Origin of the sequence: Mesorhizobium sp. M0058, assembly GCF_040323095.1 — a bacterium.
Classification (GTDB): domain Bacteria; phylum Pseudomonadota; class Alphaproteobacteria; order Rhizobiales; family Rhizobiaceae; genus Mesorhizobium.
The window spans coordinates 1-57,220 of the sequence record NZ_JAMYUQ010000015.1 but is presented as its reverse complement, the minus strand read 5'-3'; the positions used below and the strand labels follow the sequence as shown (position 1 = coordinate 57,220).

55 protein-coding genes (1 of these 55 cut by a window edge) are annotated in these 57,220 nt (G+C 61.2%); 34 read left to right on the top strand and 21 right to left on the bottom strand.

The genetic code is table 11. From position 1 onward, the window contains the following. Positions 1-339 carry the 3' portion of a c-type cytochrome gene (locus tag NKJ75_RS24685; RefSeq protein ID WP_023712217.1) on the top strand. Its footprint begins 78 nt before the window's first position, so the window shows 339 of its 417 coding nt (coding positions 79-417); the start codon falls outside the window, past its left edge; its stop codon occupies positions 337-339. A gap of 1 nt (position 340) precedes the next feature. Here the strand turns inward: NKJ75_RS24685 and NKJ75_RS24680 are convergent, their stop codons facing one another. The 8 genes from NKJ75_RS24680 to NKJ75_RS24645 all read right to left on the bottom strand — a co-directional run bounded on the left by NKJ75_RS24680 (position 341) and on the right by NKJ75_RS24645 (position 6,970). After that, positions 341-1,147, bottom strand: coding sequence for a lanthanide ABC transporter permease protein PedC (locus NKJ75_RS24680; protein WP_023681112.1), 807 nt, complete (start codon positions 1,145-1,147; stop codon positions 341-343). Then, positions 1,144-1,869 carry a lanthanide ABC transporter ATP-binding protein PedB/LutE gene (locus NKJ75_RS24675; protein WP_023824782.1) on the bottom strand — a complete coding sequence of 242 codons (726 nt, stop codon included), beginning with the start codon at positions 1,867-1,869 and terminating at the stop codon, positions 1,144-1,146. Before NKJ75_RS24675 ends, NKJ75_RS24680 begins: the two co-directional genes overlap by 4 nt. Further along, on the bottom strand, positions 1,866-2,828 hold the full coding sequence (locus NKJ75_RS24670) for a PQQ-dependent catabolism-associated beta-propeller protein (RefSeq protein ID WP_023744477.1): 963 nt from the start codon (positions 2,826-2,828) through the stop codon (positions 1,866-1,868). The genes NKJ75_RS24675 and NKJ75_RS24670 overlap by 4 nt, the downstream gene beginning before the upstream one ends. Then, positions 2,816-3,991, bottom strand: a complete 1,176-nt coding sequence (locus tag NKJ75_RS24665) for a lanthanide ABC transporter ABC transporter substrate-binding protein PedA1 (RefSeq protein WP_023833990.1) — start codon at positions 3,989-3,991, stop codon at positions 2,816-2,818. Before NKJ75_RS24665 ends, NKJ75_RS24670 begins: the two co-directional genes overlap by 13 nt. Beyond that, on the bottom strand, positions 3,988-4,659 hold the full coding sequence (locus NKJ75_RS24660) for an ABC transporter ATP-binding protein (protein ID WP_031204093.1): 672 nt from the start codon (positions 4,657-4,659) through the stop codon (positions 3,988-3,990). The genes NKJ75_RS24665 and NKJ75_RS24660 overlap by 4 nt, the downstream gene beginning before the upstream one ends. Then, positions 4,659-5,426, bottom strand: coding sequence for an ABC transporter permease (locus NKJ75_RS24655; protein WP_023833991.1), 768 nt, complete (start codon positions 5,424-5,426; stop codon positions 4,659-4,661). The genes NKJ75_RS24660 and NKJ75_RS24655 overlap by 1 nt, the downstream gene beginning before the upstream one ends. Positions 5,427-5,436: 10 nt before the next feature. Beyond that, positions 5,437-6,471, bottom strand: coding sequence for an ABC transporter substrate-binding protein (locus NKJ75_RS24650; RefSeq protein WP_031204096.1), 1,035 nt, complete (start codon positions 6,469-6,471; stop codon positions 5,437-5,439). Positions 6,472-6,628: 157 nt separating this feature from the next. Next, on the bottom strand, positions 6,629-6,970 hold the full coding sequence (locus NKJ75_RS24645) for a DUF768 domain-containing protein (RefSeq protein ID WP_023696361.1): 342 nt from the start codon (positions 6,968-6,970) through the stop codon (positions 6,629-6,631). 188 nt (positions 6,971-7,158) lie between these two features. On the opposite strand from NKJ75_RS24645, the gene NKJ75_RS24640 reads away from it, so the two are divergent. From NKJ75_RS24640 to NKJ75_RS24625, 4 genes are all read left to right on the top strand, one after another. Beyond that, complete coding sequence (locus tag NKJ75_RS24640) at positions 7,159-8,115, top strand: NAD(P)/FAD-dependent oxidoreductase (protein ID WP_031201448.1); 957 nt, start codon at positions 7,159-7,161, stop codon at positions 8,113-8,115. Between the two features lie 165 nt (positions 8,116-8,280). Beyond that, positions 8,281-9,567 (top strand): SDR family oxidoreductase, encoded by a 1,287-nt coding sequence (locus NKJ75_RS24635; RefSeq protein WP_031204098.1) that lies wholly within the window; start codon positions 8,281-8,283, stop codon positions 9,565-9,567. Next, on the top strand, positions 9,567-10,049 hold the full coding sequence (locus tag NKJ75_RS24630; protein ID WP_023741841.1) for a DUF2269 family protein: 483 nt from the start codon (positions 9,567-9,569) through the stop codon (positions 10,047-10,049). Before NKJ75_RS24635 ends, NKJ75_RS24630 begins: the two co-directional genes overlap by 1 nt. 110 nt (positions 10,050-10,159) lie before the next feature. After that, positions 10,160-10,486 carry a low affinity iron permease family protein gene (locus NKJ75_RS24625; RefSeq protein ID WP_023681103.1) on the top strand — a complete coding sequence of 109 codons (327 nt, stop codon included), beginning with the start codon at positions 10,160-10,162 and terminating at the stop codon, positions 10,484-10,486. A 212-nt stretch (positions 10,487-10,698) separates the two neighbouring features. On the opposite strand, the gene NKJ75_RS24620 is transcribed toward NKJ75_RS24625, so the two are convergent. After that, entirely contained in the window at positions 10,699-10,974 is a 276-nt protein-coding gene (locus tag NKJ75_RS24620; RefSeq protein WP_023667991.1) for a hypothetical protein, read from the bottom strand. A gap of 217 nt (positions 10,975-11,191) precedes the next feature. Between NKJ75_RS24620 and NKJ75_RS24615 the strand changes: the two genes are divergently transcribed. The 9 genes from NKJ75_RS24615 to NKJ75_RS24575 all read left to right on the top strand — a co-directional run bounded on the left by NKJ75_RS24615 (position 11,192) and on the right by NKJ75_RS24575 (position 20,410). Then, on the top strand, positions 11,192-12,298 hold the full coding sequence (locus tag NKJ75_RS24615) for an NAD-dependent epimerase/dehydratase family protein (protein WP_023833995.1): 1,107 nt from the start codon (positions 11,192-11,194) through the stop codon (positions 12,296-12,298). Next, positions 12,295-13,368 carry a GDP-mannose 4,6-dehydratase gene (locus NKJ75_RS24610; protein ID WP_023833996.1) on the top strand — a complete coding sequence of 358 codons (1,074 nt, stop codon included), beginning with the start codon at positions 12,295-12,297 and terminating at the stop codon, positions 13,366-13,368. Before NKJ75_RS24615 ends, NKJ75_RS24610 begins: the two co-directional genes overlap by 4 nt. Then, positions 13,365-14,657: a TIGR04295 family B12-binding domain-containing radical SAM protein gene (locus NKJ75_RS24605; protein ID WP_023833997.1), complete on the top strand. Its 1,293-nt coding sequence runs from the start codon at positions 13,365-13,367 to the stop codon at positions 14,655-14,657. The genes NKJ75_RS24610 and NKJ75_RS24605 overlap by 4 nt, the downstream gene beginning before the upstream one ends. Further along, positions 14,642-15,742 (top strand): glycosyltransferase family 4 protein, encoded by a 1,101-nt coding sequence (locus tag NKJ75_RS24600; protein WP_023744470.1) that lies wholly within the window; start codon positions 14,642-14,644, stop codon positions 15,740-15,742. The genes NKJ75_RS24605 and NKJ75_RS24600 overlap by 16 nt, the downstream gene beginning before the upstream one ends. A 2-nt stretch (positions 15,743-15,744) precedes the next feature. After that, on the top strand, positions 15,745-16,875 hold the full coding sequence (locus NKJ75_RS24595) for a CgeB family protein (RefSeq protein ID WP_023744469.1): 1,131 nt from the start codon (positions 15,745-15,747) through the stop codon (positions 16,873-16,875). Then, positions 16,872-17,966, top strand: a complete 1,095-nt coding sequence (locus NKJ75_RS24590; RefSeq protein ID WP_023667985.1) for a CgeB family protein — start codon at positions 16,872-16,874, stop codon at positions 17,964-17,966. The genes NKJ75_RS24595 and NKJ75_RS24590 overlap by 4 nt, the downstream gene beginning before the upstream one ends. After that, positions 17,963-19,066, top strand: coding sequence for a CgeB family protein (locus NKJ75_RS24585; RefSeq protein WP_023681097.1), 1,104 nt, complete (start codon positions 17,963-17,965; stop codon positions 19,064-19,066). Before NKJ75_RS24590 ends, NKJ75_RS24585 begins: the two co-directional genes overlap by 4 nt. Before the next feature lie 23 nt (positions 19,067-19,089). Beyond that, complete coding sequence (locus tag NKJ75_RS24580; RefSeq protein WP_023744467.1) at positions 19,090-20,130, top strand: UDP-glucuronic acid decarboxylase family protein; 1,041 nt, start codon at positions 19,090-19,092, stop codon at positions 20,128-20,130. A gap of 94 nt (positions 20,131-20,224) precedes the next feature. Further along, positions 20,225-20,410, top strand: coding sequence for a hypothetical protein (locus NKJ75_RS24575; protein WP_023667982.1), 186 nt, complete (start codon positions 20,225-20,227; stop codon positions 20,408-20,410). Between the two features lie 8 nt (positions 20,411-20,418). On the opposite strand, the gene NKJ75_RS24570 is transcribed toward NKJ75_RS24575, so the two are convergent. Next, entirely contained in the window at positions 20,419-22,233 is a 1,815-nt protein-coding gene (locus tag NKJ75_RS24570; protein WP_245265754.1) for a hypothetical protein, read from the bottom strand. An 85-nt stretch (positions 22,234-22,318) separates the two neighbouring features. On the opposite strand from NKJ75_RS24570, the gene NKJ75_RS24565 reads away from it, so the two are divergent. From NKJ75_RS24565 to NKJ75_RS24515, 11 genes are all read left to right on the top strand, one after another. Continuing rightward, positions 22,319-23,422, top strand: coding sequence for an inositol-3-phosphate synthase (locus tag NKJ75_RS24565; RefSeq protein WP_023736084.1), 1,104 nt, complete (start codon positions 22,319-22,321; stop codon positions 23,420-23,422). Next, positions 23,419-24,015, top strand: coding sequence for a histidine phosphatase family protein (locus NKJ75_RS24560; protein ID WP_023667978.1), 597 nt, complete (start codon positions 23,419-23,421; stop codon positions 24,013-24,015). The genes NKJ75_RS24565 and NKJ75_RS24560 overlap by 4 nt, the downstream gene beginning before the upstream one ends. Positions 24,016-24,029: 14 nt before the next feature. Then, positions 24,030-25,130, top strand: coding sequence for a CgeB family protein (locus tag NKJ75_RS24555; RefSeq protein ID WP_023699986.1), 1,101 nt, complete (start codon positions 24,030-24,032; stop codon positions 25,128-25,130). Then, positions 25,130-25,933, top strand: a complete 804-nt coding sequence (locus NKJ75_RS24550; protein ID WP_023667976.1) for a sugar phosphate nucleotidyltransferase — start codon at positions 25,130-25,132, stop codon at positions 25,931-25,933. Before NKJ75_RS24555 ends, NKJ75_RS24550 begins: the two co-directional genes overlap by 1 nt. Positions 25,934-25,936: 3 nt before the next feature. Then, the gene (locus tag NKJ75_RS24545) at positions 25,937-26,698 is read left to right on the top strand and encodes a TIGR04290 family methyltransferase (protein WP_023687791.1); all 762 of its coding nucleotides are present in this window, start codon (positions 25,937-25,939) and stop codon (positions 26,696-26,698) included. After that, the gene (locus tag NKJ75_RS24540; protein ID WP_023699985.1) at positions 26,691-27,623 is read left to right on the top strand and encodes a glycoside hydrolase 5 family protein; all 933 of its coding nucleotides are present in this window, start codon (positions 26,691-26,693) and stop codon (positions 27,621-27,623) included. Before NKJ75_RS24545 ends, NKJ75_RS24540 begins: the two co-directional genes overlap by 8 nt. Positions 27,624-27,630: 7 nt before the next feature. Beyond that, the gene (locus tag NKJ75_RS24535) at positions 27,631-28,788 is read left to right on the top strand and encodes a glycosyltransferase (RefSeq protein WP_023744465.1); all 1,158 of its coding nucleotides are present in this window, start codon (positions 27,631-27,633) and stop codon (positions 28,786-28,788) included. An 8-nt stretch (positions 28,789-28,796) separates the two neighbouring features. Next, positions 28,797-29,777 carry a GNAT family N-acetyltransferase gene (locus tag NKJ75_RS24530; protein ID WP_023696375.1) on the top strand — a complete coding sequence of 327 codons (981 nt, stop codon included), beginning with the start codon at positions 28,797-28,799 and terminating at the stop codon, positions 29,775-29,777. A 4-nt stretch (positions 29,778-29,781) separates the two neighbouring features. Next, entirely contained in the window at positions 29,782-30,684 is a 903-nt protein-coding gene (locus NKJ75_RS24525) for a class I SAM-dependent methyltransferase (protein ID WP_023744463.1), read from the top strand. 73 nt (positions 30,685-30,757) lie between these two features. Next, entirely contained in the window at positions 30,758-30,976 is a 219-nt protein-coding gene (locus tag NKJ75_RS24520; protein WP_023741848.1) for a hypothetical protein, read from the top strand. A gap of 143 nt (positions 30,977-31,119) precedes the next feature. Then, positions 31,120-31,296 carry a hypothetical protein gene (locus NKJ75_RS24515; RefSeq protein WP_023696378.1) on the top strand — a complete coding sequence of 59 codons (177 nt, stop codon included), beginning with the start codon at positions 31,120-31,122 and terminating at the stop codon, positions 31,294-31,296. Here NKJ75_RS24515 and NKJ75_RS24510 read toward each other — a convergent pair whose 3' ends face one another. From NKJ75_RS24510 to NKJ75_RS24490, 5 genes are all read right to left on the bottom strand, one after another. Then, a complete protein-coding gene (locus NKJ75_RS24510; protein ID WP_023667968.1) occupies positions 31,297-31,860 on the bottom strand; it encodes a sigma-70 family RNA polymerase sigma factor in 564 nt (187 codons plus the stop codon). Positions 31,861-32,485: 625 nt separating this feature from the next. After that, on the bottom strand, positions 32,486-33,457 hold the full coding sequence (locus tag NKJ75_RS24505) for an amino acid ABC transporter permease (protein WP_023687785.1): 972 nt from the start codon (positions 33,455-33,457) through the stop codon (positions 32,486-32,488). Positions 33,458-33,476: 19 nt separating this feature from the next. Next, positions 33,477-34,757: an NAD(P)/FAD-dependent oxidoreductase gene (locus NKJ75_RS24500; protein WP_023833999.1), complete on the bottom strand. Its 1,281-nt coding sequence runs from the start codon at positions 34,755-34,757 to the stop codon at positions 33,477-33,479. Between the two features lie 144 nt (positions 34,758-34,901). Then, positions 34,902-35,729, bottom strand: coding sequence for a transporter substrate-binding domain-containing protein (locus tag NKJ75_RS24495; protein ID WP_023736090.1), 828 nt, complete (start codon positions 35,727-35,729; stop codon positions 34,902-34,904). A 298-nt stretch (positions 35,730-36,027) separates the two neighbouring features. Beyond that, the gene (locus tag NKJ75_RS24490; RefSeq protein ID WP_023712240.1) at positions 36,028-37,230 is read right to left on the bottom strand and encodes an MFS transporter; all 1,203 of its coding nucleotides are present in this window, start codon (positions 37,228-37,230) and stop codon (positions 36,028-36,030) included. Between the two features lie 176 nt (positions 37,231-37,406). Between NKJ75_RS24490 and NKJ75_RS24485 the strand changes: the two genes are divergently transcribed. From NKJ75_RS24485 to NKJ75_RS24470, 4 genes are all read left to right on the top strand, one after another. Further along, positions 37,407-38,318 (top strand): LysR family transcriptional regulator, encoded by a 912-nt coding sequence (locus tag NKJ75_RS24485; RefSeq protein WP_023744461.1) that lies wholly within the window; start codon positions 37,407-37,409, stop codon positions 38,316-38,318. Between the two features lie 289 nt (positions 38,319-38,607). Further along, positions 38,608-38,811: a hypothetical protein gene (locus tag NKJ75_RS24480; protein WP_023667962.1), complete on the top strand. Its 204-nt coding sequence runs from the start codon at positions 38,608-38,610 to the stop codon at positions 38,809-38,811. A gap of 224 nt (positions 38,812-39,035) precedes the next feature. Continuing rightward, positions 39,036-39,290: a hypothetical protein gene (locus tag NKJ75_RS24475; protein WP_023699977.1), complete on the top strand. Its 255-nt coding sequence runs from the start codon at positions 39,036-39,038 to the stop codon at positions 39,288-39,290. Between the two features lie 315 nt (positions 39,291-39,605). Continuing rightward, a complete protein-coding gene (locus tag NKJ75_RS24470) occupies positions 39,606-40,580 on the top strand; it encodes a L,D-transpeptidase family protein (RefSeq protein ID WP_023744460.1) in 975 nt (324 codons plus the stop codon). Between the two features lie 87 nt (positions 40,581-40,667). Here the strand turns inward: NKJ75_RS24470 and NKJ75_RS24465 are convergent, their stop codons facing one another. The 5 genes from NKJ75_RS24465 to NKJ75_RS24445 all read right to left on the bottom strand — a co-directional run bounded on the left by NKJ75_RS24465 (position 40,668) and on the right by NKJ75_RS24445 (position 47,708). After that, on the bottom strand, positions 40,668-42,638 hold the full coding sequence (locus tag NKJ75_RS24465; protein WP_196813856.1) for a CHASE2 domain-containing protein: 1,971 nt from the start codon (positions 42,636-42,638) through the stop codon (positions 40,668-40,670). 90 nt (positions 42,639-42,728) lie between these two features. Beyond that, positions 42,729-43,553: a FecR family protein gene (locus tag NKJ75_RS24460; RefSeq protein ID WP_023687780.1), complete on the bottom strand. Its 825-nt coding sequence runs from the start codon at positions 43,551-43,553 to the stop codon at positions 42,729-42,731. Next, entirely contained in the window at positions 43,550-44,764 is a 1,215-nt protein-coding gene (locus tag NKJ75_RS24455; RefSeq protein WP_352500307.1) for a tetratricopeptide repeat protein, read from the bottom strand. The genes NKJ75_RS24460 and NKJ75_RS24455 overlap by 4 nt, the downstream gene beginning before the upstream one ends. A 535-nt stretch (positions 44,765-45,299) precedes the next feature. Then, complete coding sequence (locus NKJ75_RS24450; RefSeq protein ID WP_023736095.1) at positions 45,300-46,487, bottom strand: magnesium transporter; 1,188 nt, start codon at positions 46,485-46,487, stop codon at positions 45,300-45,302. A 504-nt stretch (positions 46,488-46,991) separates the two neighbouring features. Then, positions 46,992-47,708: a pentapeptide repeat-containing protein gene (locus tag NKJ75_RS24445; protein WP_023687777.1), complete on the bottom strand. Its 717-nt coding sequence runs from the start codon at positions 47,706-47,708 to the stop codon at positions 46,992-46,994. Positions 47,709-49,153: 1,445 nt separating this feature from the next. Between NKJ75_RS24445 and NKJ75_RS24440 the strand changes: the two genes are divergently transcribed. The 4 genes from NKJ75_RS24440 to NKJ75_RS24425 are packed head-to-tail and all read left to right on the top strand — an operon-like array spanning position 49,154 to position 54,736. Continuing rightward, positions 49,154-50,602, top strand: a complete 1,449-nt coding sequence (locus tag NKJ75_RS24440; RefSeq protein ID WP_023687776.1) for a TolC family protein — start codon at positions 49,154-49,156, stop codon at positions 50,600-50,602. 37 nt (positions 50,603-50,639) lie between these two features. Beyond that, positions 50,640-52,772: a type I secretion system permease/ATPase gene (locus NKJ75_RS24435; protein WP_023687775.1), complete on the top strand. Its 2,133-nt coding sequence runs from the start codon at positions 50,640-50,642 to the stop codon at positions 52,770-52,772. Between the two features lie 43 nt (positions 52,773-52,815). Continuing rightward, a complete protein-coding gene (locus NKJ75_RS24430) occupies positions 52,816-54,105 on the top strand; it encodes an HlyD family type I secretion periplasmic adaptor subunit (protein WP_352500306.1) in 1,290 nt (429 codons plus the stop codon). Next, complete coding sequence (locus NKJ75_RS24425) at positions 54,095-54,736, top strand: ribbon-helix-helix domain-containing protein (protein ID WP_023712249.1); 642 nt, start codon at positions 54,095-54,097, stop codon at positions 54,734-54,736. The genes NKJ75_RS24430 and NKJ75_RS24425 overlap by 11 nt, the downstream gene beginning before the upstream one ends. Before the next feature lie 85 nt (positions 54,737-54,821). On the opposite strand, the gene NKJ75_RS24420 is transcribed toward NKJ75_RS24425, so the two are convergent. Next, positions 54,822-55,760: a transglutaminase-like cysteine peptidase gene (locus tag NKJ75_RS24420; RefSeq protein WP_352500305.1), complete on the bottom strand. Its 939-nt coding sequence runs from the start codon at positions 55,758-55,760 to the stop codon at positions 54,822-54,824. Between the two features lie 322 nt (positions 55,761-56,082). Here NKJ75_RS24420 and NKJ75_RS24415 point away from each other — a divergent pair. Then, positions 56,083-57,220: hypothetical protein (locus NKJ75_RS24415; RefSeq protein WP_352500304.1), on the top strand; the 1,138-nt coding region annotated here is incomplete at its 3' end.

Below are 57,220 nucleotides of genomic sequence, written 5' to 3'. Positions count from 1 at the left end.
ACCTTGTGGTCCGACCGGCGCGACCGTGTCCGGCACGAGTCGGATGCGGCGACCGGGGGCGTAGGCGCTCGCGCCATTCCGATCATGACGGCGAATGGCTGCTCCGGCTGCCATACGATACCCGGCGTGCCGGGTGCGCAAGGCCAGGTCGGACCCCGCCTGGACGGTGGCCTTGCCGACAGGGTCTTTATCGGTGGCCTGCTGGCAAACAATCCGGAGAACATGATCCGCTGGATACGCTCGGCGAGGGAAGTCAATCCGCACACGGCCATGCCGTCGACGAGGATCACCGAGCAACAGGCGCGGGACATCGCCGCTTATCTCTATGCTTTGAGGTAAATCAGCCCTCGCCGCCGCGCCGGGACCACAAGCCGCGGCCGGGATCGTAGCCGATGACCGCCGCGAGGAAGAAGGCGATGAGGCAGCCAAGGACCACAATCGCCGCGACAGGATCGAACCGCAGATAGAGCGCGAAGCGTATCAGCTCGACCGCCGAGCTGAACGGGTTCCAGGCGGCGATTGTTGCCAGCACCGGTCCCGCCTCGGCAAGCCGCCACAGCGGATAGAGCGCCGTCGAGGCAAAGAACACCGGAAAGATGACGAAATTCATGACACCGGCAAAGTTCTCCATCTGTGTCGAAACCGAGGAGACAAGCAGGCCGAACGCGCCAAGCATCAGGCCCGCCAGCACGAGCGCCGGAAATACCGCGACGTAGCCGAGAACGGGCGGCCGCACATCCCAGAAACGCGCGATCAACAGAAACAAATAGACCAGCGGCACGCCGACGATCACGCTGGCCAGCAGGCGCGCCGCAAGCAGGTACCAGCGCGGCAATGGTGCGGTCAGCAACAAGCGCATGCTGCCCATCTCGCGATCGTAGACCATGGCCAGCGAACTCGCCATGGCATGGAAGAGCAGCATCATGGCCGCTAGCCCGGGCACCACATACACGTCATAGAGAACATAGGTCTGGTAGGGTGGCGTGATCGACAGACCGAGAACGGAGCGGAAGCCAGCGGCAAAGATTGCCAGCCAGACCAGCGGCCGTACCATCGCCGAGAGCAGCCGGCCGCGTTGCCGCAACGTGCGCAGCATCTCCCTGCGCAGGATGCCGTTGAGCGCGCGCACCGCGTGAGACGTTTTCATTCGGACTCCGTCAGCGACGCGAAGGCCTCGCCCGTGCTCGCTACACCGAGATCGGTAGCCAGGCGATCGGCGCGGCCGGCCCACCGCATGGTGCCTCGATGCAGCACCACCACATCGTCATCCGCCGTTAGTTCTTCCAGAAAATGTGTTGCCCACAGAACGGCAATGCCGCGCTGGCGGCAAAGCTCCCGCACGTGCCGCTCGAGCGCGCGGCGGCCCGGCACGTCGAGCCCGGTGGTCGGCTCATCCAGCAGCAAAAGGCGTGGGCTATGCATCAGAGCACGTGCGATCTCGACACGGCGACGCTGCCCCCCGGAAAGCGCTCGGGCAGGATCGTCGATCCTGTCCAGCACGTCCAGCCGGCCGAGTTCGTGGATGGAGCGCTCCTTGCTCAAGGCCTGGCTAAGCCCATGCAAGGCCGCGTGGTAACGCAGGTTCTCGCCGGCCGTCAGATCGAGGTCGAGGGTCGGCAACTGGAAGACGACGCCCATCTGCGCCAACGCGGCGGACGGGTTGACATCCATCGCCTGGTCGAAGACATGCACCGAGCCGGAGCGGGCGTGATAAAGACCGGTGATCAGCGAGAACAACGTCGTCTTGCCGGCGCCATTGCGGCCTAGCAAGATGCACATCCTGCCTTGGGCCACAGAGAAAGAGACGCCGTCGAGAACCCGCCGGTTTCCGAAGCTATGGCCCAGATTCTCGACCGACAAGGCGTTCATGGCCCGATCACGACGCCCCACGGCCCCCGCCCCACCGGCAGCGATTTCACCACCTCCTGGTTTTCGAGATCGATAAACGAAATATCGCCGGAATTCCCGTTTGCGCTGACCAGGCGCTTCTCGTCGCCGGAGAGCGCAACGTGCCAGGGTCGTTGACCAACAAGGTAGAGCCGACGGACCGCCAGCGTTTTCACATCGAGTTCCGCAATCCTGTTGGCGGGGCCGAGCGCCACATAGACGGTCGTGCCATCGCGGGACGTCGCCATGCCGACCGCCTGCACACCCTCGCGTCGTATACCCGGCACCTCGAACTCGACTTTGCCGGTCTGCGCGCGCGTTGCCGTGTCGAAGACGGTGACGGTGCCCCGGATCTCCGAGGACACCCAGAATTGCTTACCGTCCGGCGAGAATAAAGCCGCGCGCGGCCGGGTATCGACCAGCAGATTGTCGACGAGTTCAAGCGTGCCTGCGTCGATCAGATGCACCATGCTGGTGGTCTCCGAAGTGCAGGCGACATAGCGGCCGTCGGCGCTGGCCGCCATTCCTTCCGGTTCGACGCCGACATCCACGGTGCCGATGACCTTGGCCGCGGCGATGTCCACCACCGACACCAGATTGTCATTCTCGTTGGCGACGAACAGCCGCTTGCCATCGGGATGGACTGCGAAGAATTCCGGATCGGCTCCCGAAGGCAGTTCCCCGACGACCCGCCGCTTCGCGACGTCGACCACGTCGATGCGGTTGTCGTCGCCTTCCGCGACGAAAAGCATCTTGTTGTCGATCGACAGCGCCAGCCCGCGCGGACGGCGGCCGACATCGATCGTCGCCAGCAAAGTCATTGTCACGCCGTCGACGACCGCGACGGTATTATCCTGCTCATTGGAAACGTAGATGGTCTCGGCGGCGGCGGGAGCAGCAAGAGCGAACGCCGCCAACAACAGCGTCATCAGAACTTGCATGTGCTCTCCTCCAGGTCGATGCCCAGCGTGTCGAGCGGCGTGCGCTGATGCAGGAAGCCCGGTTGCGGTGAGCTGGAAATCAAGAGGCGAGGCCCGGCGATCAAAATGGGCTGGCGCATCTGTCCGTCCCAGGGACGGAAACTAAGCCCCTGCCCCTTGAAGCCAGCGAGAAGAAACGCGTCGCCGCGTATATATCTGCCGATTGCCGCGGGATCGAGACTGTGCAGGCGCGTCGCCGCTTCGCCGGTACTGCGCACAGCGAGCCAGGCCGCGTAGTCGCTGGGCAACATCCAGCGCCCTGCCTGCCTGTGGAAACGGTCCTGCAATTGCGTGGCGCCCCATTCCTCGCTGACAGCGCTCCAGCCTGTGGTGACCAGCCCTTGCGTGCCGGCGACGATTCTCGGCAGCGCAGTGCGGCCCTCCAGATAGGCGCCGAATTCATCCGCCTCGTCGGCGACCACGAGCACATCATAGTCGCTGACCTGCGTGACCGCGGGTATTTCGGTCTGCAGCGTGACATGCCCTGTATCGGCACGTCCGTTGGCGGGCCTGAATGTCCACGGCTGGTCGATCGTGATCTCGGCTCCGAAGCGAGCCGCCGCCCGTCGAAAGGCCGCCGCCATCGCCTGATCCTGCGAATGCGGCCCCACAAGCAGGAACCAACGCTGCCAGCGCTTCCAGGCGAGATATTGCGCCAGCCCGTCGGCGAGCATGGCGCGGCTCGGGATCGTGTGCAGCACGTTCCGACGGCAGTCCTGCTGGCGAAGCTCGTCGTCCGGCGCCCGGCTGTTGAACAACGTCATCTGCTCGGCACCGGGCGCGGCACTGGCCTGTAGAAGCTGACGGGCGTCGAGATCGGCGATGACAAAGGCGATGCCGGCATCGGCGAATTGTCTTACCGCGTCGTCCGGCGTTTCGGTTGGTTTCAATATCCTTTCCTCCAGCCGAAATTTCTGCCCAAGAAACCGGCCGGTGCTTTCGTCGTCGGCAATGCCGAGCCGTGCGCCTTGCAGGCCGTCGTCGGTGACGGTTTCATCAAGGGGTCCAAGGGGCAGAGCCGGTTTGCGCTCCTGGCCGATATACCCGATCACCATCGTCTGTTGCTCGGTGACGCCAGGGCCGGTGATCAGCAAAAGAAAGAGAAGGCCCAGCAACAGTCTCATTGTGTCGCCCCCAGCCCAAAGCGCGACGATCCCGCTTCATCGCCACGAGAGATTGCGACATCGCGCACGATGCGCGCCGGCGATCCCTCCAGAACAATAACCCGATCCCCCAGCGACGAGGCATAGGCGAGATCATGCGTAACCAGCAGCGTGGTAGTCCGCCGACTGGCGAAACAATCCTGCAGCAGGCGGCGCATGGCTTGCGCGGTCGCCTCGTCGAGTGAAGCGAATGGCTCGTCGAGGAGCAGGAGCGCAGGCTCCACGGCGAGCGCCCGGGCAAGCGCTACGCGCCGCGCCATACCGCCCGAGAGTCGCTGCGGATAGCTCTTCTCATTGCCTTTCAGGCCGACAGCGGCAAGCCACCGGGCCGCATCGGGCGCGCGATCCGGGATGGCCAGCTCTACATTGCGCAAGGCGGTGAGCCAGGGCAGCAGCCTCGGTGTCTGGAACAGCATGCCTATCGGAAGCGGTCGTCCGCTCACGCTGCCGCGAAATTCGCGGTCGACGCCCGAAACGATCGACAGCAGCGTCGACTTGCCGACACCGGAAGGGCCGGTCAGGACGCAGACCTGTCCGTCGGCTATATCAAGCGACAGCGCGCGAAAGATCGTCCGGCGCTGGCCGTCGTCACCGGGGAAAGTCTTGTCCTCGATCCTGATCCTCAGCATCAGCGTCGCCAGGCGAACAGACGACGTTCCAACGGCACAAGCAGTCCATACTCTATGGCAAGCATCACAACGCCGAAGCTGATCGCATAGGCAAGGATGTGGGTGACGTCGAAGTTCTGAAAATAGACCTGTAGCTGGAACCCGACGCCGTTGGAGCGGCCGAGCAGTTCGGCGAGCAACACGATCTTCCACGTCAATGCCAGCCCGCTGCGCAGGGTGACGAGAAAGAACGGCGCCAATTGCGGCAGCACGACATGCCGCAGCTTTGCAGCACGCCCGAAGCGATAGAGCTCAGCCATTTCGGCAAAGTCCTTGTCCAGCCGGCTGGCGCCTTCACGAATAGTCACCACGACATTGGGGATCTTGTTGAGCGCGACCGCAAGGACAAGCGCAGTCTCGGCAAGACCAAGCCAGATATAAATTAGAATGACCGTGATCAGCGCCGGCATGTTGAGGAGTAACACGATCCAAGGCCTCATCCATATGTCGGCTCTGTGCGAGCGGCCTGCCGCGTAGCCAAGGGCCGCGCCAATGACGATTGCCGACCCGAGGCTTGCCACGACGCGCGCAAGCGAGATGCCCAAATGGTATGGCAGCTCGCCCCGAACCACTTCGTGCAGGAGAACCGAAACAACCTGGACCGGACCAGGAAACAGGCGATCGGCGGCGATCGATGATGCAATCTGCCAGACGAGCACCATGGTCAGCAATGCCGCAGTGGATTGCGAACGCTGCATTGTGATGGGGAACGCTGGGACATCGGTCATTGGCGCGAGCTCAAGCCGGTATGGCCCGGAAGACACCAGGATCGAGGCTCGTCGCCTTGCCGACCAGATCCTCGCCGCCCAATTCGGCCAGGATTGCAAACAACCGGGCCGCGCCATCACGTTCGTCTTTGCCGAACCGACGAGGGATTCCGGCTCGATAGGCGGCGCGTAACGCCGCCTGTAGGTGAGGATCGTCCGTGCCCAATTGGGGCGCGAGCACCCGCCATTCGTCGTCCGAAGACTCGAGCAGCGACTTCGCTGCCGCGGTCGCGCTCGTGAATCGCGCGAGGGCTATCGGGTTGGCCCGCGCCCAGCTTTCATGGAAGACGTAGCCGAGCATCGGCAAGTCCACGGATACGCCAAGCCCCTGCAGGATTTGCGCGACACTGAGCAGAGGCCTTGCCCCCTCTGACTCGAGACGGGCGGCGAAATTCCAGAACGTCAGCAGTGCATCCAGTCGCCCCGCCAGAAATTCCTGCTCCAACAAAGGCGGCGCGCCGAACACTGGCTCCACCTCTTCAGCAAGATCGCGCTTCACCTGACGGAGGCCGAGCGCGCGCAACAGGATCCAGCTTTTGTCCAGCGGACCACCTGCGATCCCCAGCCTTTTGCCCTTGAGGTCCGCAAGAGTTCGAATGGGCGAGCCTTGCGGCAGTTCCAGCGCGCCGACGGCACGAGAATAGGGATAGAAGACCAGATCAGCGCCTTCGCTGCGCTGGCGCATGACCCACACCCAGTCCGAAACGATGACGTCGACGCTGCCCGCCAGCAATGCGGTCTTACCGGCTTCGGTACCGGCAAGCCGCTGAGCCTCGATTGATACGCCGTGCATAGTGTCCAACGCATGTCGCCGCATGACGTCAACTTCCCAGGCGGCGGTGCCAAATCCCAGCACGCCAAATCGCACGAGCGGCGATGGCTGTGGCGCGGCTTCTGCGGAAGCACCCAATAGCCAGCAACAAATACCCGCAAGAGCGGCCCGCCGCGAGATGTGACCCTGATCATGCCGGGTCAGCCATTCGCCTGGAAGGGTAGCAGTCAGCACGGGCGCACCGGGTGTGAAGGAACTTTCCTAACGCCGTGGCGGCAGGAATGTTCCTCAATGGTGCATGGAACTAACGGGAAAGCACCTAAGGTCCGTTTTTCAGCTCGTATGGCAGCCCGGGGGGCTTGTTCAGGCGAACAGAAGAAGGTGTCAGGGGCTACGGTCCGCTCTTGGCATCATCGACCTCCAACGCGTCCATTACAGGTGCCGGATCGCTCTTTTCGGAGCTCGGGCTCTGCACCCCGGACCCGGCGTTCTCGATCGCTTGCACGATAGCATCTTCGATGTTTCCGAGTTCGTCCTCCCTTACTTCACGCCCATAACCAGCCACCTCGGCATCCTGCTCGAATTGCTGAGCGAGCACCGCGACGCTGACTTCCTCTCGACCAGGAAGTGTGCCGACATTCTCCTGTAGCCAGTTTTGAAAAAACTCTCTGGTCGCGCTCATCTCAGACCACCCTTTCGCCAAACTAAGCGCGACGGTGAGCCGAAGTTCCATGATGCGTTCACTTTCCCAGTGGTGCTGTACTCACAGCGTTGGGAGCCACGAGGTTTTTGCAGGCTTGATGAGGCAGTGGCCTTTCTCTTCACGACTCGATTGGAGTTCACTCTTATTGTGCAGTGTGCATCCTGATTGCGTCCATTTCGACCCTGTGGAACAAGCTCGTTGAGTTGAAGTTAGGCCCGATGCCAAGCTTTTCGGGCGAACCAAGCTTTTCGGGCGCACAAGTTTTTGACGTTGCCATCGTCGGCGGCGGCCCCGCGGGGCTCGCTGCAGCCATGTATTTAGCCAGGTTTCTGCGTTCGGTGATCTCGCTCGACGCGGGGCATGCGCGTGCCAAGCTCATCCCAAAATCCCGCAACTGTCCCGGCTTCCCCGACGGCATCAGCGGGGAAGAACTGCTCGGCCGCCTACGAGCCCAGGCACAGCTATACGGCGCGAGCCTTGTCCATGGTTGCGTAGGCCACGCCGAAAAACGCGAGGTTTTTTTTGTCCTGACGACCACCTGCGGGATTGTCCAAGCAAGGCGCGTGATTCTGGCAACGGGCATTGTGGACAAGGCACCTCCCATTGAAAGACTGGAGGAGGCGATCGCAACCGGCATTGTCAGACTGTGCCCGGTTTGCGATGCATATGAGGCCCGGGGTAGCCGCATCGGCGTTGTTGGTCCGGAGCATCTCGCCGTCAGGGAGGCTCTGTTCCTGAAGGGATATGGCAGTCAGGTCGCCTTGCTCGCCAATAACCAGGATGATGTTTCCGAAGCTGCCCGCGGCGCCGCCTTGGCAGGCGGAGTTGAAATCTGGGACGCTGTCGATGACCTGATCCCTCGACGAACCGGGTTCGATGTCGTCATGGCCGAGGGCGCCCCGATGCGCAACATCGATGTGGTGTACCCTTCGATGGGCAGCGACGTACGCTCCGAACTCGCGGTTGCTCTGGGGGCTAACTGTGACGCAGAAGGCTATGTCCTGGTCAACCGACACCTTGAGACTTCAACGCCAGGACTCTATGCCATTGGCGACGTGGCCGAGGGGCTCAATCAAATTGCTGTTGCGTTCGGAGACGCCGCCAAGGCTGCAACTCACATTCATAACGACCTCCGCGATTGCGCCGAGCCGGCGACGAACTTCCGGCGAAGTTGACCTGCAGATGCGAACGCACCGTACCGGCTCACCTTTGGCTGCGTTGATGCCCGGAACCTGTTCCACCCGGCGTGAGACTACCGGCTTCGGCTTTGCTAGAGTTCTCCCAGGCGCAGCCGCTGGGTTGATGGACGGGCACGCGCTGGCGAACGGCTGGAGGAAGGAATGAAAATTCTCGTCACCGGCGCGTCAGGTCTGATTGGAGCCGCGCTTTGCGCGCGCCTGGCCGGCGAGAGTCATGAAGTGGTCCGCGTGCTTCACCACGCAGACACTGGCGTCCACCCGGAGATCCAAACCGTTTCCCTGGATATGGCGCGGGCCTTGCGACCTCAGGACTGGACCCCCTATCTCGCCGGTGTGGACGCCGTCGTAAACTGTGCCGGCGTCCTGCAGGATAGTGCCCGGGAAAACACCCGGCATGTCCATTCTACCGGCGCCTCGGCTCTCTTCACCGCGTGTGAGCACGCAGGTGTGAATAAGGTGATCCACTTTTCTGCCATCGGGGTCGATCGCCAGCAGCCGTCCGCCTTTTCCGCCAGCAAGCTCGCCGGCGATGAGGCACTGATGGCACGTAGCCTTGACTGGGTCATCCTGCGCCCCTCCGTAGTACTGGGAAGGCCGGCCTTCGGCGCAAGTGCACTTTTTCGCGGCCTCGCGGCGTTGCCGCTCTTGCCGTTGATGCCCGACACGGGCCGTCTCCAAGTCGTCCAACTCGATGACGTGATCTCCACCGTCCTGTTCTTCCTCAAACCCGGCAGCCCATCGCACCTCACGCTGGACCTGGCTGGGCCCGAGGCACTTTCGATGAGCGAGGTCGTGGGTCGCTATCGCCGCTGGTTCGGATGGAGCAGTGCTCGGGAGTTCATCTTGCCCAATTGGGCCGCAGCTATTTTGTACAGGTTCGGGGATGCCGCGGCTCAGCTGGGCTGGCGCCCGCCGATGCGCAGCAATGCAGCAAAAGAGATTGCCCGTGGCGCTGTCGGCGATCCCCAACCCTGGATGACGGCGACCGGCATTCAACCATCAAGTCTTACATCTGCACTGCGTTTAAATCCTGCGGCGGTGCAGGAGCGATGGTTCGCCGGTCTTTACTTCGTCAAGCCGGCGCTCTTTGTCATCTTGCCGCTCTTCTGGATCATGACGGGCATCATTTCCCTCACTGCCGGCTGGCGCAGCGGAGTTGATTTGCTGATTGGCACTGCTGCCGGCCCCTTGGCCGAACCGGCGGTAGTCGCCGGCGCGCTGGCTGACATCGCCGTCGGGGCGCTTATCGCCTGGCGCCCAACCAGCCGGCTTGGTCTTTTCGGCGCAATCGCGGTATCGCTTTTCTATGCGATCGCTGGGAGCATTCTGCGGCCGGATCTTTGGCTTGAGCCACTCGGGCCGTTGATCAAAATCCTCCCGATCCTCGTTCTGCATTTTGCAGCGCTGGCCATTCTGGAGGAACGCTGATGACGTACTTCGTGCTTAAATACCTGCACGTGATCGGCGCTGCTGTGCTGCTCGGAACTGGTGCCGGCATTGCTTTTTTCATGCTTTTGGCACACCGGACCGGGAATGCCGCGACGATCGCAGCCGTCGCCCGCATTGTCGTGCTGGCTGATTTCCTGTTCACGGCTACGGCCGTTATCGCACAACCTCTGACCGGACTGGGCCTCGCTAGGGTTGCGGGGTATTCGCTGTCCGAAGGATGGATCGTTCTCTCGATCCTGCTCTACATCTTGACGGGCCTGTTCTGGCTGCCTGTCGTGTGGATGCAGATCGAGATGCGAAATCTAGCCACACAGGCCGCACTCTCCAACCAACCTCCTCCCGAGCGCTACCATCAGCTGTTCAGACGCTGGTTTGTCTTCGGCTTCCCAGCTTTCGGCGCCGTGCTCGCCATTTTCTGGCTGATGATTGCGCGCCCGGCAATCGAGTGGTCATCGTTGTAGCTGCGATCGGCAAGCACTGCGCCGTGAATTCATCCGTCGCGCCTAGCTGGTTCGTGCCGGCGCGATGCACTGCGGTCGGGAACCACGGTCACTGCCGCGAGTTCTTTCGCATGGCCAATCATCCCGTCACCGGCGTGCTTACCTCAATCGGCACATTAACCTCCCGCCCCGCGGCATTCCTGATCCTGTTGGTCTACGCAATCCTTTGGATGATCTTCGAGCGACAGACCCTGGACTGGCATGGAGCGGCTACCTTGTTTACGTGGGCCATGACGCTGTTCATCCAGCGTGCCGAGCACCGCGACACTCAGGCCATTCACGCCAAACTGGATGAGATCCTGCGATCAGACCACAATGCCTCGAACATCACGCGGATCGACGATGAAGAGCCCGAGGAAATCGAAAAACACCGCCACCGCAGGCAGCAGGACGACTGATGAGCGGCGTTTTGGTTTCACGGCAGGACGAGTAGCGGGTTTCCAGCTTTTGACGCCTATCCAGCCTCGCCGCCTCCTGCGCTCAGGCCCAGGCCTTCGATCCTTGCTGCGGCTGTGGTTCAGCGACCGAAGGATCGGAGCCTCTATTGTTCCACCGCATCCAGAAATTGGCCCGAGAACCAGGTCGGGCAAATCGGCCGGCTCGAAATGTGTCATTCGCCTTTCTGGTTGCGCTCGACGAACTTGTTGAAACGGCTGGTTTGTCCGTCACCAGTCTTGGACTGGTAAAGAAAGGCCAGATCGTTCTCGTCGAATATGCGGAAGAACTCGTCCCATTCGACCGGCTCGAATGCTTCCTCGGGTTTGCCGAAGTCGATCCGCAGGATGCCGCCCGCCCCTTTGGTGCGAACCACTGCCGGCCGTCCATCCCGCTCCTCGGCCCATTTGCGGATTTCGTCGTGATTGGTGGTCGTTTGCGACTGGGACATTGAAATCTCCTTTGATCATCGGCGTTGCCAACATCGGGCATCGTCGGGGCTGCCGGCGTCCTAACAGCACAAGGGCGGCAATGTTCCGGCACGGCGCGGCGAGCGCGATGTGGCTGCTTCCGAACGAAGCCGGCCAAAGGAACTTTGTTGAAGCCAAGGGAACAAACCTTTTGCCGAAAAGTTCGGGTCGCCAAGATTACCTGTCTGAGGAGTGGTCGTGAAACGGATATTGGTTACAGGGGGCTGCGGCTTCATTGGCCGGCATGTCGCCCAGGAACTCATCGAGCAGGATTATTCGGTTCGCATTTTGGATGTGCTGCTGGAGCAGGTGCACGCAGGCGAAACAGTCGCCCTTCCCGCCGGGGCCGAGCTGATCAAGGGCGACATTCGGGACCGGGAGGCGGTCGCCAAGGCGCTGGAAGGCATTGACGCGGTCATTCATCTGGCCGCGGAAGTCGGCGTCGGACAGTCGATGTACGAGATCGCGCGCTATGTCGGCACCAACGATCTCGGCACCGCGACGCTGCTCGAGGCGCTGATCAAACACCCGGTCGAGCGCATTGTCGTCGCCTCATCGATGAGTGTCTATGGCGAGGGCCTCTATGCTACATCGGACGGCCGGCGCATCGACAATGCCCGGCGCAAGGCGAGCGACATCAAAAACGGGCAATGGAATCCGCTGTCGCCGGAAGGCGAGCCCCTCTCCCCCCTGCCGACGGACGAGGAAAAGCCGGTCGATCTCGCCTCTATTTATGCACTGACGAAATACGCCCAGGAACGCGCCGTGCTGATCTTCGGCGAAGCCTATGGCATCGATGCGGTCGCGCTGCGCCTGTTCAACGTCTTCGGCGCCGGCCAGGCGTTATCGAACCCCTATACCGGCGTGTTGGCCAATTTTGCTTCGCGTCTCGCCAACGGCCAACGTCCAATGATCTTCGAGGATGGCGAACAGAAACGCGATTTCGTCCATGTGGATGACGTCGCCCGCGCCTTTCGTCTTGCGCTGCAGCAACGCCAGGCAAGGGGTCACGTCATCAACATCGGCAGCGGCCGAGCCTATGCCATCAGCGACGTCGCGCGGGTACTTGCCGAGGCCATGGGAACGCCGGACCGCTCGCCAGAGTTGCTCGGCAAGGCGCGCTCCGGGGATATCCGCAACTGCTTCGCCGATATTTCCAAGGCCCGTGAGCTGCTCGGTTTCGAGCCGAGGCAACAACTGGAGAATTCCCTCGCCGATTTCGTTTCCTGGGTGCGCAACTCGTCCGCCATCGACCGCGGCGCCGACATGAAACGCGAGCTTGAAGAACGTGGGCTGGTGTCATGAATACGCGCAATCGACGCGACGCGCCCGTCGCCATTGTCGGCGGCAGCGGCTTCATAGGATCGAACCTGGCCGACAGCCTGTTGTCGGATGGCGAGCCGGTGCTGGTGATCGACAATCTCAGCCGCCCCGGCGTCGAACAGAACCTTGAATGGCTGGTGCAGAAACACGGAAGCCGCCTCATGGTCGAAACGATTGACGTGCGCGACGCCAACGCGCTTGCGCCCGTTCTGAAGAGTTCCAAGGCGATCTTCCACCTGGCCGCGCAAACCGCCGTCACAACGAGCCTGGTCCAACCGGACGAGGATTTCGACATCAACCTTCGAGGAACGTTCAATGTCCTCGAGGCGGCGCGGCTGAGCAGTGAGTTTGTTCCGGTGGTCTTCGCCAGCACCAACAAGGTCTATGGCAGCCTGCCCGACGTCGCGGTGCGCGAGGACGGCGATCGTTACCTGCCTTGCGACGGCATCATCCAAGCGAATGGCATCGACGAGACCCACGGCCTGGATTTCTGCACGCCCTATGGCTGCTCCAAAGGCGCGGCGGACCAATATGTGCTCGACTATGCCAAATCCTACGGCATGCCCACGGCGGTGCTGCGGATGAGCTGCATCTACGGGCCGCGCCAGTTCGGAACCGAGGATCAAGGCTGGGTCGCGCACTTCCTGCTGAGTGCGCTGACGGGACGTCCAATCACCATTTACGGCGACGGCAGACAAGTGCGCGATATACTGCATGTCTCCGATGCGGTCGCCGCCTACAGGGCCACGCTCGATCGTATCGAGACGACCAAAGGCCAGGCATTCAATCTTGGCGGCGGCCCCGATAATGCGATCAGCCTGCGCATGCTGTTGAGCGAGATCCGTAGCTTGACCGGCCGTGAGCTTTCGATCCGCCATGATGACGAACGCACCGGCGATCAGCCCTTCTTCGTCGCCGACACCCGCAAGATCAAAGCGATGCTTGGCTGGAAAGCTCGTGTTTCATGGCGCGAAGGCATTCGCGATCTCGCAGACTGGCTGCAACAACACCGGCTCCAGCCTCGCCCCGAAGTCGTGAGGTACGTCGCATGAAAATCGCCCTGGTAAACCCGTTCTGGACCTATGACGACAGCATCTATTTCGGCTGCCGCCAACCACATCTCCCGCTGGAACTCGGCTATTCGAAATCCCTCCTCGAAACAGCCGGCCATGAGGTGTTGATGCTGGATGGGCAATTGCAGAAGCTCGACAACTCGGACCTCTCCGAGCGTGTGGCTGATTTCGCGCCTGCAATGACGGTCGTCACTACCGCCCCGACTTATCTGTTCTGGCGCTGCGCACCACCCGAGTTGCGCGTGCCGGCCGATTTCCTCAACCGTCTCGCCGGGCGCGGTGGACGCACAGTCGCGGTCGGGCCGCATGGCTCGGCTACGCCCGCGCCAACCTTGCGCAAGCTTGGCGTCGACATTGTTGTGCGCGGCGAATGCGAGGAAATCGTCGCGGAACTTGCCCGGCGCGACGACTGGAGCGCGGTCCCCTCGACCGCTTACCTGCGCGACGCCAAGGTGGTTTTGAACGGCGGCGTCCACGCCAGCTCGTTTGTCGATCATCCGCCACTCCAATGGCCATCAGACTGGATCGCAGCCCATTCGCATCACCATCACAGGTTCGATGACAAGCAGGTTGGGTTCGGCGCGGAGGTCGAAGCATCGCGCGGCTGCCCCTACAATTGCAGCTTCTGCGCCAAGATCGATTTCCGCGATGCCTATCGCCGCCGCAACCACGAGGCGGTCATAGCGGAAATCGATCGGCTGATTGCCCAGGGCGTCGGCTACATTTATTTCATCGATGAAATCTTCCTGCCGCAAAAAGCGCTGTTGGAAGCGTTGATCCATCGCGACGTGAAGTTCGGTGTGCAGACCCGCATCGACCTTTGGAAGCCCGAGCTGCTGGAATTGCTTGGTGCGGCCGGCTGCGTCTCCATCGAGGCCGGTCTCGAAAGCCTGACCGTGGAAGGTCGTGCGATGCTCGCGAAGCGCTGCCGGCTGGGTACCGAGGAACTCGCCGCGCTGCTCGTCAATGCCAGGCGTCACGTTCCATTCGTACAGGCCAATCTGATCGGCGTCGTCGAGGATGACCCTGCCCTCGTCGATTACTGGCGAACGCACCTCATCGACAACGGCGTATGGGCCAATGAACCCGTACCGCTTTATCCATATCCGAGTTCGCCAAGCTATCGCGAGCTTTGGGGCGAACCCGATGACCTCGCCTGGGAGCGCGCCCATGATCACTATCTCGCATCATTCCAGAAGTTCAGCGATATCCAGGAAAGGCGCCCGCGTCCGCTGGCGGAACTGGAGGCGACATGTTGCGGACACTGACGCCGCGCTCGCGGCGCATCCTGATGACGGTCGATGCCGTGGGCGGCGTGTGGCGCTATGCGCTCGACCTGGCCAGGGAACTTGTCAACGGCGGCGATAGCGTAGTGCTTGCCGGTCTCGGTCCGCCACCGTCCAGGCACCAGGCCGACGAGGCGGAGGCTTTCGCGAAGCTGATCTGGCTGAACACGCCGCCGGATTGGATGACCCGCAACGGCGGTGATCTCGACGCGCTGCCGCGGGAGTTGCATGCGCCCATGCGCGACCACGCCATCGACCTTGTCCATTTCAACGCGCCTTCGCAGGCGGCGGGATTCGACGCGCCATGCCCGGTCGTGGTGGTCTCCCATTCCTGCGTGACGACCTGGTTCCATGCGGTCAGAGGACAGGCGGCGGATGGGGCATGGGCCTGGCAGAAGGAGCGCAACAGACGCGGCATGGATCGGGCCGACGCGGTCATCGCGCCGAGCCGCAGCCATGCCGACATGCTAGAGACCTGCTACGGCCCGATCGCGCGCTTGAGTGTGGTCACAAATGGTGCCCGTCCTCTGCCGAAGGCCGAAAAGCATCAACCGCTCGTCTTCGCCGCTGCCCGCTGGTGGGACGAGGGCAAAAATGCGGCGGTGGTCGATCAGGCGGCGTCCCTGACGCGATGGCCTCTGTTTGCCGCCGGTTCGACGAACGGCCCAAACGGCGAGCATGTCAGCTTCAGCCATGCTGTTCCTCTGGGAGCAGTGCCGTCCGATGAGGTGCGTTCGTTGATGGCTCGCGCGGGTATTTTCGTATCGCCATCGCTCTACGAGCCATTCGGCCTGGCCGCGCTGGAAGCCGCCATGTCGGCTACGCCCCTGGTGCTTTCCGATATCGCCACCTATCGCGAACTATGGGACGGGGCCGCGATATTCTTTGACGCGCGCGATCCGCACGATCTCGCTGCCTGCCTCAACCGTCTCTCCAGCGATGCCGAGCTCCGGCGAGAGCTTGGCCAGGCAGCCATCCGACGCAGCCGCAGGTTTAGGCTGACAAAGCAGACAGCGGCTATGCGCGGCGTCTACGACAAAGCGGCCTTAGCGATGGCGGAGCGCTGATCATGCGCTTTGTGTTTTACACCCACTCGGTCGTTTCCGACTGGAACCATGGCAATGCCCATTTCCTGCGCGGCGTCATGCGAGAGCTGGTCCAGCGCCGGCATCAGACTATTGCGCTGGAGCCGGCGAATGGCTGGAGCCGGTCGAATCTGCTGGCTGAGAAGGGGTCGTTCGCCATCGAACGCTTCCGCAAGGATTTTCCCGAACTGATGCCGGTGACCTACGACGCCGGATTTGATCACGAAGCCTGGATTGCCGAGGCCGACGTTGTGATCGTTCATGAGTGGACGGATCCGGAGCTTGTCGCACGTATTGGCCGTGCCCGGGCCGCCGGCGGCAACTTCATCCTTCTTTTTCACGACACCCACCACCGGGCCGTGTCTGCGACCGAGGCACTCTCGGCGCTCCGGCTGGAGCACTATGACGGCGTTCTCGCCTTTGGCGAAACCTTGCGCGAGAGCTATCTGCGCGCCGGCTGGGGCAAGCGCGTCTTCACTTGGCATGAAGCGGCGGACGATCGCCTGTTCAAGCCGCACCCGGAGATCCACCCCACCTCCGATCTGGTCTGGATCGGCAACTGGGGCGATGATGAGCGGACCGCCGAACTCAAGGAGTTTCTGATCGAGCCGGTGCACGATCTCGGCCTTCATGCCGCTGTTCACGGCGTACGCTACCCCAAGACCGCACTTGCGGATCTGGCCACCGCAGGACTGCGCTATGAGGGGTGGATCGCCAATGCCGACGTGCCGAAGGCCTTCGCCGCGCATCGTGTCACCGTTCACGTTCCACGGCGCCCCTATCGCGAGAGGTTGCCCGGAATCCCGACGATCCGCATGTTCGAGGCACTCGCCTGCGGCATTCCGCTGATTTCAGCGCCATGGTCCGATGTCGAGCAGCTTTTCAGGCCCGGTGTCGACTTCCTGTTTGCCGAGAATGGCTCGCAAATGCGGCAACAGCTTCGGACGGTGTTGTCCGACGAGGACTTTGCGGCCTCCCTGGTGACCTCGGGTCTCGAGACCATCCGCTCGCGGCACACCTGCCGCCACCGCGTCGACGAGTTGCTCGGCGTGCTCACGCAATGCGCGAACCGACACACCGCCGTCCCGACAGCCGCAAAGGAAGCCGTCGCATGAAGATCGCATTCTATGGATCGAGCCTTTTGTCGTCCTACTGGAACGGTGCCGCGACGTACTATCGCGGTTTGCTCAAGGCACTTTCGCAATTGGGTTACGAGATCACGTTCTACGAACCCGATGTCTACGACCGGCAGAAGAACCGCGACATCGAAGCTCCCGACTGGTGCACTGTCGTCGTTTATGAGGCGACCCAGCATGCGCTGATGCAGGTCGCGGCACGTGCCGCCGGCGCCGACATCGTCGTCAAGGCGAGTGGCGTCGGTTTCGAAGACGAGGCGCTGCTTCGCGCCGTTCTCGACCACGCCCGCAGCGACGCGCTTGTCGTATTCTGGGACGTGGATGCGCCAGCCACGCTTGCCCAGTTGCGCGACGAGCCGGACCACCCGCTCCATCGTGCACTGCAGGAGATCGACCTCGTGCTGACCTATGGTGGCGGCGATCCCGTTGTCTGGGCCTATCGTGCCATGGGCGCCAAGGAGTGCGTGCCCATCTACAATGCGCTCGATCCCGAAACGCACCATCCGGTCGCCAGCAAAGCGCGTTTTGCCTGCGACCTGGCGTTCCTCGGAAACCGGCTGCCGGACCGTGAAGCGCGTGTCGAATCGTTTTTCCTCGATCCCGCCAGCCAGCTGCCGAAACAGCGTTTCCTGCTCGGAGGCTCGGGTTGGGGCGACAAGCCGCTCCCCACCAATGTAGGCTGGCTCGGCCATGTCGGCACCCGCGATCACAACGCCTTCAATGTCACCCCAAAAGCCGTGTTGAACATCAGCCGCGACAGCATGGCCGCCAACGGTTTTTCACCGGCCACGCGAGTGTTCGAGGCGGCCGGCGCGGGCGCCTGTCTCATCACGGATGCATGGCTGGGCGTGGAACTGTTCCTGAAACCAGGCGAGGAGATCCTGGTCGCGCGTGACGGCGGCGATGTCGCCGAAATAATGCGCTCGCTGACCCCCGGGCGGGCCAAGGCAATCGGCCAAGCCGCACTTCACCGCGTGCTGGCGGACCATACCTACGCGCTTCGGGCGGATGTGGCGGATGCCGTCTTCAAACGTCATTTCGAGCACGGGGCCGTGGAGGCAGCGGAATGACCAAGAAACTGGACATCGTCTTTCTCGGCCTGTCGCTGTCCTCATCCTGGGGAAACGGCCACGCCACGACTTTCCGGGGTCTTTTGAAAGGCTTGCACGGACTCGGTCACCGGGTGACTTTTCTGGAGCGCAACGTGCCCTGGTACGCCAATCACCGCGATCTGCGCGATCCGGAGTTCTGCGCCTTGCGCTACTACGAAACCACTGCGGAGCTGCAACGCGACTACGCACAGTGCCTGGAGCAGGCCGACATCATCGTCATCGGATCCTTTGTTCCAGAAGGACGCCAGGTCATCGACATCGTCGCCTCGCTTTGCAAGGGGCAGCTCTGCTTTTACGACATCGACACCCCGGTGACCCTGGCCAAGCTTTCAGCCGACGATTGCGATTATCTGAGTTCGCGGCAAATTCCGTATTTCGATGTCTATTTCTCCTTCACTGGCGGACCAACGCTCAACCATCTGGCGCAAGACTTCGGCGCGCGTCATGCCGAACCTCTCTATTGTTCGGTCGATCCAGAACGGCATCACCCGACAGGAGATCCGATCCGCTGGGATCTCGGCTATCTCGGCACCTACAGCATGGACCGGCAGACAACGCTGAACGCTCTGCTGCTCGAGCCCGCACGGCATATGCCGAACCTCCGTTTCGTCGTGGCCGGCTCCCAATATCCATCCGACATCATCTGGCCGGACAATGTCGAACGCATCGAACATTTGCCGCCAGCCGATCACGCCGCGTTCTATAGCCGTCAGCGCTACACGCTGAATGTCACACGCAGTTCCATGATCACCGCAGGATGGTCGCCCAGCGTGCGCCTGTTCGAAGCGGCGGCTTGCGGCACGCCCATCGTCAGCGACCACTGGCCAGGGCTCGACAGCTTCTTTCCCGCATCGGCGATCCACACCGCCGCGGAGACGGACGAAGTCATCGATATCCTCGTTGGCGAGTCCGAGCGCGCACGCCTGGCCATGGCCGGCCGGGCTCGCAAACTCGTCCTCGCTTCCCACACCGGTGGGGCCAGGGCTCGCGAATTCGTGGCGGCGCTGACCCAACCAACGGCGACGGCCCTCGATCTCGACATTGGAAGTGCAGCATGAACGGCAGACAGGAGAAAACAGCGATGCGACAGACAAGAAAGGCGCACAGGGCAAAGACGGTGCTTGTTGCCGGCGGCGCGGGTTTCCTCGGTTCGCATCTTTGCGAAGTATTGCTCCGCAACGGCTGGCGCGTGATCTGCGTCGACAATTTTCTGACCGGGCGCATGGAAAACATCATCTCGATCATGGACCGGCCGGGTTTCCGGTTGATCGAGCAGGACATCTGCCGGCCATTGGATCTCGGCGAGCCCGTGGATCACATCTTCAACCTGGCCTGCGCCGCCTCACCGCCGCGTTATCAGGCCGACCCGATACACACCACGCGTACCTGCGTGATAGGAACCCTCAACCTGCTCGAACTCGCTGTCCGCAATGACGCGCGACTGCTGCAGGCCTCGACGAGCGAAGTGTATGGCGATCCGGAACAACACCCGCAAAGGGAGGATTATGTCGGCCATGTGAACTGCACCGGCCCACGCGCCTGCTACGACGAGGGCAAGCGCACCGCCGAAACGCTTTGCTTCGACTATCTAAGGGCCGGCAAGGCCGACGTCCGCGTCGCGCGCATCTTCAACACCTACGGTCCGAGAATGGATCCGGCCGACGGTCGCATCGTCTCGAATTTGATCATGCAGGCGCTCGAGAAGCGTCCGCTGACGATATTCGGCGACGGCCAGCAAACGCGATCCTTCTGCTATGTCTCCGACTTGATTGATGGATTGATGCGCCTGATGAACATCGACCCCAATCCGGGCAAGCCGGTCAATCTGGGCAATCCCGGAGAATTCACCATCGTGCGACTGGCGGCATTGGTGAAGGCGATGACCGGCACCAAGTCGGATCTGAAATTTCTGCCCCTGCCGCAAGACGATCCTCGGCGCAGGCAGCCTGATATTACGCGTGCGAAAACGCTGCTCGGCTGGTCGCCGAGAGTGCCGCTCAACGAAGGGCTCAAGCTGACGATCGATTATTTCGCGGCGCTCGAAGGCACCGGCATCGGCGATCAGATGACAGGCCTTGCCAAAAGGAGACCCGCAGGCGGGCTGCAGAACCTTCCTGCATGACGTGGGCCGCGGCCGGACCTGCCCGGAGATCGTGCGGAACATCCATCCAACCTTGTAGTTTGGCGGGAGGGACCCGATACGGAGGATCATCCTCATGCAACCCAAGCGACCCGCGAAGGATGTCGACAAGATTGCCGAACGCGAGGCGGCTGCCTATTTGCGGCGCTCCTCGATCACCTATCTCGAGTGCTGCGTCAGCTTGATGATGACGCATCTGCAGCGCGAGGAAGTGGCCGCTATTCTTGAGCAGGAAGCAGACATGCTGCGAAGGCTGGATTGATCGAAACGTTACACCTGAGATTCGTCCAGGAATCGTATCAGCCCCGCCCTGTATCGGTCTGCCGTCCCGGCCAGCCTTGCTTTTTCCTGGCCATTTTCGGATTGCGCAGCCGTGCTCCAGAGCCCGATTTGGAACGCCAAATAGCAGGGTTCGAAAAAATCGATGTGGCCATTGTCAATATCGAGCCCCATCCCCTCGACCAATGTCGTCACATCGCTGTCGGATAGTCCATATTCGACACGGGCGCCGGCAATGTCCCACTCTATCGGCTGGCAGCCAATCAAATCGTGTGCCCGGCAATGGTCGACGGCATCTGTCTTGAGCACCGTGCCGTCGGCACAAACGAGAAACTCCCACGCGTGAAGCTTTCCGTCGATTTCCACCCGCTGCAGAACATACGCAGGGGTTTTTTTCGAGAGCCAACGGCGCAACGTCGCCGCTCGGTTCTCGCCCAGGGCTTCAGATGTATTGGAAACAGCCATTTCCGCGAGTGCGAGCAATGATGCACCCGGTTCGCAGGTTCGGAGATTGAGCGCCCGCCAGGTTAGATAGCGCGCCAACTCCGCGACCAGCCTTCCTCTTGGCAGCGGCGCCTGGTCCATCGTGGTGCCGTCAATCCACCGTTCGACCAGAAAGCCGTGGCAAAGCCCGACCACTTGCGATCCGAACCCGGCTTTCCCCAACATTTCCGCGGCTCGTCTCTTACGCCGTCCGGTTTCGCCGAGGCCGGCGAATTTGACGAGCCAGCGACCACACCCCGCGGACGCCAGGAATTTACGCCGCTCGATGCCGCGCGGGCTCGGCGGCCAATGCTTTTCGTCGACGTAGTGGACGCTCCTCCATTCGCCACCAGACAGTTCGGTCAGGCGTAATTCGGGGCTGCCGACCGCCTCGGCCACCCATTCGCTAAGCGTGGGAATGTTCGAGCTTTCGGGGAAGGTGCATTCGAGCGCCGTCGCCACATGTTTCGGACAGCGCGACCATGTCTCCCTGGCCTCCCGTGACGCTTCGATGCCCGGGTTGCCAGGATGGCTGGGAAACAGGTGAATGCGGTCCATACCAATACCCAGTTCCCGCAGCCACGCGACGACGGCGTGCATCGAACTGCCGGACAGACCGGGACCTTCGTCTACAACGGCGAAGCGTGCCGATGGATTGTTCTTCCAGGAAGCGATCGAGCGCGGATCGGCATTGATGTGCCTGCGGAAAGGATGGCCGACCGGACGAACGCTGAACGGCGCCGGCGCGCCAATCGCGGCAGCCACTATGGCGGCAAGCCCCAGGCCGATGCTGCGGATGCCGATCACGCATGTGTTCGCATCGAGACCTGACTCCTGCGCCGCTCCCAAATAGCTTTCGGGATAAAGCGCGTAATGCGCGTAACCCTCGGCAGAACCGGTCAGAACCTCAGCCTCGCAATCCAACCCGTCCAGCAGTTGGAGAAGTCCTGGGTCGATGCCACCGCCCACGGCGAAACCGCTTCGCCACGACTTCGCCACCTCGGCCGCAAGACCAACCAGCAATCTCGCGCCTTGCTGTTGCCGCGGCGAAAAGATGTCGATGCCGCTGGTCTCGAAATCGACATCGGCAAGCGCCCGAACCAGTTCCGATACGCTGATGAATAGTCCAACCAACGCGGCATGGCGTCGGAGGCCACGAGCCATGCGGTCCAGACTTTGAGCAATCTCGCTGGCAGCTTCGCGAAGCCGTTCTGCGCTCTGCCTCCGCTTCTGGTCGCCGTAAACGATCATCGATCGGTTTTCCAATGCTTTGCCTTGCGGCAACGCAGCGAGCGCTGCTTCGATCCATGCTGTCTTGCGCAATTTTTCGGCAGGCCAAGGAACATTCCGGCACGCTGGTGGTTCGGCGGCAGGAACTTACCTTTGAACAGCATAGGGCGGCAGTTTCGTGGGATCGAAAAAGGTTCGTGTCGGTATCGTCGGGGTCGGCAATTGCGCATCCTCCCTGGTGCAGGGCCTCTCCTATTATCGTCACGCAAAAAGCAACGAACCAATCCCAGGGCTGATGCATGCCGACCTCGGCGGCTACCATGTCGACGACGTCGAGATTGTCTGCGCGTTCGACGTCGCCAGGAGCAAGGTTGGCCTCGACGTCGCTGAAGCAATCTACGCCGCCCCCAACAACACGTTCCGCTTTGCCGATGCGGCGGCAAACGGCGTTCGCGTCGAGCGCGGACCGACACTTGACGGCATCGGAAAATACTTGCGCGACGAAATCGAGGAGGCGCCGGAGCCGGTTGCCGACGTCAGCGAAATCCTGCGCAACAGCGGCGCCGACGTGCTGGTCTCTTACCTGCCGGTGGGCTCCGAGGAGGCGACGCGCTTCTACGCCGAATGCGCGCTCGAGGCCGGCTGCGCCTTCGTCAACTGCATACCCGTTTTCATCGCCTCACGTCCGGAATGGCGCCGGCGCTTCGAGCAGCGAGGGCTGCCGCTGGTCGGCGATGATATCAAGAGCCAGGTCGGGGCGACCATCGTTCACCGCCTGCTGGCCAATCTCTTCCGCGAGCGCGGCGTGCGCATCGATCGCACTTATCAGCTGAATTTCGGCGGCAACACCGACTTCCTCAACATGCTGGAACGCGAGCGGCTGGAATCAAAGAAGATTTCCAAGACCCAGTCCGTGGCCAGCCAGTTCGATGTTCCCCTGGAGCCGGGCAATATTCATGTCGGACCCAGCGACCACGTACCGTGGCTGACCGATCGCAAATGGGCCTATATCCGGGTGGAAGGGACGACCTTCGGCGGCGTGCCGCTCAACGCCGAACTCAAGCTGGAAGTCTGGGATTCTCCAAATTCAGCCGGCGTGGTGATCGATGCGATACGCTGCGCCAAGCTTGCGCTCGATCGTGGCATAGCGGGAGCACTGACCGGCCCCTGCAGCTATTTCATGAAGTCGCCTCCCGAACAGTTCACCGACGCCGAAGCGCGGCAGCGCACGCTCGCTTTCATCGCCGGCAAGGACGAGCCTTTGCTGGATGCCGCGGAATGACGACAACGTTCTTTTTGATCCGTCATGCAGCGCACGACAATGTCGGCTCCTATCTTGCAGGACGGATGGACGGCGTTTGCCTTGGCGAGGCTGGGAAGGCGCAGGCCGCGCATCTTGGTGGCCGCATGGCCCGGGAGCCGATTGAAGCCATCTTGTGCAGCCCGCGTGAGCGTACGCAAGAGACGGCCGTGCCGATCGCGCTTGCCTGCGGCGTCGGCGAAATCGCGATCTGCGCCGAACTCGACGAGATCGATTTCGGCGATTGGTCGGGAAAGACTTTCGACGAGTTGAATGGCGATGCCGGTTGGCGGGCGTGGAACGACCAGCGGCAGGAGGCCAGGACACCGAGCGGCGAGACCATGCTGGATGTCCAGGAGCGGATCGTCGCACTGATGAACGCAGTGCGCGAGCGGCATCCGAATCAGTGTGTCGCCCTGGTCAGCCACGCCGACGTGATCAAAGCCGCCGTCTGCAAGGTGCTTGGCTTGCCGGTCGGCGACTGCTTCCGCTTCGACATCGATCCAGCCTCGATCACGACGATCGTGTCGGGTGACTGGGGCTCCAAGCTCCTGCGAATGAACGAAGCTGCCTGACGAGGACTTTCCGGATGCAGATGGTCATTTTCGGTCTCACCGTTACATCATCATGGGGCAACGGCCATGCCACGCTCTGGCGCGGACTGATCCGCGCCCTGGGTCGGCTGGGATGGTCCATCACCTTCTTCGAACGCGATACCCCCTACTATGCCGGGACGCGTGATCTCGATCGGCTCGATGGCGGCAACGTCGTCATTTATCCGGACTGGGAAGACATCCGTCGCGTTGCGGAGCGGGCAATGAAGCAAGCGGATGTCGTCGTCGTTACCTCCTACTGTGCCGACGCCGTGGAGGCCTCGCGGCTGGCGCAGCAGACAGGTCGCGGATTGCGTGTCTTCTACGATCTCGACACTCCGGTCACGCTTGCCCGCATCGAGCAAGGCGAGCGTCCGCCCTATTTCGGACCTGAGGGTCTTGCCGATTTCGACCTCGTTTTGAGTTACACCGGCGGCTCTGCGATCGAGGCGCTTAAGTCGGTTTTAGGCGCGCGTCACGTGGTGCCTCTCTATGGGCATGTCGATCCCGACCAACACCGGCCGGCAGAGAAGCGGGCCGAATTCGCCGGTGATCTGTCCTATCTCGGAACTTACGCGGCGGATCGCCAGGCCGGCGTCGAAAAGCTGCTGGTCCGCCCGGCCGCGCGCCTGCCCGACCACCGTTTCATCATTGGCGGCGCGCAATATCCGCAGGAATTCCCATGGAGCGACAACATCTTCTTTGTCAGGCATCTTCCGCCAGCCGACCATCCGGCTTTCTTCTCATCATCTCGCCTGACACTGAACGTCACCCGGGAGGCGATGGCGCAAAAGGGCTGGTGCCCGTCGGGACGGCTCTTCGAAGCGGCCGCGTGTGGGGCTGCCATCGTCACCGATGCATGGCCGGGCCTGGCCGAATTTTTCGAACCCGGCCGCGAAATCTTGTTGGCGCATGACACCGATGATGTGGTCGCCGCATTGCGATTGCCGGAGCGCGAGCTCGACGGCATTCGAAGGCGTGCCCGCGACCGGGTCTTGGGCGAACATACTTCCGCACGGCGCGCGGCGGAACTGGATCGCATCCTGAACGAGGCCTTTCAAAGATCTCCCGGCGAACCGATGAGGGAAGCGGTCTAATGTTGGGCATCGTACCCGCTGCCGGGCGCGGCAGCCGCATTCAGCCGCTCGGCTTCTCGAAAGAGCTGCTGCCGGTCGGTAGCCGGATCGATGGACAGACCGAGCGTCCATGCGCCGTGAGCGAGTATCTGGTACGGCGCATGGTGCAGGCCGGCGTCGACAAGATTTGCTTCATCATCGGATCGGGCAAATCCGACATCCTTGAATACTACGCCGCCGGCTACGGTGACGCGGCGGCTCTCTTCGTGGTGCAGCCGAACCCCGTCGGTCTGTGCGATGCGATCTTCCGGGCGGCGCCCCTCGTCGCGCCCGACGAGGTCGTCCTGGTCGGCCTTCCCGATACGATCTGGTTTCCCGAGGACGGTTTCCGCCATTTGCCCGACGATCAGCTCTCATTTCTGCTTTTCCCGGTGGATCAGCCGGAATTCTTCGACGCCGTCGTCACCGACGTCCACGAGCGCGTGATCGAAATCCAGGTCAAACGACAGGATGCCGCCACGAACTGGGTTTGGGGTGCGTTCAAGATGCCGGGCCATATCCTGCATCAGCTTGCGGCACTCTGGCGTGAGCGCGAGCGCAGTGACGAATATATCGGCACTTTGGTCAACGCCTATATTGCGGCCGGCGGTACAGCTTTTGGTGTCAGGGCTGGGTCGGACTATGTCGATGTCGGCACTTTCAACGGCTATCGAACAGCTCTGCGGTTGCTTGAAAACGACGCCTCATCCGCGCAGCGCCGGCCCACCATGATCATGCCCGGCGCGCAGTCGCATGTACCCGTCGTTCCTGGCGAAGGAGCCTGAGCCATGCTGCATTCCCATGCCGAAATCCGCCGCCGCATCGATGCGCTCGGCCCGTGGTTCCACAACATGGAACTTGCCGGCGTCGAAACCGCTCCCAACCATTTTCTGGGCAACTACCCGCTGATCAAATGGCGCAAATTTGCCAATGCCATTCCTGCTGATCTGACGGGCAAGGCGGTACTCGATATCGGCTGCAATGCAGGATTTTACTCCATCGAGATGAAGCGGCGAGGTGCTGACCGTGTCCTCGGCATCGATTTCGATGACGCCTATCTGGCCCAAGCTCGCTTTGCCGCCGAGGTTGCCGATTGCGAGATCGAATTCCAGAAGCTTTCGGTCTACGATGTCGGGTCGCTGCGCGAGACGTTCGATGTCGTGCTGTTCATGGGGGTGCTTTACCATTTGCGCCACCCCTTGCTCGCGCTCGACCTGATCCGCGAACATGTCGCCCGTGACCTGATGATCTTCCAGTCCATGCAGCGCGGCAGCGCGGATCTGCCCGAGTTGGAGGAAAACTATCATTTCTGGACGCATGACCTGTTCGACCAGCCGCAGTTTCCCAAGCTGCATTTCATCGAGCACCGCTATGCCGACGATCCCACCAACTGGTGGATTCCAAACCGCGCCTGCACCGAAGCGATGCTGCGCAGCGCCGGTTTCGAGATCGTTCTGCACCCCGAGCAGGAGGTCTATTTCTGCCGCGCAGCCGGGGACCCGGCCGGCGGCGGCGCCATCTACCCCTCGAAAGGACAGCTCCATGATTGAAGCCGCCATGATCTGGAACGAGCCCAACAACAAATCGCATTGGGACCCAGAGCTCGATCCCGATTGGAGCCGCTTTGCCAGGATGGCGATCTTGTCGGCTGACGCAATCGCGTCGGAGAACCCGTCTTTGACGAAAGTACTCGGTGGCATCTCGCCGATAGATCCGGGCTTTATCACCCGCATGAAGGAATTCGGCGTGCTGGACCATGTCGATGCCGTCGCCGTGCACGGCTTTCCGCTCGACTGGAACCTGTGGCAGATCCACGAATGGCCACAGAAGATCGGCGAGATCGCGACCGTCACCAACCTTCCCATCTGGGTCAGCGAAGTCGGCGTATCGACCTTCGGCGCGGAAGAAATCCAGGTTTGGGGGCTCAAGCGCACCGCCGAGTTGCTGATTGGCAACGCACCACGCATCCAGTGGTACAGCCTCTACGATCTTCCGCGCGAATGGGAAGCAACGACGCGGCATCGCGAGGCGGAGGGCTCTTCTTACTATCGACATTTCCACATGGGGCTGCTGCGCCAGGACGGTACGCCAAAACCTGCGCTGGAGGAGTTCCTGCGCTACACGCCCGCAATGGGGCTGGTGCAGTGGTTTCATTTCGAGGACCCCCGGCTGGACGATGCCGTCGCCTGGATGAAGCGGCTGGGCGTCACCAATATGCGCACGGGGCTTTCCTGGGCAGACAGCTTCCGGCCGAACGCGCTGGACTGGTTCGACCGGCAGATGGAGGCACTCGCCGATTTCGACGTGACGGTCACCTTTTGCTTTACACCGCAGCATCGCGGAATGATGCCCCACCACACCAGCCCGCCACTGGCGCCGGAGGAGTTCGCGGAATTCTGCGCAACCATGATCCGCCGCTATGCGCCCGGCATGACGTCCGCTTCGCTCCCGACGCGGCGGGCCTCGGCAGCGTGAAAGTGTCATGCTGCCAATGCATCAGACGCCTGACACATTGGACGAATTAGCGGCATCATCGGCAGGTGGTGCGGCATACGGGACCGAGGCGCAACCAGCCGCGGCGCTCACTGTCCTCAATGTCGCCTACCCTCTCGCACCCGTCGGACCCGATGCTGTCGGCGGTGCCGAACAGGTTCTGTCGATGCTCGATCGGGAGCTGGTTCGCGCCGGCCACCGCTCTATCGTCATTGGCTGCCGCGGCTCCAGCGCGAGCGGTACCCTTGTGGAAATACCGGCTGAAAACGGCGTGCTCGACGAGGCGGCGAAGAGCCGCGCGCAGCAGGCTCATCGCAAAGCGATCGCCGCTGCCCGCGCCCGATGGCCGATCGATGTGGTTCATCTGCACGGCATCGATTTTCATGCCTATCTGCCCGACGATGGTCCGACCCTGGTGAGCCTCCACCTGCCCTTGGACTGGTATCCGGCCGAGGCTCTGCGACCGACGCGCGACGACCTGTGGCTCCATGCGGTCTCGCCCACCCAGCAGCAAACGGCGCCACCAGGGGCCAGACTGGTGGCGCCGATTCCCAACGGCGTTGACATCGAAGCACTGAGCCTGGTGCAGCCGAAGCGAGACTTTGCCCTGGTTCTCAGCCGGGTCTGCCCGGAAAAGGGCATTCACCTGGCCCTGGACGCGGCCAAACAGGCGCGCGTGCCCCTGGTCATCGGCGGCAAGGTCTATCCCTACGAAACACATACGCGCTACTTTCGCGACGAGGTCCAATCCCGTCTTGATGCTCGCCGCCGCTTCCTGGGCCCGCTCGGCTTTAACGCCAAGAGGCGCTTTCTCAACGCAGCCCGCTGTCTGGTCATTCCAAGCCTCGCCGCCGAGACAAGCTCGCTTGTCGCCATGGAGGCCCTCGCCTGCGGTACCCCGGTGGTCGCATTCCCGAATGGTGCGCTTGCGGATGTCATCGAGCACGGCAGGACGGGCTTTCTCGTCAACACAGTCGACGAGATGGCCCAAGCCATTCTTGCGGCGCCCAGCCTGGACGCCGAGGCGTGCCGGGTGGAGGCGCGACGGCGGTTTTCGCTGGAACGGATGATCTCGTCGTATATGGCTGCCTATCAGGCGCTGGCACAACTTGGCACAGATTGCCGGCGCTTCGCTGCGGCACCGTGAGAAAAGCAGTGTTGCGCAGCGAAATCATCGATGACCCCGTAAAATTCGATGCCTTGACGCCGCACTGGTGGAAACTGTGGGAGCAGAGTTCCTCTGCGACGCCGTTCCAATCCCCCGCCTGGCTGGTGCCATGGTGGCGCGCATTCGCACCCGGTGAACTGGCGACAGTCGCGGTCTGGCGTGGCGGCGATCTGGTCGGGCTGGCGCCACTCTATCTCGAGCATGGAACGGCCGGTTCGAAGCTGCTTCCGGTCGGCATTTCGCTCAGCGATTATCTGGACATCCTGGCTGTCCAGGATATCGAGGCGGCGGTCGTGTCCACAATTGCCGAAACGATCTGCTCGGTCGGGTGGTCACAATGGATCTTGTCTGATCTGCCGCAAAACAGTGCCGGTCTTACGATCGCGCATCCCGGTTTAACGGTCGAGAGGCCGGTAATTCATGCAGCCTGCCCCGTGCTTGCTGTTGCCGGCGACGAAACGTTGGCCGGCTGCGTTCCCGCTCGGCGCAGGCGCCAGTTGCGCCGGGCGCGCCAAGCGGCGTCCAGACGCGGCCGGCTCGCGTTGGCGTCAGCTCGGGGTGATCACCAGAACTTCCTGAATCAATTGATCCGCCTGCACCATGCACGCTGGGTTGGACATGGAGGTGGTGTATTGGCCGACCCCGCCGTGCAGCACTTCCATGAGCTTTCACTTCCCTTGCTCGATGCTCACGGTCTGGTCCGATGCTGGTTGCTCGCGATCGATGGCACGACTGTCGCCGCCTATTACGGATTTCACCACCGCGGCCGCGCCTATGCCTATCTCGGCGGCCTCGATCCTGCTTATGCCGAGGAGAGCCCAGGGGCGATCCTGATCGGCCACGCGATCGCGGAGTCGATCCGCGAGGATGCGCGCGAGTTCGACTTCCTGCGCGGCCAGGAGCCCTACAAATACGGCTGGGGCGCCGTTGACAGGTGGACGATGCGGAGGATCTGGACGCGGAGTTGATGTCATGAGTGTGCACGCGCAGCGCCGGACATCGGTCAGACGGGCGGTCGAAGATTGCATGGCCGATGGTGCCTGCGCCGAAGCTGTTCTCGTCAGGCTGGCGCTTCACCTGCCGCCCACAATTGAAGCGGCGGAATTGGCGGAGGTCGTGCTGAAAGTCCGTCCGGCGGATACCGGCGATGCTGAAAGACTGCGAAAGGTCGCTGGACTGCTGCGCCACAAACCGGGCGTCCTTGCCACTTTGCGAGCGACAGGCGGCGCCGTTCGGCATGAACGCGGTAACGGCGAGACGGATATCGCCGTCGTCACGCGGCTGGCCTCGAGTTTTGATGCCGCGGCAGCAATTTCGACAGCCGCAAGTGTCCAGTTAGGATCCCTTGGCGATGACGAGCGGCTGACAGCCATGACCGACGAAATCGTTGAATGGCTCGAGGCGCGAGAATTCACCGGAATTGAACGAGACATTCTCGACATCGGTTGCGGCATCGGACGTTTCGAGCGCGCGCTGTTCAATTCCTTCAAGCGGATGGTCGGCATCGACATATCGTCGCGGATGATCTCTATCGCCTCCGAGCAATGCGCAACGCTCGGCAATGTCGAACTGCGCCAAACCTCCGGTCTCGATCTGGCCGACTTCGACGACGACAGTTTCGATTGCGTGTTGGCGGTCGACAGCTTTCCCTACCTGGTCCTGGCCGGCATGGCTGAGCGGCTTTTCGATGAAATTGCGCGCGTTCTCAAACGGCCGGGCCGGCTCGCATTGCTGAACTATTCTTATCGCGGATCGCTTTCTTTGGACCGGGCCGACATCGGCCGTCTTGCGCAAGCTCACCAATTGCGGGTCGTCATCGACGGCGAGAAGCCGTTTCGGTCATGGGATGGCGACGCCTTCCTGCTTGCTGGGTGAGACGGAACATTACAGCGCGATGCCGGTTCGGGCGTCGGCACCGATCGGTGTCCTGGATTCGAAGGAGGAGATCATGGCATCCGGCGGCAAAAAGCATTTCGGCCAAGGCAGCCAAGGCAAAGGTGCCGGCGCCGGCGCAATGACCACCTTGGACAAGGACAAGATCGAGGAAAACGCGGTTTTGTCCAACCGCGACAGGAAGCAGCATGGCCGAGAGCGCGGGCTGGACGGCAATCGAACCAAGTCCGATCAATTTCAGGATCACGCCGCAAACCGGTTGCTGAAGGACTGACGCCACCGCGCCGCGTCTTGCCGCGGCACGGAGGAAAAACTGTGCAAGGGCCGCCGGTGAGCCTCTCAGCGGCCGACAACGCCTTGTAGTGCCGAGCGCTCATCCACCAGACTTGGATCTAGGGATGCTATCAAGAGAACGTGATGTCTCATTCGAGCGACGATACCACGGATCTGCTTGTCGAGATGGCAGTGGATCGGGAGATTGCTTCCCTGCTGGCCGCCATAGAGCAGGAAAAGATACCAGACCGCCTATCCAAGCTGGCGATCGAATTGCAAAATGCTCTCGTCGAGAAGCATCGGCGAGACGTGAAGAGCTGATTATCTGCGGCTGTCGACCTCTATATCGAGCTGACCATCCGACAGCTGATTTCGCCTTTCTATCAATGTCTGCAACGAGCTCTCCCCGAGTAGCTCAAGGATGTTGGCGCGGGCACGGTTCAGCCGGCTCTTGACCGTCCCTACCGCGCAGCCGCAGATTTCGGCGGTTTCCTCGTAGCCCACTCCTAAAACGCCGATCAGCATCAGCACCTCGCGCTGATGTTCGGGCAGCTTTTGGATGGCGCCGTGAACTTCCTTGCTCTGAACGGTCCATTCCTGGGTAGCTTCCGAAATCGGTCTCGAAGACGCGCAGTCGAGAAGGCCTGGCGCTTCCCGTGCAGCGATCTTGATCCGCGTGTAGTAGGTGTTGCGCATGATGGTGAAGAGCCACGACTTCATGCGTGTACCGGGTTCGAACTTGTCGATGTTGGCGAGCCCTTTGGTCAACGTTTCCTGCACCAGATCGTCGGCATCGTCTGGAACGCGGCAGAAGGTGCGCGCGAAAGCCCGCAGGGCAGGTATCAGATCAACGATGGAAACGTCATTGGTTTGTTGGTCGGCCAAGAGATAGCCTCCGGATGACAATGGTCCAGCTCCCAGAAGAAAGAGTGAATGAACGAAGCCAGAGCTAAATGCATGGAAGTTTGGTTCGTTCCCGCCGTTGGAAACAACTCTTCGAAAATTCCACCGGGCGCGAACACGCCGACTACGGTCTTCCCCCAAACACGCCCACTTCAAAGGAACGAAACACCATGCCGAGCTTCATTCCCGGGAACCTCGCCGGTGCGTTTGGCTGTGCAGGGCATGGACCGAGTCGTGCGGCTGGTAACGCGCAAACCACTGCCTGACAAACCTATTGGCGAACCACGTGGCGAACTCGGCTACCATCGATACATAGCGATAATGGTTGGCCCGGAGGACATGTTAAAGTCGTTGATTTTATCGATTTGTCGGCGCGGGTGAAATCCAGCAATCGGTCGAAGTTGCCGGGCAGTCGGCCAACGACCATGCTCGTCCAGCACTTGCTCTATTCTGCCCTCCGATCGGGCTAAGCCGATGAAATACCGGGTTGACTCACCCTTGACGGCGTCGCCGAACGGCGTGCTGTGGCGTACAATCTGCAGCTGCTCTCCGAAGCTGGCTGTTGCGGTGCTGTGCAACTCGCTTTGGCGAAAATCACGGATGACGATCAGCGCTTGAGTGAGCGCCCGAACCGGTCCTCGATCCGCGACTGCAGGAACTCGAGCCCCATCGAGAGCAGCCAATAGATCATCGAGGCGGTGATGAGCATCTCGATGTGGCGGAACTCGGTCTGGCCCTGCGTGCGTGCGAGATACATGATCTCCCAGACCCCGACCACCGAGACCAGCGAAGAATCCTTCAGCATCGCAATGAACTGGTTGCCGGTTGGCGGCACGATGACCCGCATCGCCTGCGGCAGGATCACCAGGAACATCGTCTGGTTAGCGCTAAGGCCGAGTGCCGTAGCACCCTCGGTCTGGCCGCGCGAGATGCTTTCGATGCCGGCCCGGAAGATCTCGGTCATGTACGCGCCGTAGCAGAGCGACAGCGCCATGATACCGGCCGGCACGGCGCCGATCACATAGCCAATCTGCGGCAGGCCGAGATAGATGATGTAGATCTGCATCAGCAACGGCAAGCCACGAAACAGAGAGGTATAGAAGGTCGCCAAGCCATAGACCACGCCGTTGCGGGAAAGTTTGGCGATGGCGCCAACGAAGGCGATGAGGGTGGCGATGGCGATCGAAATGGCCGAAATGTAGAGGGTCGTCACCACACCCTTCGAGACGAGGAAGCCGATCTTCTTGGCGATGAACGCGAAGGACAAGTCGAAGGAATAGAAAAACAACATTAGCAACACGAACAGCTCTATCCAAACTGCCACAATCTGCTGTTTGCGGCTGAGATACCGCAGCGCGTTCCAGTTCGCCACCAAGATCAATGCGATCAGCACCGCCGAGACCGCCCGCCCGACGTCCGGGTTGGCGGCGAGCCACTCGACCGACCCCGGAACGAGCTTGCCGAGCCAACTCGCTTTGATGCCGAGCCCATACAGGCCGGCGGCGATGGCGGCGAGCACGAAGAACACGCCAACGCGGCGCGCCGCGTCCGGGTGGTTGAGCAATAGTCGGCCGATCACGTCTTCGATCTCCCTGCGGTCAGCGGGCCCGCTCGCGCCACCAATCCTGCGCCTGCAGCTTCCAGTAGGTGAGTTGCGCAACCGCAAGTCCAGCCGGGCCGCCCGCCCAGGCAAGGCCGAAGGGTGCGAACAGCCGGTACCGGTCCGATTGTCCCAGTATGGCTTCGGCGATCAACTTGCCGGCGACCGCCGTGGTGTTGATGCCATGGCCACCAAAAGCCGTGAGGTACCAGACGCCCGGCTGCAACGGGCCTATCTGGGGCATCATGTGCCGGGCATAAGACATGAGCCCGGACCAGGCGAGTTCGGTCTTGAGGTGTTCGAGCTGCGGATAAGTGGTGACCATCTCACGGCGCAATTGCCTCGCCAACACGCCCGATGAGGCTGCCCGGGTGGTGATGCGCCCTCCCCAGAGCAGCCGCCTGCCGTCTTCGACAACACGGTAATAATCGCCTGCGCGACGGTTATCGCCGACGGCGTCGGTCGTCGTAATCGCCTTGGCGATGAGGTCAGGCGCCTCCTCGCTCACCATAACGTAAGTGGCGATAGGCAGGAATGCCCGCTGCAGCCGACCGACCAGTGGCCCCGTATATCCGCCGGTGGCAACTACGGCCTGGCGGGCGCGCACTTCGCCGCTGTCGGTACGCAAGATCTTTTCGGCGCCGTCAAGGTTAGCTTCAACGGCAGCCGTTCTCTCGTATATCCTGCCGCCCAGCCGTTCGATTTCGCCCGCAACGGCGCGCAGATAGTTAAGCGGATGCATGTGGAAGGCGCTGGGATCGCGCAGGCCTTGGTGGTAGCGATCCGAATGCAGCACCGCTCGCACCTGGTCGCGATCGAGATAGTCGAGCCGATAGTCGAAATCCCGCGCCAGTTGCTCCGCATATGCCTTGAGCGCGGCGCCGCCATCGTGGCGAAGCACGCTCAATATACCGGAGCGCGGCTCTGCCGCCTTGATGTCTAGATCGCGGATCGTCTGCCGCACGAAGTCGACGCCTTCGATGGACAGGCGGTGCAGTTTTTGTGCCGCGTCGACGCCGGCCATCGCGGCGATGTTGTCGGTGCCGGTGGCGAAACCGGGATTGACGAAGCCGCCATTGCGACCGGAGGCGCCGAAGCCTATCCGCTGCGCCTCAAGAACGACGACCTGCTGGCCGGCGCGAGCCAGCTGCAACGCCGTCGTCAGGCCGGCCAGTCCGCCGCCGACAACGACTGTCTCGCACTCGGAAACGCCGCTCAGCGGCGGCCTGATGGTGTTGTCGGCAAGCGTGCGTCGGTAATAGGTGTCAGGACATGTCATGATCAATATGATGAGGTGGCAGCACTAGAGCATTTTGCAGGCAGGCGGAGCCGCCCGGTGTCGTGGAAATGCGGCTGAAACAAAACAGATGGAGCGGGATGTTCAATTGAATGCATCCCGCTCAAGCTTTATCCACGACGCTCCTCAGTCGGCGCTGTAATCCTTGCCGTACCACTTGGTGGTCAGTTTCGCGAGGGTACCGTCCTTCTTCATCTCGTCGAGAATGCCGCCGATCTTGGCATTCCACTCGGCATCACCTTTTTCCGCGATCACCACCAGCGGCTCACGGAAGGCATAGCCGCCTTCCAGGACACGCAACGGGTAGCCGTTCTTTATCGCGTTCTGAGCCGTCTGTTCTGGTGCGATGACCGCGTTGAGGCGCACGCCGTCGCCAAGCCTCAAATCGTCGAACGGCAGCATTGAGTCGGCGAAAGTCCTGATCTCACCTGGCTCCAGCTTGTATTCGATGGGCGGCAGGCCGGGAGCATCGATCTCGAGTTGTCTGCGGATGAAATCCTCCGACGTGGTGGCGGTCTCGACGCCGATGATCTTACCGTTCAGGTCGGCGACCGATTTGGCCGGGCTGTCCTTGTGAACCACGTAAACGTAGGGGCTATAATAATAGATGCCTTCGAAATCGATCACCTTGGCCCGCGCTTTGGTCGGCGTCACCGAGCCGACACCCAGATCGTAGCGTCCCTGCCAATGGCCGCCCGTCATCGTCGCCCAGTCCGGCGTGTCGAAACTGACCTCCACACCGAGGCGCCTTGCGATCTCCTTCGAGACGTCGATATCGAAGCCGACCAACTGATTACTGTCGTCGAGGAAACTCTGCGGCGGCCAACCGCTGTTTGTGGCGACCACCATTGCCTTCTTCGAGGTAACCCGGTCGATGGTTTCACCCGCCGACGCCGCAGACGCGAACGCGAGCGTGGTAGTGGCCAAGGCCAGCCACGCGATCAATTTCCTCACTTGAACCTCCCTCTTCATCGTCATTCAGACATATGCTTCCCAGAGCGCGCTCCCGTAGAGAAACAGCAATTGAGAGCGCGGCATGAGATCGATCTCATATCAGCACACATATCGACGAGGGGATCAAGTCCTTTTTCAAGTAGCCAGTTGTCCTCCGGGGGCGCAAGCATCGGCACCCGCACGGTGCGGCGGAACCCGCGTTTGATGTGACGCGCGTGACTTTCAAGACAGAGGAACGAAGGTCTACTTCAACCTACACAGCATCATAGACAGATGGCGGCACAGGATGGCTTGCTGTCTACGAGTTTCCGATGTTCCGGTTAAGCATGGGTGCGCGGCACACCGGCAGCAGCACCAGCAGGATGATGGCGGAGTCGACCCAGAGGACCCTGTTCACGCCCATCGTGTCGACGATCTGACTGGTCGCTAGGGTACCCACGGAGATGGCAAGATTGAAAGTGAAGCAGTAGATGGCCGTCGCGGTCTCCGCGCTTTCTGGTGCTGCACTCAGCACCCACGTCTGCAGCGTGATGGGCGCCGCGCCATACGCGAAGCCCCACACCAGCAGCAGGATGGTTCCTGTGAGCGGCGTGACCCCGAGCAAAGGGAAGAGAGCCAGCGTGGCGCCGAGCCCAATGACGATGCAGGCCAATGTGCGACCGACGGATTTGGCGGCCCAGACGCCTGCGACGGCGTTGCCAATCATTCCGAGAATGCCATACCCCAACAGTAGCCAGCCTATGCTCCCTGCAGTGACGCCCGAGACCTCCAGCAACACCGGGCTCACGAAGGTGTAGGCACCGTAGTGAGCAGCCACCAGCAGTGCGGTCGCAACCACGCCCGCCAGAAGGGCGGGATTGCGCAATTGCGCACGCAGGGCTTTCACCTCCACAGGCTGCGCCGCCTCCAGCTTCGGAAGCACAAGCAGGGCGGCGAGCAGTATGGCAAAGCTCAGACCGGCGAGAGACCAGAACGCGCCGCGCCAGCCGACTAGATCACCGATGATCGTGCCGGCCGGCACGCCCAGCACCGCAGCGGCACTTACACCGCCGAAGACAATAGTCATGGCGCGCGGCACGGACGGTCCAGGAACAAGGCGTACTGCGATGCTCCCGGCTATCGCCCAAAAGCCACCGATGGTGATCCCGACGAGCAGCCTGGACGCGAGCAGAACGGGAAAGTTCGTTGCAAGCGCTGAAATCACGCTCGCCGCAGCCATTGCCGCGAGCAGGCCCGCCATCAGAATACGCCGGTCGAGCCTCCCCACTGCCAACGGCAAACCGATAGAAGCGAACGCCGCAATTACGCCGGGTATCGTCACCGTGAGACCGCCACTCCCAATAGAGACATTCAACTCGGAAGAAATTGCCGGAATCAGCCCCACAGGGAGTTGCTCCGCAGTGATCATCGAAAAAATACCCAGCGATACGGTGAGCACGGAGAGCCACATGCGAACAGTGGCTCCCTGTTTCTCCTGAAGGGCTGCTTTGGTCAGAGACATGATCACCTCCAGCCCGCAAGAAGGCACTCGACGCCGACGTTTCGGGCAAATGTTAGAGAGACGGATCGGGCAATTGATCCCGGCCTGACTTCAGATAATCTGTCCACCGTGGATTGATAATGGAGGGAAATATGGATGGTGAATTCACGAAACGTGAATGAAAGAGGTGATTGCAGTTGGACCGGCTGACCAGCATGACCGTGTTTGCCAACGTCGTCGGTGAAGGCAGCTTCGCTGGAGCGGCCAAGCGGATGCGACTATCGCCAGCGGCCGTGAGCAAGCATGTCCAAATGCTGGAAGAGTGGCTTGGCGCACGCCTTCTCAACCGGACGACCCGGCGCATCAGCCTGACAGAGGTCGGCGCCTCCGTCTACGAGCGCAGTCTGCGCATAATCGAGGATGTCGAGGAAGTTCGTACGAGCGCGGCCGAGAGCAAGACACGTCCGACCGGCTCACTGCGTGTCAGCGCGCCGATCTCCTTCGGCGCGATGCACCTTGGGAGAGTCGTTGCAGAATATCTCGCGGTCTATCCGGAGGTGTCGGTTGAGTTGGTGTTGGACGACCGTGTGGTTGATATCGTGGAAGAGGGCTTGGATGTCGCGGTACGCATCGCTCCACTCACGGTTTCCAATCTGGTTGCTCGCCGAATCGCGCCCTCACGCGAGGTGGTCTGCGCTTCGCGCGACTATCTGGACAGACGCGGGCGTCCCACAAAGCCGTCGGATCTCCACGACCATGATTGTCTGGACTACGCGTTGCGCGCCAGCCGCGGAAAATGGCGGTTCGACGGACCAAAGGGGGAAGTGGCGGTAAAAATCACTGCACGGATGACGGCAACGAACGGGCAGCTCCTGCGCGATGCGGCGCTGGGTGGAGCAGGCATAGTACTTTGCCCCACTTTCCTTGTTGGAGAAGCCATTCGTTCGGGCCAGCTGGAGACAGTGATGCCCCAGTTCAAGCCGGTAAGCCGGTCGATATACGCGATGTACCCGTCAAGAAGGCATCTTTCCGCCAAAGTTCAAAGCTTCGTGACGCTTCTCGCCGCCCGCTTTGGTGAGAACCCACCTTGGGACAACTTTGGACCATGACGACTGGAATGTTGGGCCCAGAGGCCGCGCGCACTTGCACGGCCTTACTGTGCATGGGACCAGCACCCTGGGCCAAGGGGCGGTGCATATCGAGCCGTCCAGCACCTTTTCGAGACTGAAGCATCCGCTATTTGCCGACGGTCAGTCGCTGAGGCTCAATCCACCGCCCATCCTAAGCGCCGCCACAGCGCAAGTTGTAGCATCTGCGGTGTCTCCGGTTCTCTGCGGCCACCGGCGGAACGGGTTGTAAGCAGGCGCGTTCCTCCAGCGTCAAGCTTGGAGAACATACATGGATGACGAGCTGCGCCTGAAGTTACAAGAGCTGAGCCAAAGCATGCAAACGCGAGCGGCCGAACTTTCGACGCTCGGCGGCAGCGCAGACATAAGTACGGTGATGTCGGGGATCGCCGTCGCTCTGGAGGCGCTACTGGTGATTGCCGAAGAGATGAAAACGCCACGTTCCGGCCCTTCGGTCCTGCCCGACGCTACATGAACATCTCCGATCGTTTGGGAGAGGCTCCAGAGCGAGAGCGCCTACCGCTCACCAGCAAATCGCTCGCCGAGGAACTGGCTTTAATCCACATTCTGGGTTGGAGAGTGGAGAGCGCAATCTACTCGGTGGAGTACTCCAGGTGGGGTGAGCGTCGGCAGAAATGGATTTTGCACTCGACGATGCCTTTTGGGTAATCGAGGACGGCCTTAGGACGGAGGACCACGATGGCTTGGATGGCCGCAATTTGCCCGATTACAGATGAGCAGGCGCTCGTTAATTCGGAGACAGTTGGTGACATCCGGGAGTTTCGCTGTCCGAGTTGCGGCGACTTCAAAATCACGAACTCGGCCACCGCGATGTTCAAAGGCCTATCGGCAGAACAGAAGTTGGAGCGCTTCGAATACGCTAGAGCAATCGCGGGCGACAACGCGATCACAGTGACGACGGAACATGGATCTATCGATACCGAAGATCAATAGAATACCCGCCCGATAAGCCGGTTCCCAGCGCATCTCCTCACTTGCTGCCCTGAGACCATTTGACTGCCGGTCCAGGTAGTGGGCAGTTTGAAGGTAGAAGCTCACGTCAACATGGCCAGACCATTTTTACACTGCCGATCTGCGAGGCCAGCAACGCCTCTCGTGAGGGGCAAGGCATTGGGCATCGAACGTCTCGGACCGGTCGGCGGCGTAAGGCTGGTTGCCTATGATCCTCCTACCGGCGAATGGAACCAGATCTGCCACAGCGCGTCATAGAAGCAGATCAGGTGCGATTTAACGCAAGGAGTGACATCGATGATCAGGCTCCTTCTCCTCCTCGCCATTGCATTCGCCTTCGCATGCGGCGGGACGGAGGCGGCCAAGCTGGATCTAGCCGCGGTAAATCAGGCGCAATTCTCCGCCGGCGACCCGAAAGGGCTCGATCCTGCCGTGCTGAAGGCGCAAATTTTTTTGGATCGTGCGCGCTTCTCACCGGGGCTTATCGACGGCCGCCTTGGAGAGAACTTCGCCAAGGCGGTCAAGGCCTTCCAGGCGTCGAACGGACTGGCGCCAGATGGCAAGCTCACCCAGGCGACTTGGGACAAGCTGATGGCAACCTCCACCAGCCCAGCTCTGGTCACCTATGAACTGAACCGCAAAGATGTACGCGGCCCCTTCACCAAACGCATTCCGGGGCGCATGGAGAGGATGGCTCGCCTGAGAAGGCTTGGCTATCACGACTCGATCGAGAAGCTGGCGGAGCGCTTCCATGTGAGCGAACCATTGCTCAGGAGGCTAAACCCAGGCACCGGATTCAGGAAAGCTGGAACCACGCTGCTGGTACCAGATGTTGGCCGAGGTGAACCTCCCGCCACCATTGCCGGCGTGGAAGTCGACAAAGGCGCTCATCAGGTGCGCGTGCTCGACCCCTCCAATAAAGCGCTTGCCGTCTACCCTGCGTCGATCGGGAGCGACGAGAAGCCGGCACCAAGTGGGCAGGCAGAGATCCAAAGGGTGGTGCACAACCCGACCTATCACTACGATCCCGATTTTGCATTCAAGGGAGTCAAAACCAAGCGGCCCTTCACCATTGCTGCCGGCCCTAACAATCCCGTGGGATCAATCTGGATCGACCTCTCCATCGAAAGCTACGGCATTCACGGCACGCCCGAACCCGGCAAGATCGGGAAGACCTTCTCTCACGGCTGCATTAGGCTAACGAACTGGGATGCCGAGGACCTCGCCTCAATGGTGCACAAACATATGAAGGTGACTTTCAAGGACGAGTGACGCAAGCCGTCGCATCCCTCGATGGTCGCCGAACGAGATGTCCGTCTGTGCCCGTGACAATCGCATCTTGCGATCCGCTGGATCCGATCAGCGGATGCTCCGGGTTCGGGGTGTCAGGTCAAGCGGCGCCATTTGCACGGATGGCGGCGAACCAACCACCATGGCGGGGGCGCCAGATTGCTCACCACGTTGGCTCTCTACTTCGCGGCTCATACCTTGTTGAGCAGCTTGCATCTCCGGAACGGTGAAAACCGGCACCTCGCCCTTGAAACCCTGGAGCTCAAAGGCGCCCGCCTGGACGACCGGCATCGATGCTCCTGCCGCAAAGCCGGGTCCAAGCACCAGGGGGATGCCCAGCTTCTTGGTCGTCGATTCGAGCCGTGCCGCGCGGTTCACGGGGGAGCCGATCGCGGTGTAATCGAAGCGCCGTTCGGAGCCGAAATTGCCTACCGAGCAGATGCCGGTCTCGATGGCGACGCCGATTTCGATGGAGCGATGGCCATCCGCGGTGAAGGCGGCGTCTTCGCGCCTCACCCGCTCGATAAGGGCCAGGCCCGCGTCGAGCGCACGCTCACGATGATCGGGTTGATCTAGCGGTGCGTTCCAGAAGGCCAGCACCGCATCGCCCATGAACTTGTCGATGGTGCCGTCGCGCTTGAGGATCTCATCGGTCGCAATGCCGAGGAAATGGTTGACCACCTTGGCGATCTCTTGGGTGTCGAGCTGTTCGCTCATGGTCGTGAAGCCACGTATGTCGCTGATCAAAATGGTGATCTCGCGCTTCTCGCCGGACAGGATTGCCTCGGTGTCCGAGCTTGCGAGGCGCTGCACCACGGAGGGCGACAGATATTGGGAGAACTGTCGCGTCAGGGTGGACCGGCGCTGCTCGCTGCGCCTGTAGAGGACATAGCCTTCGAAGCCCGCAACCATGATGGTTGCAAGCGCCGGCTGCAGCGGGTCATAGAGTGCACCCTGCAGGCTGTACTCGAGAGCGCCGAACACGAACGGCGTGACGGCCAGCAGCGCCAGGGAGAGGGCGCCAAGCACGACACGCCCGGCGAGCACTCCGGAAACCCCGATGAAAACGACGGCACTGAGGAGAAACCAGAGCCGCTCGAGCATACGCGCGTGCGCTGGCTCTGCCAGGAAGCGCCCGGCAAGCATCTGGCCGATCGCATCGGCGTGGATCTCCGCTCCTGGTCGCGCTGGACTCGTCGGCGTGGGCAGGTACTGCGTCAGGCCCACAGCCGACAGGTCGACAATGGCGATGGCGTCCCGCAGCCGCGGATCGCCATGGCCCGAAAGGATAGTGCTGGCAGACAGGCGAGGCGTGTCGGTGGCGGTTTCCCAGAGGCGGATGCTCCCCTCCGGCTCGAGCGGCACAATGGCGCCTGCCATCCTGAGTGCGTCGAACCCGGCTGCATTCATCCGGGCTGTGTAACCGTCCTGTCCAGCGTAAAGGCGCAGGAGCTCGAGTGCGAAAGACGGCCACAGCTGCGCGCGTTGAGGGGTGTTGCGAAGCCAGAGCAGCGGCACATGGCGCAGTACGCCGTCGGGATCGGGCAAGGTGCGAATCACGCCGAGGCCTGCGGCGGCGTTCGAGAATTCGGCAAGCGACCCGGTAAGACCGGTGAAGCCGGGAAGTGTATCGGGTACTTGCCCGACGATCGACCAGCCGGCTTTGGGTTCTGCTTCTGAAACCGTCGCTTCATTGCCCAGGCTGACGGCAAGCGCCGTTCGATTTTTGGACAGCGCCGCTGCCAGGCGCTTGTCTCCGGCCATGCCCTCAGGCGAGGTGTCAGCCTCGGGGAGTACCAGCGCAAGCCCGACCACCGCCGCACCGGACTGCGTGATGCCATTGACCAGATCGGCCAAGAGGCCACGGTTCCAGGGCCATCGCCCATGTGCCTTGAGGCTGGCGTCGTCTATCGAGACGATCACGACAGGATTGCTCGTCGCCTGACGTGGGGCGAGAAACTGATAGAAGTCGTACGTCCGCTCACGCAGGCGCGACAACGGCCCGTCAAAAGCCAAATGGCAAGCGAGCAGCAGGAGCACGACCACAAGGCCGGATATTTTGCGTCTGCCGGCTTGCCGCCAATCAGCCCAGCGCCTACCGACCGAGTGGCTCATCTCGTGCAGCCAGGCCTAATCGCAGTTGTAGTAGTAGCAGCAACCCTCACCCTCACACTCGCCCCGCCGCCCCCCGCTGCCCGCAGGTGGCGTTGGGCTGTCAGGGAATTCCATGACCACTCCTGGCAGTGCGCCGTCCCTGGACCCGCAGACTTTGAGCGAGGAGCCTAGAGCCGACGCACAAATTGCGCTTACGTCCAACCCAGGACCCGGTGCGCCCGGCAGGCCGGTTCCCGCTATCCGGTCGATACTGTCCAAGATCGGGAAGGCGTCGATGCCGCCGTAGCCGGCCAGAAGCTTGCCATCGTCCGACGTGCAGGCGTAGCCCGGGTTCGTGATGACCAGCCGTTTGCCATTGATCGTGCAGGTCATGCGGCCGGCGCGCAATATGCCGACGGTCTGGCCGGCTGCCACCAGCACTTCGATGATGCCGCCTCTCGCTCCGAGCACCATGTGCGGCGTCGCAACCTGCATGACGCCCCCTTTCGAAACCTGGCCGCCATAAAAACGGGCCAGGCCGCTGTTCATCCCGATGTCGATCTTTCCCGACCCGGAGCCCGGATTGTAGACGAACTCATCGATCGTCAGGCTGGTGTTTGGACCAATTTTGGCGCTCGATTCATCCCGGAACACCAGCATTCCGAGACCGGTGGGATTGCTGCGCAACTGGTCGCCGAGTTCGACGCCGGCGCCAACGTTCATCGTCCCGCCGTTATTGCGGACGATGATGGTCTGGTAGGCCGTCATCGACCCGACCGTCTCAGCAGCGGATGGTGCCGCGAAGGCGAGGCAGGCGATAAAAATGACGATCTGATGATACCTCATCGCGGCCTCTTTCAATTGAGCGTCAACGTATAGCTCATGAGCATTTCGAACGATTTTCGGTCGCGGTTGGCGAGGGCGAAGTTGGTTTTGCGGTAGGCGAGATCGACGCTGATCTTCTGCGCTTCCGTCAGCTGAAAATCGCTTTCCGAGGCAATGCGCCAGAAGTCGCTCTTGATATTTGTGCCGATGCCGACGGACAGATCGGGAGTGTCGCTGTGGCCGGCCGATAAGGCGATCTGGTGCGACCATGCGAAAAAATCCGGTACGTTCATCAACAGGCCGCCATAGCGGACCTCGCCCGTATAGCTGCGGCTGATTTCGCCCGATCCGGAAGCGAAGTCATTCGAGCCGACAAAGCGCAAGCCGAGCGCCTGGCCATTGCGGAAGCGGTAGCTGCCGCCTGCCTCATAGAAGACCCTGCTATCCGCGAAAATGCCTTGCGAGGCGCTTAGATCGATGTAGCCGCCACCGGCGAAGAGCGTCGTCTCGACCGTCGGGCGAACGACGAAACGTCCACTGAGGCCGATACCGGTTTCGTAAATGTCGCTGTCGAAACGATCCGTAACGGTGAACGCGGAAAGCAGCAGGCGCAGCGAATCGATCCCGCTGTTGGGCAGTCCCTTGTCCCAGGTTATCGCTGCGTTGCCGTGGATAAAAGTCTTCTCGCCACCCGGAACCGACAGGTCTTCCGTGAAAAGACGCTCAGTCGCGGTCAACGACCCCGAAAGAACGAGCGCGTCGGCACTTGGCGTGCCGAGGTCCCACCGCACAAAACCTTCCGCCTGCCCGTAAGGCGAGACGAAGCTGTCGTCGTCCTGCGCCCCGCCTGGCTCAAAATCGGTGAATGCGCTGAATACGCCGCCGGTCAGGGCGAGTTCCCAGGTGACGCCACGCAACGCGCGCTCGATGCGGGCGAGCAGGCGAACAGCTTCCTGTTGCTCACTTGCGGTCAGACCCCCGACTTCGATGCCGTACTGCACCTGCCGCCGGGCCAATTCATAGGACCCGACATGGTAATACAACCGGCTGGCCGCAAGCCGGGCGCGCGCATCGCGGGGGTACTGGATCAGATACTGCTCGATCGAGGAGATCGCCTGATCGTATTGCCCAGCGTTGACCGCAACCGTGACGAATTGGGCGAGCGTTCCATTGTCGGCCGGACTGGCGATGCGGGCCGCAAACGCATCGTCATAGGCCCCAAAAAGACCTTGTGCGCCGGCCGGCAACACGCCGGCACAAAGCAGCGCTGCGGCGAAGCCGAAGATCGTTCGAAACGAAGATTGCATGCCGAGAACCCACCCCAAACCCGACTAGTGCGAGGGATTTAGCACGACTGCAAGAAAAAGGCGACTGAACGGTCGCCGGACTTATGCGAGTCCTCAGCAGCTGTTGCAGCTGCGCAACAAGATATCGGGTTTATTCCTATTTCGGCTGCGCTGATTGTCAAAAACTCTTCTCAACATTGCTGCACGTGATTGAAGTATTTGGCCCAAGGCTTAACAAAATCAAATCTCATCAGTAGTGGATCGCACAGCCGACAAGATTAATATTGGGTGGGCGATCCTGCGTATCTGGTCACCAGGCTTCAAGGTCACCCACGGCTTCTCCAAAGGCCTTCCGTCGCGTTTCGCAAGGGACGGAGAGCTGCCGGAGGTGCTTCTCACGAGGCGTGTGCGATTCGGCCCGGGTCTTGCAATTTCTTTGAACGCGAGGTCAGCTCATTGCCTCAACGCCCAGGGACGCGTCACCGCACGCAGCTTGCTACAGCACGAGCATGGTGGCCAGCCCCAGCATCAGGCCCATGCCTACAATATCGGTCACGGTGGTGAGGAAGATCGCCGAGGCGACCGCCGGATCGGCGCCTACCCGGCGCAGGCCCAACGGGATCAGCACGCCGGAGATGCCGGACATGAGGCACGATCCGGACATGGCAAGCAGGATCACAAGTGCCAGCATCGGCGCCTGCGCCGCCGACGCCGGTTGCCTCGAGGCATAGAACCACATCGCCGCAGCCGCAACAACGCCGACGAGCACGCCGTTGGCGGCCGCGAGCGCGCCCTCTCTCATCACCAAGTGCAGCTTCGGTCGTTTGTCCACATCCCCCAGGGCAAGGCCACGCAGCGTCATAGCCAGTGCCTGGCAGCCGGTGTTTCCGCTCTGCCCGGCCAAGACCGGGAGAAACGCCGCCAGAGCAACGATCTTCTCGATCGTGCCTGTGAACGAACTGACCACGAATGCGGCCATGAAGGCCGTCAGGAGATTCAACTGCAGCCACGGATGACGCTTCAGGAAGGCTGAAAACAGCGGCGTAAAAGAGCGCTCCTCCTTCTGGAGGCCTACCATCTGGCCAGACTGGGCGGAAATCTCGATGATTTGCTGCTCGAACAATCGCCAGCCGCGAACCTGCCCGAGCAGCCGGTTCTCCGCATCCACCACCGGATAGACAGGATAGTGACGCCGTACCGCCGCCTTGCATGCGTTACTCAAAGAGAGACCGACATCAAGAGCGAACGGCCTGGGCAGCATGATGTGATCGACAATCGCGTCGGGTTCGCTCAGCATCAGATCGCGCAGGACCGCTAGGCCAACCAGTCTATTGCCCTCGTCCGTGACGTAGAGATAAGTGAGCTCGGTCGGCACCTGGGCGCCTCTGACAGCTTCCACCGCGGCAGCAACCGTCGTCCCGACAGGAACGCTGGCGGGGATCGGGTCCATCACGTCGACGAGCGACTCGGGGATCGCGAAACCCATCTCACCGTCATGAGAGCTGATGGGCCGCATATGCAGTGGCAAATGCTCGGCCACCTTACGGGCGTGCCCGTCCGGCAACAGCTTTAGTGTGTCGCGGATGAACTCGGGAGACTCTCTAGCGAGCAATTCAGCTGCGTCATCAGGTGCTCGAGCACGCAGCGTGCGCACCAACTTCTGAACGCCGGTCTCTTCGTTCATTTACTATGGCCCCCCAATTGGAAAGTGAAAAAGTTGTGAAGTATCGGATCGCACCGGGGCGGAAATACGACAGCTTCTTCCGGCCCCAGCAGTCCGCTTTGTGGTTGTCGCAAGCGCCGCCTGCACACTCCTAGCTTGAGAAGGCAAAGCAGACGTCTACATTTTGGGCGTGCCTTCGGTCAGGTCAGCATGGGAGTGTCCGCGCTACTTCCCTCGCTTTTCAATCTTTAGATTTGGGAGGTCGGGTCGCTTGGATACCACACCGGCCTCCTTCAAGGCTGTGTATCCAACCTTTTTGAGGAGCTTCTCTGTTTTGGCGCGCTCCTTGTCCAGAGCGGTATCACCTTTGACCTTGGGCATCCGTCCTCCATTTGGTCGTTGTCGTTCGCCGGTAAATGAGATTGCCGGAAATGTCCCGCAGTGTCGTGCTTTGACCCGCGGCCGAGGACTGAATTGAGGCGCTTTGCCGCCCGGCAGCCTTTGGGCGGGAAGCGGACGGGCGGGCTATTCCTGCTGGAATTGACAGGGCCAATCTTCTGGCCTCGTCATGCCAGAAGGCAACTCGGTCCGGGCGTCTCCACAAGCCATGTTGAGCTGCCACTGGGACAGACCCGCCGAATTGGATAGATCGAGGCCCTCGATACGGGTCAGAAAGAAAAAAGCGCCGTCAAAGTCTATCGGTGCGGTGAACTTCGCTCCTCGGAAATCCGCCCGCGCGAGATTGGCAAACGAAAAGTGGCTGCCGCTGATATCGGCGTCATGGAACTGTGCACGCCCCAATTCCGCCTTTGTGAAATCAACATTGACCAGATTGGCGTTCTGGAAATTCGAGCGCTGCACTTCCGCGCCCGTAAACACAGCGCCCTGCGCGTCCATCTGGCTGAAGTCGGTCCTGTACGCCTCGATTTTGTCGAACCGGGCGCCTTTGGCGGTCGAGCCGGCCAGGGAAGCGCGCACAAGCGTTGCCTTCTCAAAATTTGCCGCAAGGAGATTGCTGTTCCTGAGGTCGGTCGAAGTGAAATCAACACCGAACAGGTTTGCCCCGCTCAGGTCCTGTCCTTCCAGGATGAGAAGCTTTTTGTCACACTCCTGCCAATTGACGCCAGGCGTCGCGGCTGCGTAGCAATCTTGAGCGGCGGTGGCGTTTTGCCAAGCCAATACAGTGCAAACCGCCAGAACCAAGCCGGATCCGCCGTAAGCTCTGGTTCGTCTCAAAGTCATTGTTGCTGGACCCCTCTGCTACTCGTCGACAATCAGCCTTACCACATCTGCTGACACTCGAGCCACGGTAACGACCGCCGTCACAGTTGCGCATCAACGATCCGCCGATAGCCAGCGGCAGCTTGCGAAATTATCGAGAGGTGGGGAAAAGCTTTGACGGTAGAGTGCTTTTTCGCGGATGCGATCACAAAACAAAGAGTTCGGCGTAAGCCGTGAGTTATTGGTGGGCCCGGAGGGCGCACGGAAATTGTTGATTTTGCTGGATTTTGGTGGGCCAAAATCTGAAAGGTCCCGTATCATCCCGTATGCTCCCGCGACCCCAAACTGCCGACCATAGCTGACCTCGTTTTGCAAACGTTGGGAGACAGGGTCCAGAACGGCGGAAATGGGGACGGTTGCAGATCGGCAGCTGTGGCAACAGCGCGCGACCAGCTGACGGTCTAGCGCCTCGATATGGCCGATGAGACTTGGGAAGTAACAAACAAGCGGCAGCTTGCAGGCAGTTGTGATCGGTGGAATGGATTTACGAGTCGAGGCGCCGGACCAGGACCGGCTCACTTGCCTCGAAGTTCAGCCTGTTGGAATGGCGCGGAGGAACGAGTAGTGGTATCTAACGAGCCGGCGGCCCTCGATGTTTGACCGCGCTCGTCCTGCAACTCTCGTATGTCGTCCTGCAAAGTGGTGGCGCAACCGACCACTTCGTTCCGCATTGTTTAAACAGCGTATGACTCAATTCCAGTCAGATTTTTTTCTGAGCTGCGAAAAGGCGGACACTAACCGTCAAAAAAATTGCGCTTTTGATTTTAACGGAAAATCGCCGCAAGAACTATTTTGAGGTTTCACCAGCTATCGGGTTCAATGGAGCGATTTTTGGACCTTGCGGCATTCGATGGCCTACAGAACCGCCTCAAAAAGTACCGTCACCTCTTCGGTTGACCGAGTCGTTGATCGGCCGTCATATGAGCCCTATGCTGGCACGCTGGCCAGTGAAGCAGTTGTCGGCCTTTATTCGCCGGCTCAGGGATTTATGCCCACGCTTCAGGTCGAAGAAAGACCGGGGTGTCGGTTCCAGGCTCTGGCAAGCGGGCTAAGATTATCCTGCCGATTGTAGCCGCCAACCAAGATGTTGTCGGTCACCTCGCTGAAAAAATACACCCAGAAATAGTCAAGCTATCAGGAGCAAATAGGTCGTAAGGTGGCCTTGCGGTCCTCCTTCCCGGAGCGGTTTCGCTTGCCTGTTCAAACTCGGACGGCTGTTACTCAAAAACCGCAGTGGGTATTTTATGTGCCATTTTTGCGACATTCTATAGAATTTTGCTTGAATTTAGCGTTTTAGCGGTCCCTAAATCAATAAGTGCTCCCATATTTTGCAAATTTGTGAACAATCACGGTTGAGTTGTAACGCCTGGCAATAATGGCGCAGGGGAACGTTGGGGTGGGGTGAAATGAATACGACATCTATGTCGGCGATAGGCAAGCGCCTCGGCCTGCTGACGACGGTCGCCATATTGAGTTGTGGGAATGCTCACGCGCTCACTCTCCAGGAGGCGATGGCGGTTGCGGTGGAGTCCAACCCCGAAATTGGCCAAGCGATCGAAAACCGCGAAGCAATCGAATTCGAGCTACGCCAAGCGAAGGGACTTTATCTTCCCAGCGTCGATGTCGAGGCGTCGGCGGGGGTTCGTCGTCTCGACAATTCCTCCCGGCGTTCGCTGTCCATAGAGGATGACGCGCTCTATCCGTCGGAAGCCGATGTCGTTGTCACGCAGACGCTTTATGACAGCGGCGCAAGGCGGGCGGAACTGAACCGTCAGGCGTCGCGGGTCGACGGCGCATCGTTCCGGGTGCTGGAACGGTCTGAATTCATTGGACTGTCTGTCGTCCAGGACTATCTCGAATACATGCTGCAGGCTTCGATCGTTTCGGAAGCGAAGAAGAATCTGGGCTTTCACCAGGCAATCCTCGGCGACATCCGGCAAGGTATTGCAGGCGGCGCGTTGAACGAGGCTGATCGCCAGCAGGCCGAGGAGCGGCTGTTCGCTGCCAAGGCACGTATGCAGGAGGCGACCGAAGAACTGGAGGCTTCCAAGATACGGTTCTTCAAGACGGTCGGTAAGCCGCTGACCAACGCGTCAAGGCCAGGCGATGTCTCGAGCGCGCTGCCAAGGTCGCTCGACGACGCGCTAGGGCTGGCGCGACAGAACAATCCGCGCGTCCACATGGCCAACAGCGATATCGACGCCGCCGCCTCCCTGGTGGATGCGGCGCGGGCGAAATTCGGGCCCTCCGTCATCGCCGAAGGCCGCGCCCGCGGCGGCTATGACATCGACGGCGACGATGGCGACGCCAGCGACCTGCAGGCGCGGCTGGTGCTGCGCTGGAACCTCTATCGCGGCGGCATCGACAAAGCCAACGAGCAAGAGCAGGTCCGCCGCACCAGCGAGCAGCGCCTTGTGCTGCACCAGGTTCTGCGCGAGATCGAGGAAGCCGTCCGTACGTCATGGGATCGCCGCTTCCGGCAGGCCGATCTGGCAAAGACATTGAAGCTTCAGGCTGCCGCCAACGAAAGGCTGGTGGCGTCCTATCGCGAGCAGTTCAAGGTCGGACAGCGCTCGCTGCTCGACGTGCTCGACGCGCAGAACACGCGGTTCAACACAGCTACGCTTGCCGACACCGCATCCTACGCGTCGCTTTTCGCGCAGTACCGGCTGCTGGCGGCAACCGGGCAGTTGCTGAAGACCATGAATCTTCAGCCGGCAAAACAGGCCACCGCCTATGCCAAGGCCGAGTTCAATGCGCCTGAAACGGCCGACACCGAAACCTATGCGCGCACGCCGTCGGAGCAGACGAACGATCTGCCTTTCGACATCCTCGCACCGGTAAGAAAGAAGTAGGAAGGTCAAGGTCGAACGATAGTCCTGCGGGCCGATCGTGAACCCACAACCCAAAATCCTCTCCCCAAAAGAGGCGTTCAAGGCCTGCTTCTCCGCTGTTGCCGGGTACCTGGGCAGGCCGAGTTCCGAGACCGTGCTGTTTGCCGGCGTGCCGCTGTCAGACACCCGCATCGATATCGACGCCATCCGGCATCTTGCCGAACGCATCGGTCTTGAAATCACGGAATTCAGCCATCGCGACTTTCTTCGCGGACGCATCGACCTTCCCGCCATTCTGTTTCGCGTCAGCCAGTTGCCTGTAGCGCTGCTTGCCCAGACCGAGGACGGTGGATTTACGACCGCTCCCCAGGAAGACGGCCGCACGACAATCAGCAAATCCGAGTTTTCCGGAAGTTATATTAGTGGCGGCGTTTCGTTCTCGATAACCTATGCCAACGCAGTAGAGGCGATGAGCGTCGGTTCGGCGGCCAAGATCGAGCGGCGACATTGGCTGACCGGCACGATGGGGCCGTTCTGGCGCACCTATTCGAAGGTCATCCTGTCGGCGGTATTCATCAATCTGCTGGCTCTTGCCTCACCGATCTTCACCATGAACGTCTACGACAGGATCTTGCCGAACAAGGCGATATCGACGCTCTGGGTGCTGTCGATCGGGATCGGCGCGGTCATTCTGTTCGACCTGCTCTTGAAGACCGCCAGAGCGTCACTGATCGACTATGCCGGGCGCAAGGCCGATCTTCGCATCTCCTATATGCTGTTCGAGAAGGTGCTGAATTCGTCCTTGTCGGCAAGGCCCGGCTCAACCGGCGAATATGCAAATCGGGTGACCCAGTACGAGTTCGTGCGCGAGTTTTTCACGTCGAACACCATCAGCGTCTTCATCGACACAGCCTTCGTCTTCGTCTTTCTTCTTGTCATCTATGCGATAGGCGGTTGGCTGGTCGTCATACCGGCTATTGCCTTTGTGGCCTCGGTGATCGTCGGGCTGATCACGCAACGGCGCATCGGCAAACGCGTTGCCGCTTCCATGAACGAGGCTTCGCAGCGCCAGGCCCTGCTGGTGGAATCCATCTCCACGCTGGAAACGATCAAATCGCTGCGCGCAGAGGCTTACCTTCTGCGAAAATGGGCGGAGCATTCCAAGAACGCATCCAACACGTCCGAGAAGATCAAACAGCTTTCGGCTGCCGCCGGCAACATAACCCAAGCCATCCAGCAGATGGTCACCGTCGCTTTGATCGTGGCCGGCGCCTATGCCTTTTCGGAAGGGCATGTCTCGACCGGCGCCATCATCGGCACCGTCATGCTGGCAGGCCGGGCGGTGGCCCCGCTTGGGCAGATTGCGATCACCTTGTCCAGACTTCGCCAGGCGATGCTGTCCCTGCGAATGGTGAATTCGATCATGGCGCAGCCGGAGGATCGGCCGGACACGGTTGGTTTCGTCAACCGCCCCATTCGCAACGGTGCAATGGCATTCAGGAATGTTGGCTTTGTCTACCCGGGTTCCGAAAACGAAGTGCTGACCGGCCTGAATTTCTCGGTGAAGCCCGGTGAGCGGATCGGCATCATCGGACGCATAGGCTCGGGAAAGACGACCATGGGGCGGCTGATCGGCAGGCTTTTCCTGCCGACCTCCGGCGAGCTGCTGCTGGACGGGATCGACATCCGTCAATACCACCCGTCGGAGGTTCGCGCCGCGGTCGGGATCGTCGCGCAAGCCAACGATCTGTTTTCCGGCACCATCAAGGAAAATCTCCTGATGGCGTGCCCGGAGGCGACCGATGAGCAGATCGTCGACGCGGCCAAGGCTGCCGGCGTCGACGACTTCGTCTCCCGCCATCCGCGAGGTTACGACATGAATGTCGGCGAGCGCGGCACCAATCTCTCGGGCGGTCAGAGGCAGACAATGGCAATTGCCCGCCTGTTGCTGACCAAACCGAAGATCGTGTTCCTGGACGAGCCGTCCGGCTCGATGGACCTGGCTTCCGAACGCCAGCTGATCAAGCAGCTCAAAGTGGCTTTCGATCGCAACACGACGCTGATCGTTTCGACGCACCGCTTCAGCATGCTCGAGCTGGCCGACCGCCTGATTGTCATCGAGCAGGGCAAGATCGTTGCCGATGGACCGAAAGACCAAGTGATACAGGCGCTGCAGAAAACAAGCGCCTGACGAACAGAATTATGCGTGAATACAGCACGTTGGGACGTGGTAAATGCTAGCCAGGGAAGACCGTCCGCCGCTTTTTGCGTCGGCTTCGATATTCATTATCGGAGCGCTCTTTGCGAGTTCGGTAGCCTGGGCGTCCTTTGCCGAGGTCGATGAAATCGCACGCGGCGACGGCAAGATCATACCGGCGTCGAAGACCCAGATCATCCAGGCCAGCGAGCCGGGCGTGGTCCAGGAAATCGCCGTGACGATCGGTCAGGTCGTCAAGAAGAATGACCTCATCATTCGTCTCGACAACACCTTCAACACTTCCAGCCTTGGCGAGCAGCAGGCCAAGGCGCGGGCGCTGCAGACGCGCATTGCACGGCTCCAATTCGAACAGACCGGCAGCCTCGAGGGCGCGTTTCCCTGTCCGTCCGAGATCCAGAAGGTGGCGCCGGAAATCTGTGACAACGAGCAGAAGCTGCTCGTCGCGCGGCGCGACAACTTCGAAGTCAAACTGTCGGTTCTAAAGTCGCGCCTCGATCAGCGCGAGAAAGAACTCGACGAAGCCAACGCCAATGCCGATCGCCTCACCAAGAACCTGGCCGTCAGCGACCAGGAGGCGAAGCTGGTCGAAGCGATGGTCAAGAAAGGCCTGATGGCGCGAACCGAGCAGCTCCGCGTCGAGCGCGAGCAGACCGAGCTCAATGGTCAGCTGACGCTTGCCGGAGAGACCATCAAGAAAGCCAGGTCTGCCATCACGGAAGCCAAGCTTCAGGTCGACGAACTTGGCCTGCAACTGCAACAGGAAGCGCTCAGCGATCTGACGCAGGCGCTGGCCGATCTCTCGGTGGTGGACGAGACGATACGCGGTGCCACCGACAAGGTGGCGCGTACCGATATCCGTTCGCCTGTCGATGGTATCGTCAACACGCTTGACATCAACACGGTCGGCGCCTTTGTCCAGCCCGGCGCGGTCGTCGCGGGTATCGTGCCGACGTCCGAGACCCTGCTGGTCGAAGCCCGGGTCTCACCGCGGGACGTCGCCTTCATCCGGCCGGGCCAGGATGCCCTGATCAAGGTGACCGCCTATGACTTCTCGATCTTCGGCGGCATCGAAGGCAAGGTGTCGAACATCACTGCCGACAGCCTTGTCGACCAGAAGACCGGCGAACCGTACTATCAGGTGCGTGTCGCCACCGACAAATCGACCCTGACACGCGACGGCAAGACCTATTCGATCATCCCCGGCATGATCTGTTCGGTCGACATCAAGACCGGACGCAAAACGATTCTCACCTACCTTCTGAAACCAATCAACAAGGCGCGGGAGGAGGCAATGAGTGAGCGATAGTGCGATCTCCCGCCCGGTCGATCGCGACCGGCTGCTGCCACCGCTGGCGAGTGAGGATTTCGGTCTCGAGTTCCGGGTTGTGGCGCGTGGCGGCACGCGCCGCGGCATTCGTCTGGAGAGGGCGTTCTGGACTTCGCTGAAGCAGATGGCGGAAAGCCGCAAATGCACGATCGGCACACTGATCGAGGAAATTGCAGAGAGCCACGCCAACGCCGGAAACCTGACATCGGCAATCCGCGTAGCCTGCATGCGTGGACTGGCCGACCAGAACGTCACCTTGCAGAGGCTCGCCTCGATCAAGACCATCAACGCCATTCTCGTCGCCTGTCCCTCGCCGGCCTTTGCCCTGGCATCGTCGAAGAAGATCCTGACCTTCAATGCGCCGTTCCAGCAACTGGTGCGGCGGCAATTGCCGGTGGCGCCGAACGAGGACGCGCGCCAGGATCTCAAGCTGGCGCTGGACCTCAATGTCGCCGACATATTCGCCAGGCTGGACGCCAATGGCGAGACGCCGGTCGCGACCGGTTTCGTCATAGGCGCCGGCGACCGCCGCTACCGCGGTCAACTGAGCGCGGTGCGGGCGCCGGTGGTCGAGCCGGAACTGCTGATGGCGTTCGTCTTCGGCGGCTAGAGCAATTCCGGGAAAAGTGTGAGCGGTTTCCGTGGAAAATTGCGTCAAACAAGAGATAGAGCGCTCAAGACTCTCTGATGGGAGCTTACGGCTGCATACCTTCACCAGGCGCGACCGTCGAAAGGCCGCCCTTGATATCGGCTATTTGAGCAGAACCGGTCTTCGCGCCATGGATCCACGCGCGATCGGTGCTGAACGAATACAGCGGCACGTAGGTCGGCAGGTCTGTGTCGCGGGAAACTACATTGCTCAAACTGTCGAGAATGAAGACGCCGCTGCCGGTGCTGACCGACAGCACGGCATGAAAGAAACCGCGCTTGCGATCCTGCAAGACGACCAGCGACATGCTCTGCGCCGGGATGCCTGCATGCAGCAGCGCGGCCATCTTGAGGATGGCGAAATCCTCGCAGTCCCCTGCCCGCCGCTCAAGGATTTCCCGGGGCTTGGCCCAGTAGTCGAGCTTGCCGTAAACCACGCTGTCCTTCTTGTAGGCGATGGCGCGATTTATACTTGAGTTGACGAAGGACAACTTATCGGTGAAGCGCTTGTTCCCGGCTGCCTTGACGATCTCGGCAAAGGCGCTGTTCTTGCGTTCGCACGCGCTGCTCGCGGTACAGTCGACAATTGCCTTGTAGACCGGCGCCCAGCGCGCCGAAACGGGGAAATTGCGCATCGACAGGGCAACAGAACCGAACACGCCGGGAATGATCGCCGCCGTCTGGATCGGGTCGATCCCGGCGGCGGGCGGCGCGATCGAAGAACCACGCTTTTCATCAACGGCAACAGAGCTGCTGAAAATCATGCCGATCCAGTAGGCTGGAACCGGCTGCCATGGCTGCGGCCGAGCCAGCGAAACGCCGCCGAGACTGGAAGGGGTTTCGACCGCCGCCAGAACTCCAGCGGCAGCGCCGGCATTCACGGTAATTGCTTTCGCGGATGATGGCTGCGGCAGGCTTGTGATCGCCATTGCCAGCAGGATGAGCCTGAGCCCGGTTATTCCCAGGGCAGATTTTTCTTTTTTCATAACGCCCACCTCTTGACTGTGGACGGTACCAATCTTGTCTCAAATTACTGGAAAGGAAGGTGGATAAGTTTCCTTCAATCGGGAATACCCATTTTGTGTAAAATTTTATTCAAATTTATACTTCTGTTTACCAATCCAGCTCAGCCGGCGGATATCAAACGAGGCGCGGCGCGGCCAATGCATATCAGATTATATCTCCGCGTTTACCACGCGTAAAAAATGCCGAGACTTGCATACCAGGATATATGAAATTGATTGCGGGACAGTTGCAAAGCAGAAGTCGTCACTGTCTCTATCCGGGAAATGCCGGAGGGGTTTGGCTATGACGACGAGTAACGATTTGGATACCGTCTCGAATTCTTGGGACGAGCACTCTTCACATGAACATGGCGGCTCGCCATCGCAGGCAGGCATCCAGGTAGCGCAGGCCGCTCAGGCGGCGCCTGCCGAGCCGGTGCCGGTCGATGTCGGCAGTGGCGCACCCGTTCAGCCGGCAGCACCCGCGGAGGCGAAAGCGCCGGCGGCAGCCGCGCCGCATGAATACGTGGCCGACGCCAGCAACATCGTGAAACTTCCGGCGGACGTCTCCATCGACAACATCAAGGTCGACGGCCACAATCTGTTGCTGGAACAGGCCGACGGTTCAGTCATCCTCATCAAGGATGGCGCGCTCAACGTGCCGACCTTCATCATCGGTGATGTCGAAGTTCCGCGCGTGGCCTTGCTGGCCGCTCTTGAAGCGAGCCACGTCGATGTCGCCTTCGGTGCCGATGGTTCGATCTCGGCCGGCCCGGGCGGTTCGAACCCAAGCGCCGGCGCAGACTTCTCGGTTCCCCCCGGTGGCATCGGCGACGGGTTCGGTCTTTCGGCACTATTGCCTCCGACAGACCTGGCGTTCGGCCAGCCGGATCATCGCGAGCTGTTCCCAAGCCTGCGGCCGGATTCCACACCGTCGATCATCGACCTGACGCCTTCCGTCGAGGGCGGCGACACCATCGTCAATGAAAAGGGCCTGCCGGAAAGCCCTGGGCCGGAAGGTTCGGGCGAAGCGTCGGCGCCAGGCGTTGACGGCGACATCTCCGAACACAACACCGGCACCTTCACCATCGCCTCTCCCGACGGTGTCGGCTCGCTGACCATCGCCGGCCAGGTGATTTCGGGCGCGGCTCTTGCCAACAGCGCATCGACGCCGATCGACATCATCACGCCGCTCGGCAACACGCTGACCGTCAACGGCTACGACGCCAGCACAGGCCAGGTGAGCTACAGCTACACGCTCGTCCATAGCGCGACTCACCCCGACGCGGGGACAGATTCCATCTTCGACGACATGACGATGACGGTTACCGACACCGACGGAGACGTGTCCCTTCCGGGCACGCTGTCCGTCAACATCGTCGATGACGTGCCGACCGCGGTTGCCGACATCGACAGCATCGGGGCCGGCCTGTTCGGCCCGG

Coding starts and splice junctions, on each gene's coding strand:
- NKJ75_RS24680 (WP_023681112.1), bottom strand. CDS start 1,147: ATGAAAACGTCTCACGCGGTGCGCGCGCTCAACGGCATCCTGCGCAGG.
- NKJ75_RS24675 (WP_023824782.1), bottom strand. CDS start 1,869: ATGAACGCCTTGTCGGTCGAGAATCTGGGCCATAGCTTCGGAAACCGG.
- NKJ75_RS24670 (WP_023744477.1), bottom strand. CDS start 2,828: ATGCAAGTTCTGATGACGCTGTTGTTGGCGGCGTTCGCTCTTGCTGCT.
- NKJ75_RS24665 (WP_023833990.1), bottom strand. CDS start 3,991: ATGAGACTGTTGCTGGGCCTTCTCTTTCTTTTGCTGATCACCGGCCCT.
- NKJ75_RS24660 (WP_031204093.1), bottom strand. CDS start 4,659: ATGCTGAGGATCAGGATCGAGGACAAGACTTTCCCCGGTGACGACGGC.
- NKJ75_RS24655 (WP_023833991.1), bottom strand. CDS start 5,426: ATGACCGATGTCCCAGCGTTCCCCATCACAATGCAGCGTTCGCAATCC.
- NKJ75_RS24645 (WP_023696361.1), bottom strand. CDS start 6,970: ATGGAACTTCGGCTCACCGTCGCGCTTAGTTTGGCGAAAGGGTGGTCT.
- NKJ75_RS24640 (WP_031201448.1), top strand. CDS start 7,159: ATGCCAAGCTTTTCGGGCGAACCAAGCTTTTCGGGCGCACAAGTTTTT.
- NKJ75_RS24635 (WP_031204098.1), top strand. CDS start 8,281: ATGAAAATTCTCGTCACCGGCGCGTCAGGTCTGATTGGAGCCGCGCTT.
- NKJ75_RS24630 (WP_023741841.1), top strand. CDS start 9,567: ATGACGTACTTCGTGCTTAAATACCTGCACGTGATCGGCGCTGCTGTG.
- NKJ75_RS24625 (WP_023681103.1), top strand. CDS start 10,160: ATGGCCAATCATCCCGTCACCGGCGTGCTTACCTCAATCGGCACATTA.
- NKJ75_RS24620 (WP_023667991.1), bottom strand. CDS start 10,974: ATGTCCCAGTCGCAAACGACCACCAATCACGACGAAATCCGCAAATGG.
- NKJ75_RS24610 (WP_023833996.1), top strand. CDS start 12,295: ATGAATACGCGCAATCGACGCGACGCGCCCGTCGCCATTGTCGGCGGC.
- NKJ75_RS24605 (WP_023833997.1), top strand. CDS start 13,365: ATGAAAATCGCCCTGGTAAACCCGTTCTGGACCTATGACGACAGCATC.
- NKJ75_RS24600 (WP_023744470.1), top strand. CDS start 14,642: ATGTTGCGGACACTGACGCCGCGCTCGCGGCGCATCCTGATGACGGTC.
- NKJ75_RS24595 (WP_023744469.1), top strand. CDS start 15,745: ATGCGCTTTGTGTTTTACACCCACTCGGTCGTTTCCGACTGGAACCAT.
- NKJ75_RS24590 (WP_023667985.1), top strand. CDS start 16,872: ATGAAGATCGCATTCTATGGATCGAGCCTTTTGTCGTCCTACTGGAAC.
- NKJ75_RS24585 (WP_023681097.1), top strand. CDS start 17,963: ATGACCAAGAAACTGGACATCGTCTTTCTCGGCCTGTCGCTGTCCTCA.
- NKJ75_RS24580 (WP_023744467.1), top strand. CDS start 19,090: ATGCGACAGACAAGAAAGGCGCACAGGGCAAAGACGGTGCTTGTTGCC.
- NKJ75_RS24575 (WP_023667982.1), top strand. CDS start 20,225: ATGCAACCCAAGCGACCCGCGAAGGATGTCGACAAGATTGCCGAACGC.
- NKJ75_RS24560 (WP_023667978.1), top strand. CDS start 23,419: ATGACGACAACGTTCTTTTTGATCCGTCATGCAGCGCACGACAATGTC.
- NKJ75_RS24555 (WP_023699986.1), top strand. CDS start 24,030: ATGCAGATGGTCATTTTCGGTCTCACCGTTACATCATCATGGGGCAAC.
- NKJ75_RS24550 (WP_023667976.1), top strand. CDS start 25,130: ATGTTGGGCATCGTACCCGCTGCCGGGCGCGGCAGCCGCATTCAGCCG.
- NKJ75_RS24545 (WP_023687791.1), top strand. CDS start 25,937: ATGCTGCATTCCCATGCCGAAATCCGCCGCCGCATCGATGCGCTCGGC.
- NKJ75_RS24540 (WP_023699985.1), top strand. CDS start 26,691: ATGATTGAAGCCGCCATGATCTGGAACGAGCCCAACAACAAATCGCAT.
- NKJ75_RS24535 (WP_023744465.1), top strand. CDS start 27,631: ATGCTGCCAATGCATCAGACGCCTGACACATTGGACGAATTAGCGGCA.
- NKJ75_RS24525 (WP_023744463.1), top strand. CDS start 29,782: ATGAGTGTGCACGCGCAGCGCCGGACATCGGTCAGACGGGCGGTCGAA.
- NKJ75_RS24520 (WP_023741848.1), top strand. CDS start 30,758: ATGGCATCCGGCGGCAAAAAGCATTTCGGCCAAGGCAGCCAAGGCAAA.
- NKJ75_RS24515 (WP_023696378.1), top strand. CDS start 31,120: ATGTCTCATTCGAGCGACGATACCACGGATCTGCTTGTCGAGATGGCA.
- NKJ75_RS24500 (WP_023833999.1), bottom strand. CDS start 34,757: ATGACATGTCCTGACACCTATTACCGACGCACGCTTGCCGACAACACC.
- NKJ75_RS24490 (WP_023712240.1), bottom strand. CDS start 37,230: ATGTCTCTGACCAAAGCAGCCCTTCAGGAGAAACAGGGAGCCACTGTT.
- NKJ75_RS24480 (WP_023667962.1), top strand. CDS start 38,608: ATGGATGACGAGCTGCGCCTGAAGTTACAAGAGCTGAGCCAAAGCATG.
- NKJ75_RS24475 (WP_023699977.1), top strand. CDS start 39,036: ATGGCTTGGATGGCCGCAATTTGCCCGATTACAGATGAGCAGGCGCTC.
- NKJ75_RS24470 (WP_023744460.1), top strand. CDS start 39,606: ATGATCAGGCTCCTTCTCCTCCTCGCCATTGCATTCGCCTTCGCATGC.
- NKJ75_RS24450 (WP_023736095.1), bottom strand. CDS start 46,487: ATGAACGAAGAGACCGGCGTTCAGAAGTTGGTGCGCACGCTGCGTGCT.
- NKJ75_RS24445 (WP_023687777.1), bottom strand. CDS start 47,708: ATGACTTTGAGACGAACCAGAGCTTACGGCGGATCCGGCTTGGTTCTG.
- NKJ75_RS24440 (WP_023687776.1), top strand. CDS start 49,154: ATGAATACGACATCTATGTCGGCGATAGGCAAGCGCCTCGGCCTGCTG.
- NKJ75_RS24430 (WP_352500306.1), top strand. CDS start 52,816: ATGCTAGCCAGGGAAGACCGTCCGCCGCTTTTTGCGTCGGCTTCGATA.
- NKJ75_RS24420 (WP_352500305.1), bottom strand. CDS start 55,760: ATGAAAAAAGAAAAATCTGCCCTGGGAATAACCGGGCTCAGGCTCATC.